Origin of the sequence: Accumulibacter sp., from assembly GCF_036625275.1 — a bacterium.
Taxonomy (GTDB): Bacteria; Pseudomonadota; Gammaproteobacteria; order Burkholderiales; family Rhodocyclaceae; genus Accumulibacter.
Window position 1 is genome coordinate 1 of record NZ_JAZKUD010000028.1, and the last position, 46438, is coordinate 46438.

Annotated in this window: 36 protein-coding genes and 1 tRNA gene; 24 read left to right on the plus strand and 13 right to left on the minus strand. The window is 60.2% G+C overall.

Translation table 11 applies throughout. The features are described from left to right. The first annotated feature begins 395 nt into the window (after nt 1–395). The 8 genes from V5B39_RS10915 (at nt 396) to fabI (ending at nt 15904) form a co-directional block, all read left to right on the plus strand. Nucleotides 396–3620, plus strand: a complete 3225-nt coding sequence (locus V5B39_RS10915; protein ID WP_332342921.1) for a helicase-related protein — start codon at nt 396–398, stop codon at nt 3618–3620. Beyond that, a complete protein-coding gene (locus tag V5B39_RS10920; protein WP_332342922.1) occupies nt 3617–5401 on the plus strand; it encodes a GmrSD restriction endonuclease domain-containing protein in 1785 nt (594 codons plus the stop codon). Before V5B39_RS10915 ends, V5B39_RS10920 begins: the two co-directional genes overlap by 4 nt. 8 nt (nt 5402–5409) lie before the next feature. Next, nucleotides 5410–6174: a DUF4391 domain-containing protein gene (locus V5B39_RS10925; RefSeq protein ID WP_332342923.1), complete on the plus strand. Its 765-nt coding sequence runs from the start codon at nt 5410–5412 to the stop codon at nt 6172–6174. A 17-nt stretch (nt 6175–6191) separates the two neighbouring features. Then, the gene (locus tag V5B39_RS10930) at nt 6192–8204 is read left to right on the plus strand and encodes a site-specific DNA-methyltransferase (RefSeq protein ID WP_434735685.1); all 2013 of its coding nucleotides are present in this window, start codon (nt 6192–6194) and stop codon (nt 8202–8204) included. Beyond that, complete coding sequence (locus V5B39_RS10935; protein WP_332342924.1) at nt 8204–9934, plus strand: RNA-binding domain-containing protein; 1731 nt, start codon at nt 8204–8206, stop codon at nt 9932–9934. The genes V5B39_RS10930 and V5B39_RS10935 overlap by 1 nt, the downstream gene beginning before the upstream one ends. A 378-nt stretch (nt 9935–10312) precedes the next feature. Further along, nucleotides 10313–13429 carry a type III restriction-modification system endonuclease gene (locus V5B39_RS10940; RefSeq protein WP_332342925.1) on the plus strand — a complete coding sequence of 1039 codons (3117 nt, stop codon included), beginning with the start codon at nt 10313–10315 and terminating at the stop codon, nt 13427–13429. Between the two features lie 718 nt (nt 13430–14147). Continuing rightward, nucleotides 14148–14750 (plus strand): IS66 family transposase, encoded by a 603-nt coding sequence (locus V5B39_RS10945; protein ID WP_332342926.1) that lies wholly within the window; start codon nt 14148–14150, stop codon nt 14748–14750. A 353-nt stretch (nt 14751–15103) separates the two neighbouring features. Next, on the plus strand, nt 15104–15904 hold the full coding sequence (gene fabI, locus V5B39_RS10950) for an enoyl-ACP reductase FabI (RefSeq protein ID WP_332342927.1): 801 nt from the start codon (nt 15104–15106) through the stop codon (nt 15902–15904). Nucleotides 15905–16249: 345 nt separating this feature from the next. Here fabI and V5B39_RS10955 read toward each other — a convergent pair whose 3' ends face one another. The 6 genes from V5B39_RS10955 to V5B39_RS10980 form a co-directional block, all read right to left on the minus strand. Next, a complete protein-coding gene (locus V5B39_RS10955; RefSeq protein ID WP_332342928.1) occupies nt 16250–16843 on the minus strand; it encodes a Uma2 family endonuclease in 594 nt (197 codons plus the stop codon). 193 nt (nt 16844–17036) lie between these two features. Continuing rightward, on the minus strand, nt 17037–19847 hold the full coding sequence (locus V5B39_RS10960) for a tetratricopeptide repeat protein (RefSeq protein WP_332342929.1): 2811 nt from the start codon (nt 19845–19847) through the stop codon (nt 17037–17039). A 9-nt stretch (nt 19848–19856) separates the two neighbouring features. Continuing rightward, on the minus strand, nt 19857–20801 hold the full coding sequence (locus V5B39_RS10965) for a hypothetical protein (RefSeq protein ID WP_332342930.1): 945 nt from the start codon (nt 20799–20801) through the stop codon (nt 19857–19859). 916 nt (nt 20802–21717) lie between these two features. After that, nucleotides 21718–22566 (minus strand): protein kinase domain-containing protein, encoded by an 849-nt coding sequence (locus V5B39_RS10970; protein ID WP_332342931.1) that lies wholly within the window; start codon nt 22564–22566, stop codon nt 21718–21720. 313 nt (nt 22567–22879) lie between these two features. Continuing rightward, nucleotides 22880–23260: a helix-turn-helix domain-containing protein gene (locus V5B39_RS10975; RefSeq protein WP_332342932.1), complete on the minus strand. Its 381-nt coding sequence runs from the start codon at nt 23258–23260 to the stop codon at nt 22880–22882. A 1-nt stretch (nt 23261) separates the two neighbouring features. Next, nucleotides 23262–23567 (minus strand): type II toxin-antitoxin system HigB family toxin, encoded by a 306-nt coding sequence (locus V5B39_RS10980; RefSeq protein WP_332342933.1) that lies wholly within the window; start codon nt 23565–23567, stop codon nt 23262–23264. Between the two features lie 93 nt (nt 23568–23660). On the opposite strand from V5B39_RS10980, the gene V5B39_RS10985 reads away from it, so the two are divergent. Then, nucleotides 23661–24275: a tyrosine-type recombinase/integrase gene (locus V5B39_RS10985; protein WP_332342934.1), complete on the plus strand. Its 615-nt coding sequence runs from the start codon at nt 23661–23663 to the stop codon at nt 24273–24275. A 302-nt stretch (nt 24276–24577) separates the two neighbouring features. Here the strand turns inward: V5B39_RS10985 and V5B39_RS10990 are convergent, their stop codons facing one another. The 3 genes from V5B39_RS10990 to V5B39_RS11000 are packed head-to-tail and all read right to left on the minus strand — an operon-like array spanning nt 24578 to nt 27412. After that, nucleotides 24578–25771, minus strand: a complete 1194-nt coding sequence (locus V5B39_RS10990) for a hypothetical protein (RefSeq protein WP_332342935.1) — start codon at nt 25769–25771, stop codon at nt 24578–24580. A gap of 51 nt (nt 25772–25822) precedes the next feature. Next, complete coding sequence (locus V5B39_RS10995) at nt 25823–26434, minus strand: hypothetical protein (RefSeq protein ID WP_332342936.1); 612 nt, start codon at nt 26432–26434, stop codon at nt 25823–25825. A 21-nt stretch (nt 26435–26455) separates the two neighbouring features. Beyond that, on the minus strand, nt 26456–27412 hold the full coding sequence (locus tag V5B39_RS11000; protein WP_332342937.1) for a LysR substrate-binding domain-containing protein: 957 nt from the start codon (nt 27410–27412) through the stop codon (nt 26456–26458). Nucleotides 27413–27515: 103 nt separating this feature from the next. Here V5B39_RS11000 and V5B39_RS11005 point away from each other — a divergent pair, with 103 nt between their 5' ends. Further along, a complete protein-coding gene (locus V5B39_RS11005; RefSeq protein ID WP_332342938.1) occupies nt 27516–28217 on the plus strand; it encodes a pirin family protein in 702 nt (233 codons plus the stop codon). An 81-nt stretch (nt 28218–28298) separates the two neighbouring features. On the opposite strand, the gene V5B39_RS11010 is transcribed toward V5B39_RS11005, so the two are convergent. Then, nucleotides 28299–30458: a hypothetical protein gene (locus tag V5B39_RS11010; protein ID WP_332342939.1), complete on the minus strand. Its 2160-nt coding sequence runs from the start codon at nt 30456–30458 to the stop codon at nt 28299–28301. A 546-nt stretch (nt 30459–31004) separates the two neighbouring features. Between V5B39_RS11010 and V5B39_RS11015 the strand changes: the two genes are divergently transcribed. The 4 genes from V5B39_RS11015 (at nt 31005) to V5B39_RS11030 (ending at nt 34838) form a co-directional block, all read left to right on the plus strand. After that, nucleotides 31005–31604 carry a nuclear transport factor 2 family protein gene (locus tag V5B39_RS11015; RefSeq protein WP_332342940.1) on the plus strand — a complete coding sequence of 200 codons (600 nt, stop codon included), beginning with the start codon at nt 31005–31007 and terminating at the stop codon, nt 31602–31604. Nucleotides 31605–31759: 155 nt separating this feature from the next. After that, nucleotides 31760–32773, plus strand: a complete 1014-nt coding sequence (locus tag V5B39_RS11020; RefSeq protein WP_332342941.1) for a TRAP transporter substrate-binding protein — start codon at nt 31760–31762, stop codon at nt 32771–32773. Between the two features lie 80 nt (nt 32774–32853). Then, complete coding sequence (locus V5B39_RS11025) at nt 32854–33558, plus strand: TRAP transporter small permease (RefSeq protein ID WP_332342942.1); 705 nt, start codon at nt 32854–32856, stop codon at nt 33556–33558. After that, on the plus strand, nt 33555–34838 hold the full coding sequence (locus V5B39_RS11030) for a TRAP transporter large permease (RefSeq protein WP_332342943.1): 1284 nt from the start codon (nt 33555–33557) through the stop codon (nt 34836–34838). Before V5B39_RS11025 ends, V5B39_RS11030 begins: the two co-directional genes overlap by 4 nt. A 198-nt stretch (nt 34839–35036) precedes the next feature. Here V5B39_RS11030 and V5B39_RS11035 read toward each other — a convergent pair whose 3' ends face one another. Next, entirely contained in the window at nt 35037–35999 is a 963-nt protein-coding gene (locus tag V5B39_RS11035) for a Vgb family protein (RefSeq protein WP_332342944.1), read from the minus strand. Nucleotides 36000–36289: 290 nt separating this feature from the next. Here V5B39_RS11035 and V5B39_RS11040 point away from each other — a divergent pair, with 290 nt between their 5' ends. Next, a complete protein-coding gene (locus V5B39_RS11040) occupies nt 36290–36772 on the plus strand; it encodes an OsmC family protein (protein ID WP_332342945.1) in 483 nt (160 codons plus the stop codon). Nucleotides 36773–36890: 118 nt separating this feature from the next. Further along, the gene (locus V5B39_RS11045; protein ID WP_332342946.1) at nt 36891–37604 is read left to right on the plus strand and encodes a hypothetical protein; all 714 of its coding nucleotides are present in this window, start codon (nt 36891–36893) and stop codon (nt 37602–37604) included. Between the two features lie 80 nt (nt 37605–37684). Here V5B39_RS11045 and V5B39_RS11050 read toward each other — a convergent pair whose 3' ends face one another. Both V5B39_RS11050 and V5B39_RS11055 read right to left on the minus strand, forming a co-directional pair. Further along, nucleotides 37685–38125, minus strand: a complete 441-nt coding sequence (locus V5B39_RS11050) for a PaaI family thioesterase (RefSeq protein ID WP_332342947.1) — start codon at nt 38123–38125, stop codon at nt 37685–37687. A gap of 60 nt (nt 38126–38185) precedes the next feature. After that, nucleotides 38186–39406 carry an MFS transporter gene (locus tag V5B39_RS11055; protein WP_332342948.1) on the minus strand — a complete coding sequence of 407 codons (1221 nt, stop codon included), beginning with the start codon at nt 39404–39406 and terminating at the stop codon, nt 38186–38188. A 125-nt stretch (nt 39407–39531) separates the two neighbouring features. Here V5B39_RS11055 and V5B39_RS11060 point away from each other — a divergent pair, with 125 nt between their 5' ends. From V5B39_RS11060 to V5B39_RS11095, 8 genes are all read left to right on the plus strand, one after another. Further along, complete coding sequence (locus tag V5B39_RS11060; protein ID WP_332342949.1) at nt 39532–40452, plus strand: LysR family transcriptional regulator; 921 nt, start codon at nt 39532–39534, stop codon at nt 40450–40452. 245 nt (nt 40453–40697) lie between these two features. Next, nucleotides 40698–40774, plus strand: a tRNA-Asp gene (locus V5B39_RS11065). Nucleotides 40775–41098: 324 nt separating this feature from the next. After that, the gene (locus V5B39_RS11070; protein ID WP_332342950.1) at nt 41099–43609 is read left to right on the plus strand and encodes a LysM peptidoglycan-binding domain-containing protein; all 2511 of its coding nucleotides are present in this window, start codon (nt 41099–41101) and stop codon (nt 43607–43609) included. A gap of 32 nt (nt 43610–43641) precedes the next feature. Further along, on the plus strand, nt 43642–43809 hold the full coding sequence (locus V5B39_RS11075; protein WP_332342951.1) for a hypothetical protein: 168 nt from the start codon (nt 43642–43644) through the stop codon (nt 43807–43809). Nucleotides 43810–43948: 139 nt separating this feature from the next. Next, a complete protein-coding gene (locus tag V5B39_RS11080; protein WP_332342956.1) occupies nt 43949–44299 on the plus strand; it encodes a group II intron maturase-specific domain-containing protein in 351 nt (116 codons plus the stop codon). Nucleotides 44300–44364: 65 nt separating this feature from the next. Beyond that, a complete protein-coding gene (locus V5B39_RS11085) occupies nt 44365–44502 on the plus strand; it encodes a hypothetical protein (protein ID WP_332342952.1) in 138 nt (45 codons plus the stop codon). Nucleotides 44503–44529: 27 nt separating this feature from the next. Further along, entirely contained in the window at nt 44530–44910 is a 381-nt protein-coding gene (locus V5B39_RS11090) for an Rpn family recombination-promoting nuclease/putative transposase (RefSeq protein ID WP_332342953.1), read from the plus strand. Next, on the plus strand, nt 44843–45481 hold the full coding sequence (locus tag V5B39_RS11095; RefSeq protein ID WP_332342954.1) for a DUF4351 domain-containing protein: 639 nt from the start codon (nt 44843–44845) through the stop codon (nt 45479–45481). The genes V5B39_RS11090 and V5B39_RS11095 overlap by 68 nt, the downstream gene beginning before the upstream one ends. Nucleotides 45482–46438: the final 957 nt, after the last annotated feature.

The window sequence follows — 46438 nt, forward strand, 5'->3', positions numbered from 1 at the left end:
TGGCCTGTCTTGGGTCCCGCACCCCAACCCAGACGTCCACCAACCGAACCGAGTTCTCTGCCTTCATGGAAAACCCCAAAAAGACAGAAAACTACACAAATCCAAGGGCTGTGAACAGCCCCTTCGTAACTCCTTGAGGGTAAGCGATTGTTTTAGAGGGTCAACGACGATGGCATTCATGCGATTGCCCTGCAAGGAGCGTACTGCGGTTACGGGTAGCAGACAGAAAGACTACTGCCAGCGTACTATTGCAGTCGCGCACTCGTCTGACTGAGACCACGTCAGGGTTGTCGCGCCTGTTCCATTGATTAAGCCTCGGTATTTCAGCCCGTCCACCTGAGTTGCCAAGGCCGCCCATGATCCGAGGTCTTTTAACAAGGGGAAGTCTTCCGTCAATGAAGTTCGTCAGCAATGCCGGAACCGACCGCGTGTTGGATTTAGTTCGCCCGTGGCTCAAGCCCAACAACGGACTGGACATGGTTTCTCCAACTCTTTCCTTGTTTGCATTTGCCGAAGTGCTGGGCGACGCCGCCAAACTTGCCAACGCCCGCTTGGTATTGCCCGCCGGTCAGGCGGAGGGTCATGACGATTTGAGCCTACTCGGCAGCGCCAAGGACCGCGCCGCCCGCAACAAACTGAAAGGCCCATGGCTGGCGCACAAGCTGGCGGCGTGGCTGGAGCAGAAAGGCAACGTGCGGCAGGCAACGGGCGGTATTCCGCAAGGCACGCTGGTCCTGCGCGACACCAGCGGCACCGCGCAACAGGCCGTGCTCGGTTCGTTCTCGTTCAGCACCGAAGGCTTGGGCCTGACGCCGGGTAATCCCCTGAGCCTGATTCAAGCCTCCGAGACCCCGGCCGAAGCGCAGATGCTCAGCCAGTGGTTCGATGCCCAATGGGCCTGCTTGAAGGAGCAACCCGAAGCCATGGCCTTACTGGTTGAACGCATCAGGACGTTGGCGATGCATCGCGACCCCTTCAGCATTTACGCCCTGATGCTGCATCACCTGTTTGCCGCCGTCGGCGATGGCATGGACGAGGACCGCATCGTCAAGTCCGCCACCGGTATTCGCAATACGGTGGTCTGGAAGAAACTCTACAAATTCCAGCGCGACGGTGTTGTCGGCGCGCTCGACAAGCTGGAGCGCTTCGGCGGCTGCATCATTGCCGACAGCGTTGGCCTTGGCAAGACCTTCGAGGCGCTGGCGATCATCAAGTACCATGAACTGCGTAATGATCGCGTTCTCGTGCTGTGTCCCAAGCGCCTGCGCGACAACTGGACGCTTTACAAGGGCAACGACCGCCGTAACATTCTGGCGCCGGATCGCCTGAACTACGACGTTCTCAATCATACCGACCTTTCACGTGACCGCGGCCACTCGGGAGACGTCGACCTGTCACACGTCAACTGGGGCAATTACGACCTGGTGGTGATCGACGAGTCGCACAACTTTCGCAACAAGAAGTCGCCGCGTCAGGGCAACGAAACCCGATACGACCGCCTGATGCGCAAGATCATTCGCGAAGGCGTCAAGACTCGCGTCCTGATGCTTTCGGCGACCCCGGTGAATAACCGGCTGGCCGACCTGCGCAACCAGATCGCCTTTGTCACCGAGGGTAACGATACGGCGCTCTCCGAGCATGGCATCGCCAGTATCGACAGCACCACCCGGCGCGCGCAGAAAGCCTTCAACCGCTGGCTGGATCTGCCCGAGGACGAGAAAACGCCGTCCTTGCTGGTCGAAATGCTGGGCTTCGACTACTTCGCCCTGCTCGATCACCTGACCATTGCCCGTTCGCGCCGCCATATCGAGAAGTATTACGGCACCGCCGAAACCGGGCGCTTCCCCGACCGCCTGCGGCCGATCAACATCAAGGCCGACGTCGACCGTGCCGGAGAATTCCGCTCGATCCGCGAAATCAACCTTGAGATTCGCCGCCTCAACCTTGCCGCCTACGCCCCCTTGCGCTACGTGCTGCCACACAAGCAGAAGGCCTACGACGACAAGTACAGCACGCAGATTCGCGGCGGCGAAAGCTTCTTCCGGCAAGTCGACCGCGAGGAAAGCCTGATTCACCTGCTGCGCGTCAATGTCCTCAAGCGCATGGAAAGCGCCGTTTCCTCGTTCGCCCTGACCGTACATCGTCAGCTCAAGGACGTGGAAGCCACCTTGGCGCGCATCGAGGCGCACGAACAGGAGTTCGAAGAACTCGACATTGCCGACGTGGATATCGAAGACCCGGCGTTTGAAGCCCTGCTGGTAGGCCGCAAGGTCAAGGTGCTGCTCGGCGACGTTGATCTGATCCGCTGGAAACAAGACCTGATCGAAGACCGCAACCGGCTCGCCACGCTGCACGCCGCCGCTCACCAAGTCACGGCTGCCCGCGACGACAAGCTCTGCAAGCTGCGCGAGATCATCGCCAAAAAGTGTCAAACCCCCAGCAACCCCGGCAACCGCAAAGTCATTGTCTTCACCGCCTTTGCCGACACGGCGACCTATCTCTACAACGAACTCGCCGCTTGGGCCAAATCCGATCTCGGCATCGAATCGGCACTGGTCACCGGCTCCGGGCACAATCAACTCACCCTGTCGCATTTGCGCAAAGACCTCAGCAGCATCCTCACCGCGTTTTCGCCGGGCTCGAAGGAGCGTCCGGCCGAACTCGCCGACGAGGGCGAAATCGACCTGCTGATCGCTACCGACTGCATCAGTGAAGGTCAGAACCTGCAAGACTGCGACTGGCTCATCAACTACGACATTCACTGGAACCCGGTACGCATCATCCAGCGTTTCGGACGGATCGATCGCATCGGCTCACCCAACAGCCAGATTCAGCTGGTCAACTTCTGGCCCAACATGGAACTGGAGGAATACATCAATCTGGAGCAGCGCGTCAGCGGCCGCATGGTGTTGCTGGACATTTCCGCGACCGGCGAGGAAAACCTGATCGAGCAGCAATCCGGCAACCCGATGAACGATCTGGAATACCGCCGTAAGCAGTTGCTCAAGCTGCAAGATGCCGTGATCGACCTCGAAGACCTGTCGACCGGCGTCGCCATTACCGATCTGACGCTGACCGACTTCCGCATTGACCTCGCGCAATTCCTCAAGGCACACCCCGGCAAGCTTGAAGGCATGCCTTTGGGCGCCTGCGCGGTCACCAGCAGCATCGACGCCGACATTCCACCGGGCGTGGTGTTCTGTCTGCGCGCCGAAGGTACGGCCGCTGAGAAGCCCATCGACCCGACATACCCGCTGGCGCCGCACTATCTGGTGCACGTCGGCGACGACGGCGCGGTACTGCTGCCCTACACCCAAGGCAAACGGATTCTCGACCGCCTGAAGCGGCTCAGCCTTGGGCGCGAACTGCCGGATGCATCGGCGTGCGCCCGCCACGACAAGGCCACCAAGCAAGGCGAGGACATGCGGCATGCCCAGCGCCTGCTGGCGACGGCCGTCAGCTCCGTCGTCGGCAAGAGCGAAGAGCGCGCCGTCGCCAGCCTGTTTTCACCGGGAGGCACGCACGCCATGAAGGGCGAGTTCGCCGGCTCCAATGATTTTGAAGTCGTAGCCTACTTGGTAGTGCTGCCCACGTTTGATGGGAAGGTAACGCAACCATGAGTTTCCGAACGGCAGAGCCCTCCCTCAAGGACGTGCTCGACGCCATTGCCAAGGGTGATACACAGCTCCCCGATTTTCAACGTGGCTGGGTATGGGATGACCTGCACATCAAGTCGCTGATTGCCAGCCTGTCACTTTCCTATCCAATTGGTGCGGTCATGTTTTTAGAGGCCGGCGGGGTGCCATTCAAGCCTCGCCTCTTCGAGGGTGTTTTGCTGCAACCGGCCCCAAAGCCGAAGACGCTCGTACTGGATGGGCAACAACGCCTTACGTCCATGTACCTCGCGCTGCGAAGCGGTCTGCCAGTCAAGACAAGGACGGAAAAAGGCGCGGAGATACATCGCTTCTACTTTTTGGACATGGCGAAGTGCCTTGATCCTGCTGAAGACCGCGAAGATGCAGTTTTTTCAGTCCCGGAAACTTTTCAAGTCACTTCCGACTTTGGTCGCAAAGTTGAACTCGACCTGAGTACGCATGCCCTCCACTACCAGCAACGAATGTTTCCTGTGGGGTTGATGTTCGACACGCAGGGTTTCATGCAATGGAAAATGGGATACGCCGCGCATCACGGAAACAATGCCGACGCAATGATGTTTCTGATGCGCTTCGAACAGGAGATCTGGCTTCGCTTCCAGCAGTTCAAGGTTCCGGCCATAGAACTAACTCAAGATACGCCACGCGAGGCTGTCTGCCAGGTGTTCGAGAAGGTGAATACGGGAGGGGTAACGTTGACCGTATTCGAGCTGATGACGGCTACCTTCGCGGCCAATGACTTCCTGTTACGGGAAAACTGGGAAGCACGCCGCGGGCGGTTTGTCGCCAAACATGACGTCCTGAGGGCGGTAGATGGAACTGCATTTTTGACTGCGGTGACGTTGCTTGCCAGCTACGAGCGGCATCTGACCACCAAGTCCGCCGTATCGTGCAAGCGCGCGGATGTTCTGCGCCTTGAGCTGGAGGCCTTCAAGCAACTGCAAGCTCGTGTCGAAGCGGGTTTCAAGAAGGCTGCTGAACTGCTGGCGGAAGAGAAGATTTTCGAGGTACGCGGCTTACCCTACGCAACGCAACTGATTCCCCTTGCCACAATCTGTGCGCGATTAGGCGAAACGGTTTCGCAGCACGGCGCCAAGCAGAAGCTCTTGCGGTGGCTTTGGTGCGGTGTGTTCGGTGAACTTTATGGCGGCGCCAATGAAACGCGTTTCGGTATGGATCTGCCGGATGTCGTTCAGTGGGTGGAGCGCGGTGTTGAGCCCCGAACGGTTCGGGATGCGAGTTTCGCACCGACACGACTGTTGTCTCTTCAGTCAAGGCTAGCGGCGGCTTACAAAGGACTTGCGGCATTGCTCATGAAGCACGGCAGCAAGGATTTCGTCAGCGGCACCCCCGTTGACCTCAATACCTACTTCAACAACGCCATTGATATCCACCACATCTTCCCCCGCGTTTGGTGCGAGAGCAACAAACTGCCGAAGGAAAAATGGAACAGCGTGGTGAACAAAGCCCCGCTGGCCGCAAGTACCAACCGCTTTATTAGTGGAGATGCACCAAGCATCTACCTGCCACGCATCCAGAAGAGCAAGCAGGTTCCCAGTACCGATCTTGATGTCTTCTTGTTGACACATGCAATACCCGTTGCAGAGCTTAGGTCTGATGATTTCGACGGCTTTATCCGCCGTCGCGCCTCATCGCTTCTCGGCTTGATTGAGGTAGCCACGGGTAAAGCAGTATCTGGGCGCGATAGCGAAGAGACGTCGAAAGCTTTCGGAGGGGTGCTTGGCTGATGGTTTCTATGGCGGCCGAGCGGATCGTCGATGCGTTGGATTTGCCCTCGGGCAGTCGCGTCGATCAGCGCGTTCCCAAAAAACTATTGGTCGAGAACGGCGCGCCAACAGCTGCTGACCGCAAGCTGATTCAGGACGGCATCGAAGAAATCACTTGGGTTGCCGCACTCAAGCCGGCCAGCATCGGCGTGCCCGAGTACCTCGACGAGCAGCGCGCCTATCTGGAATTGGCTGTGTTGTTGGTCGATTTGCGTGAAGCAGGTAAAGTCAGCCGCCTTGCCGAATTGATCCACCGGGCGATTCCTTACCCGGTGCTGCTGATCCTCGCGCACGGTGAGGCTTTGATGCTTTCACTGGCGCATATCCGGTGGGGACAGAAGGAAGTCGACAAGACGGTTCTAGATGGCGAGCCGCGTATGGCGCGGCTATCTGGAGAACAGGGCCGCGAATTCGAGTACGAAGGCGACTTTCTGCAAGCGCTTTCCCTGCGCAGCCAGCCGCGCGCCGATCTGTATGCGCTGTATCAAGGTTGGCTCGATACTCTGACGGCCTTGCAGGCGGCGGCAGTGACCGGGCGCTTCGCGAAAAGCGAAAATACCGAACAGGCCAGCGCACGGCGCGCCGCCTTGCACCGCTGCCGTGAGATTGACGGCGAAGTGGCGCGTTTGCGTCTTGCCGCCGCGAAAGAAAAACAGATGGCCCGCCAAGTGGCCGTCAATATGGAAATCCAGGCCCTGCTTGCCCAACGCGAGCGGGCCGCCACGAATCTTTGATAGAGCGAACGAACAACATGCAAGAAATCGAACCGGGTATGCAACCACTGGCCGCTGGCAGCCCCGAATCGCAGAGCGCCGATCTCACGGCCGAGAACATTGCCACGCTCAAGGCGCTGTTTCCCGAGTTGCTGAGCGAACGTATCGTCAACGGCAAGCCGGAAACCGCGATCAACGTGGATGTCCTCAAGCAGTTGGTGGGCGACACGACGGCCAGCGATGCCGAAGAAAAATACGGTCTCAACTGGCACGGCAAGCGCCGCGCCCGCCAAATCGCCTTGACGCCCAGCACCGGCACGTTACGCCCCTGCCCGGACGAAAGTGTCGATTGGGACACGACGCAGAACCTGATGATCGAGGGCGACAACCTTGAAGTGCTCAAGCTGCTGCAAAAGAGCTACACAGGTAAGGTCAAGTTGATCTACATCGACCCGCCGTACAACACCGGCAAGGACTTTGTTTATCCCGACAACTTTCAGGACAACATTAAGAATTATCTGGAATTGACAAGGCAAATTGAGGGCGGCGCGAAGATCACGAGTAACACCGAAGCCAGCGGACGGTTTCACACCGATTGGCTGAACATGATGTATCCGCGCTTGCGGCTCGCAAAGTCGCTATTGAATTCGGTGGGTGCAATCATGGTCGCCTGCGATGACAACGAGTTGTCTCGTTTGCTGCTTGCAATGGACGAGATATTTGGCGAAGAAAACTTTGTTGGGCAAGTCGTTTGGCAGCGCTCGAAGAAGGGCGACGCAAAACTCATTGCAACCGTGCATGAATATATCGTCTGCTACGTGCGCGACAAGTCGGCGGTTCTGGCGCAAGGGGTCTGGCGGCGTCCCAAGGAAGGTGCCGACGAGGTCTTGGCGAAGTATGCGGAACTCAAGGCATCACTGGCAAACAACCACGAAGCCACTCGTGCGGCCATCATGGAATGGTATCGGGAACTCCCAGAGGGCGACCCTCGAAAGTCCCACAAGCACTACAACTGGTCTGATGACCGCGGCCTTTACTTTGCAGCTGACTTTGCTGGCCCTGATGACGGACGCGAGTCCAGACCTCGGCATGACATTCTTCACCCAGTAACGAAGCGCCCATGCAAGAAGCCTTCGACCGGATGGCGTTGGGACGAAGAAAAGACAAACTGGGCACTAACTCAAGTCCCGCCACGCGTTCATTTTGGACAGGATGAATCGACTATTCCCACTCGGAAGAGCTACCTCTTCGAGATTAACAGTGAGCCGTACTCTTCGGTCTTCTACCGCGATGGCAGATCAGCAACCCTTGAGGTTGAGGACTTAGTCGGCAAAGGCTGGTTCCAGTTTCCCAAAAATACCGACGTTCTGGCTGAAGTGATTGAACTTGTCACTAAGCCGGAGGACACGATTCTCGACTTCTTTGCGGGTTCAGGTAGCACCGGGCATGCTGTGATGAAGGTGAATGCTGCGCATCAATCAAAACGCAAATTTGTGCTCGTTCAACTTCCTGAGCCAACAGGGAAGGAACCGTACAAGACGATTGCTGATATTACTAAGCAGCGACTACGAAAAGCTGGAGAAAAAATCGTAGCGCGTGCAGGGCTAATAGCGTCGGATGTCGGTTTTCGAGTCTTCAAACTCGATACCTCCAACATCCGCGCATGGAGTCCCGACCGCAATGACCTCGAAGGCACCCTGTTCTCTAATATCGAGCACATTCAACCCGACCGTTCCGATACCGACGTCCTCTACGAACTGCTGCTGAAGCTGGGCCTCGATCTCTGTGTGCCGATTGAAACGCGGCCGATTGCCGGCAAAACCGTGCACAGCATCGGCGGCGGCGTGTTGATGGCGTGTCTTGAGCCGCGTATCGCCGTCAGTGAAGCCGAAGCGCTGGCGCTCGGCATGGCCGCTTGGCACAAGGAACAAGCACCGGCTGGCGACCCGACGGCGGTGTTCCGCGATAGCGCTTTCGAGAACGACGTTGCCAAGAGCAACCTCGCCGCGATCCTGCAACAGCATGGCATCGGCCAAGTTCGGAGCCTGTGATGGATCAAACGGCGTTGCTCGGCATTTTGGCGCGGTTGTGCGCCCGGCCGAACGAAACGGCCACGGTGGAATTTAAGTCCAACTTGGCCAACCCGGCGGAAATTGGCGAGTATGTTGCGGCGCTGGCCAATTCGGCGGCGTTGGACGGGCGCGACCGCGCCTGGCTGGTTTGGGGTGTGGAAAACGGCACGCATGAGGTCAAGGGAACGGTATTCGATCCGTTTTCTGCCAAGGGCGAAGGTAACCAAAGCCTGGTCATGTGGTTGCAGCAGCGGACTGCGCCCCGCGCCGACTTTACTTTCCATGTCGCCGGGCATGCCATCGGGCCGGTGGTGATGATGGAAATTCACCCCGCACGGAGTGCGCCGGTGGCTTTTCAAAATGTCCGCTATATCCGCATCGATAGCCACAAGACGAAGCTTTCCGATCATCCCGACAAGGAAGCGCGGCTGTGGGCGGCGCTCGGACAAAAGGATGATTGGACCGGGGAACTCGTGCCGGGGGGGGCGCTGGATGATCTCGATCCTTCAGCCATCGAAATGGCACGCCGCCGTTTCACCGAGTACTTGGTGAAGAGCGAACCCGACGAGGGGCGACATGACCAGATTCGCAGCGACGCAGCGGGATGGGACCCGGCAACACTGCTCAACAAGGCGCACCTCACCAAGCAGGGACGTATTACGCGCTCAGCCTTGTTATTGCTCGGCAAGGACGAGTCGGCGCACTTTCTTTCACCGGCTGACACCAAGATCAGTTGGGTACTACGCGACGCTCAGAACCGCGCCATTTCTTCCCAGCACTTCGGCATCCCACTTCTGCTGTCGACCGATCAGGTGTTCGCACGCATCCGAAACGTCACGATTGAACACATGCCGGATGGAACGTTGTTTCCAACAGCGCTGCCTCAATACGACCGCTGGGTGATTCGCGAGGCCTTGCACAATTGTGTGGCACACCAGGACTACCGGCTTGGCGGCAAGATTAACGTCGTTGAGCATCCCGACCGGCTGGTGTTTTCGAACCTAGGTCAGTTCATTCCGCCCAGCGTGGAGTGGATGCTTGAGCACCAGTCGCCACCGGAGCATTACCGCAATCAGTGGTTGATCGACGGCATGATCCGGTTGCGCATGATTGACCAAATCGGCAGCGGAATCCGAAGGATGTTCGAAACGCAGCGCGACCGGTTCTTCCCCTTGCCGGATTACACCATCGACTCTACGGACAACGGACGCCCCCGTGTGGAGTTGGCGGTTGCCGGACAGATCCTCGACATCAAGTACACCCAGGTTTTAATGAAGCGGAGTGATCTGGACTTGCGCCAGGTCTTGCTGCTCGACCGTGTGCAGAAGCGTCGGGAGCTTTCCAGGGAGGATGCGCGAGAATTGAAGTCTCTCAAGCTGATTGAGGGTCGTGCGCCGAATCATTTCATTTCGGCCAAGGTCGCTGACTGGACTGGAGAGAAGGCCCGCTACATACACAACCGAGGTCTGGATGATGGCTATTACCGCAAGCTGGTGACTGACTATCTTCATAAATACGGGCAGGCAACGCGCAAGGATGTCGATGATCTGCTGATCTCCAAAATGCCGGACGTTCTGGATGCCGCGCAGAAAGCGCACAAGGTCAGAAACCTGCTGCAGGCAATGCGTCGAGAGGGCGAAATCTATCGTGAGGGACCCAAGGCAACGGCGGTTTGGCGCAGAGGGGAGGCTAAGCCGACAACTGCTTAGCTAAACAGCGGCATTTAGCTATCGCTAGCAAAGAAATTTCACGTAACACATTGATTATTATGTTTTCTAAAGCGCAACCATGAGCGTGTTTGTCATCTGCCAAAACGAAAGTGGCAAGGCTAAGGGCACGATCAGGCACATCCTCGAATATGGGAAGCGGACGTCAGACGCAACTGTTCGGTTACTCCGAACAGTTGTACCCGAAAGTAAGCGGCGGGAAAATTTAAAGTCAATGATCGAGTCTCGGGATGTTCCCGAAGCAGATTTCGGGAACATCCCCCAAGATCTTGCAAATGGACGATTTCACGGCCGAATCTATTGATGTGACGTTCAAATTGGTGGTGATGAAGGCTACTGCGACGTCGATTGAGGAATCACATGAAGCTGCATTTTGAATCCGACTTGCCGTATCAGGCAGCCGCCATCGAGGCGGTCTGCGACCTGTTCCGGGGGCAGGAGGTCTGCCGCTCCGAATTCACGGTGACGATGCGGGCACTGTCGCCCCGCCCGCTGGTGCCCGATATGGAGAGCGCCGAATTGTTCCCTGGCACAGTGCCGCGGCAAATGACTCTGGAAGGTGTGCAGGAAACCGACCAGGGCGGTATCGGTAACCGCCTGACCCTGCTCGACGACGAGATCGCCGACAACCTTGGTTCGATTCAGGTACGCAACGGCCTGCCGCCGTCGGGCAAGCTGTCCGCCGACTTCACCGTGGAAATGGAGACTGGTACCGGCAAGACCTACGTGTATCTGCGCACGGTGTTCGAGCTGAACCGGCGCTATGGATTCACCAAGTTTGTCGTTGTCGTGCCTTCGGTGGCGATCAAAGAGGGCGTGAACAAGACACTGGAAATCACCCGCGAGCACTTCGAGGCGCTGTACCCGAGCGCCAAGGGCTACGAGTTCTTCCAGTACGACTCGGCCAAACTGGGGCAGGTGCGCAACTATGCCACCAGCCCGAACATTCAGATCATGGTCATTACCGTGGGCGCGATCAACAAGTTCGGCGACGAAACTGAGGCCGCTGTCGAAGAGTCCGACGAGTCGAAACGCCGCGAGAAATCCAAGAACGTCATGTACCGCGCCAGCGAGAAGACCGGCGGCGAAAAGCCGATTGACCTTGTCCGGGCAACCAAGCCGATCATCATCGTCGATGAACCGCAGAGCGTGGATGGCGGTATCGATGGGCGCGGCAAGAGAGCATTGGATCGCATGGACCCCCTGTGCACGTTGCGCTATTCCGCAACCCATGCCGAAAAGCACAACATGGTCTATCGACTGGATGCCGTGGATGCCTACGACCAAAAGCTGGTCAAGCAGATCGAGGTGGCGGCGGCGACAGTGCAAGGAGCCAACAACAAGGCCTATGTGAAACTACTCTCGGTCAGCAGTAAGCGTGGCGTGATTTCGGCGGTGGTTGAAGTGGATCGGGAGAACAGCGCCGGCGTGGTGCGGCGCGATTCCATTCCCGTTCAGGACGGTTTCGATCTGGAGCAGGAAACCGGTCGCGCCTTGTACGCCAATGTCCGCATCGGTGAAATCCGCACGGCCAAGGGCGACCAGTTCATGGAACTGAAGGTGCCGGGCAGCGAAGTCTTCCTGCGCCCCGGTGACGCTTGGGGCGATGTGGATGCGACGGCAATCCAGCGCGAAATGATCCGGCGCACGATCAAGGAACATCTGGACAAGGAAAAGCGCCTGCGGCCCATGGGCGTCAAGGTGTTGAGCCTGTTCTTCATCGACACCGTCGACAAATACCGGCAGTACGACACCGAAGGCAATCCGGTGAAGGGCGAGTACGCGGTGATCTTCGAGGAAGAGTACAAGCGCTGGGCGCGGCATCCCGACTATCAGAGCCTGTTCGGCGAGATCGACCTGAACACGGCGGCGGATGAAGTGCACAACGGGTACTTCTCCATCGACAAGAAGAAAGTCGGCGGCAAGTCGGTGGAGGTGTTCAAGGACACCAGCGGCGAAACCAAGGCCGACGACGATACCTACAACCTCATCATGCGCGATAAGGAAAAGCTGCTGGGCTTCGCGTCGCCGCTGAAATTCATCTTCTCGCACTCGGCGCTCAAGGAAGGCTGGGACAACCCCAACGTCTTCCAGATTTGCAACTTCTCGACGCGCGAGACCGAGCGCTGGCGTCGGCAGACCATCGGCCGTGGCCTGCGCTTGTGCGTCAACCAGAACGGCGAGCGCCTGCGCGGCTTCGAGGTCAATACGCTGACGGTGATCGCGACCGAGAGCTATCAGCAGTTCGCCGAGAATCTGCAAAAGGACATCGAGCGCGATACCGGTATCCAGTTCGGCGTGGTGCAGGATCACGAGTTCGCCGCTATTGCCGTGAAGCAGGAGAACGGCGAGCTGGCGCCCTTGGGCTTCGATCAGTCGAAAGCCCTGTGGCGCCACCTCAAGGCGCAGGGCTACATCAACGACAAGGGCAAAGTGCAGGACGCCTTGAAAGTGGCCTTGAAGGATGGAACGCTGGTACTGCCCGCCGAATATGAGGCGCAGCGGGCACAGATCGCGGCGGTGTTGCGCAAACTATCGGGCAAGCTGGAAATCAAGGACGCCGATCAACGTCGGCAGGTGCCGGTCCGGAAGTCTGTGCTGGTCAGTCCCGAGTTCAAGGCGCTATGGGATCGCATCAAACACAAGACGACCTACCGCGTTCAGTTCGACAACGAGAAGCTGATTGCGGGCTGCATTGTGGCGCTGCGCGATGCGCCGCCCATTACCAAGTCGCGCCTGCAATGGCGCAAGGCCGGTCTGGCGATTGGCAAGGCGGGCGTCGAAGCGACTGAAAAAGCGGGCGCCGATACGGTCACGCTGAACGAGACCGACATTGAATTGCCCGACGTGCTGACCGAATTGCAGGACCGCACGCAACTGACTCGCCGGACCATCGCGCGCATCCTCACGGAAAGCGGACGGCTGAACGATTTCAAGCGCAATCCGCAGCAGTTCATCGAATTGGCGTCCGACGCCGTCAATCGTTGCAAGCGCTTTGCCCTGGTCGATGGCATCAAGTATCAGCGCCTCGGCGACGAGCAGTATTACGCGCAGGAATTGTTTGAAACCGAGGAACTGACCGGCTACCTCAAGAACATGCTGGTGGACACCGGCAAGTCGGTCTATCAGCACGTGGTGTACGACTCCGAGGTCGAGCGCGACTTTGCCGATCAGATCGAAAAGCACGACGCGATCAAGGTCTACGCCAAGCTCCCCGGTTGGTTCAAGGTGCCGACCCCGTTAGGCACGTACAACCCCGATTGGGCCGTACTGGTCGAGCGCGACGGACACGAGCAGCTCTACTTCGTGGTGGAAACCAAGAGCAGCCTATTCACCGAAGACCTGCGCGACTGCGAGGGCGGCAAGATCGAATGCGGTCGCGCCCACTTCACGGCGCTGGGCGTCGGCGAAAACCCGGCGATCTACGAGAAGTTCAAGGATGTGGACGGGTTGCTGACGTATGAGGTGCGGCGATGAGTGGCGGCTATGGCTGACCTATCGGATTATTGGCCGAAGGCCGTTGCTCACCTTGGCAATCCTCTATGCGCAGATGATTCGGAGGAGATCATCGTTGCGGAAATCAGTGAGGCGCCAGTTAATGGATACCGCGGGTTTCGCAAAGCAACCACGGCGTTCGTTCCGCTAGAACGTCTTGATGAAGTGTTGAAACACCCCCGGCGGTATTGGCCATGAAGTCCAGTCATGGGGGCCAATGCCATGCGTCGACGAGGGCAGAGATACAGCACAACCTTTTGGATTGACAGCCGGAAAGGCACAGACGATCGGTTTGAAACTTTCGTTCCGGCATGGAGCCGCCACAACCGAAACGTTCAGTTGCCAGACAATATTTTCTTGATGACCTACGGCCTTGTGTCGCGATACCTCGGTGACGGCGTTGTTTGCTGGGATGACCCACATGGGCTGCTCTATGACGTAGTGCGCATCAAGTCACACATCGACTGGGACAACAAACCCAACGAGCCGTTGAGCTTCATCTCTGTTCGGCGGGATTACCTTGAGGACTACTGCCACCTGAAGCAATGCGCTGCTGTTCAGGTCTATTACGAAGGTAACTACTCACCCCCTGCGTATCATCAGCCCTCCAGTGGAACTTTGTCCTGTGGACCCAGTCACTGCAAGGTGCATAATGCGCCATCTAAGCGCTTACTTGTGACGCTACCTGACAGCAGATTCCATGGAAATCGAGATTCCCAGCCCAGAAGAAGTAGATGCGGCCCTTATTCAAGGGGAAGACGCGACGCGTAATCTGCGTGAATTGGTTGGCATTGCCGAGAATGGGCAGCAACCGTGGGCGACGAGCATGATCGGCGTGCTGTGTGACCTCAAAGGCGCCGTGGACGAAAGCAAGGAAAAAGGTGCCCCGGAACTGTCCGAGGAAGTGAAGACCCAGTTCGTCAAACGGTATGAGGAGGTGCTGGATGCCGGCTTTGCTGCCAATCCAGCGCCACTTGAGGACGAACACACCCCAGTCAAGCGAGGACGGAAAAAGCAGAGCCTACCGCGCAACCTGCTGGATCGGTTGAAAAATTTCCAGGCAGATACGCTGTGCTTCATGAACGATTTCCGGGTTCCGTTCGACAACAATCTGAGCGAACGCGACATCCGGATGATCAAAACGAAGATGAAGGTTTCCGGTAGGTTTAGAACGCTGACCGGAGCCGAACAGTTTGTGCGCATTCGGGGATATCTCTCGACGGCCCGTAAGAACGGGCAAAACATCCTCGGCGCGATCCAAGATGCGCTGATCGGCAAGCCGTTCATCCCGGGAACGGCATAACCCAGACGCTTGAGTCGCATGGCTGGGCGCAGAGGATTGCCAGACAGAAAATTCTCACCCGCGTGAGCTACACCCACTGGCTGTTGAAGAGCGGCCAGTGGCGTGGATATCCTTGTCATGACAAATAACCTGAGTAGTTACCTTCTGCCTTCCAAAGTCACGTCATCTTACGTCACCCTTGGAAGACGAAATTCCGGGGGAACCTCACTTCCTAAAGTGACTCCATTTCAGGTCACCCTGGGCAGACGAAATTTCGGGAGAAGCTCAGATGAGCCAGGCGGCCATTCCTTTATAATGCGCAACTTAATTCCGAAACGACTGCAGTTCCAGCCAACTTTAGCCATGGAGAACTCATGGGATTCCTCGCAGACAAGCGTATCCTGATCACTGGCGTGCTCTCGAAACATTCGATTGCCTACGGCATTGCCAGGGCCTGTCACCGCGAAGGCGCGCAACTGGCGCTCACCTATCAGAACGAGCGATTCAAGGATCGCGTTGCCAAATTCGCCAAAGAATTCGACAGCAATCTCGTCTACCCTTGTGATGTCTCCGACGACATCGCGATCGAACAGCTTTTTGCCGGCCTGGCCGAAGCCTGGGATGGCCTCGACGGCCTCGTTCATTCGATTGCCTACGCCCCCAGCGAAGCCATCGAAGGCGACTTTCTTGACGGCATCACCCGCGACGCTTTCCGTATCGCGCATGACGTGTCGTCGTACAGCTACCCGGCGCTTGCCAAGGCGGCCCGGCCCATGCTCCTGAAAGGCCGCAAGCCGGCTTTGCTCGCACTCTCCTACCTTGGCGCCGAGCGCACCATGCCCAACTACAACACCATGGGTCTCGCCAAAGCCAGCCTCGAAGCCGCCACCCGCTACCTCGCCTTCTGCCTCGGCCCGCAGGGAATTCGCGCCAACGCCATCTCGGCCGGCCCGATCAAGACACTAGCCGCTTCAGGGATCGGCAACTTCTCGCGCCTGCTGGCCTACAACGCGCACAACGCACCGCTGCGCCGCAACATCACCATCGACGAAGTCGGTAATGCCGCCGCCTTCATGCTCTCCGACCTCGCCAGTGGCATCACCGGCGAAATCATGTATGTCGATGGCGGGCTGAATACCACCGCGCTCGGCAATCCGGAGCCGCTGCCGGGGTAAATGACTGACACCTGCGTCAGCTCGGGAAGGCCGACATTCGCCTGCCGCGCCAATTCTGCGCAAATTGGCTGCCAGAAGATCAGCGAAGATAGGCGACTCACGAATCTCCCAGTCCCACTCGCGGGAACGAAGGCGGGGTTTTGCGGAGCACTGCTCCGCGCCGCCGTAGCCGGCCCACGATGCCGCGCGGGCCGTGGGAGGGTGCGGGGGGGTGAGAGGGGGAATTCGCAGAGCCGGCTCTGCGCCCATCGAACGATTCCGGCGTGCAAGCCGGAATGCGCCCTGCAAGGGAGGGAAACGGTCACCACTTGCATGATCGGGGGGTGCCTGGAAAAGTCATGATCGTTAGTACTCCGCTTTCGGCAACCTCTTGACCAGGTCGTCCCAGCCAACGGAAACCCCTGGCAACACCCCGACCGCGGTTTCGCCGTTCAGCTCGCCAACTTCCGGCTTGCCATACTCGCCATCGTGCAGGCGATAGACGGTGATCATCCGGTCGATCGGATGGACCAGCCAGTATTCCCGGACCCCGGAGCGTTCGTAGACCCGCCGCTTCCACACGTGATCGTGGCTGGCGGTGGACGACGACAACACTTCCACCACCAGGTCCGGCGCGCCGCGCACGCCGCGACGGTCGAGGCGAGACGGGTCGCAGACCACCAGCACGTCCGGCTGCAACACCGTATCGACCCGTTCGTCGGCCTCGTCGGCCTTGGGTAGGCGAACATCTACCGGCGCGACGAAGACGCGGCACGATTTCCCTTCCAGCGCCCGCCGGAGCTGGAAGTAGATTTCCCCGACGACGTCCTGATGTTCCAGCGTTGGCGCAGGTGCCATCAGGTAGGCCGTGCCGTCGATCAGCTCGTAACGGCGGTCTTCCGGCCACGCGAGATAGTCGGCGTACGTGTGGTAGCAATGATCGCGAAGTACCAGGCCCATGCGAGATCTCCAGATTGCGGACACAGGATGGCCAAGTATACCCCGCCCGAAATTGCGGATGCGTGCGCCGCGCTGGCATCGGATTGCCGAGCGGCAAACATGGAATCGGTGATCGGCCCATCCTGTCTGGACAACCAGCTCCTGGATTCATGGTTCTTGTCCGGGAACGGATTGATGTCGAAGGCGCCACCGTCTACGGATCATGGTCACGGTTTTCCCTCACCGGCTCCCGCAGGATTTGTTCGATCCTGGCCATGTCCCGATGCTGGAGTCCCCTGGCGCGAAATATCTTGAAGTCCGCCAGGACGACTTCGGCGAAGGTCTTGCCTTCGGGCAGCTTCCTGTCCTTGTTTTCCGTATAGATCGCCAGAGCCTGCGCAGTGTGGTGGTCAAACAGATAGCCATGCGCAAGGTTGATCCGTATCCAGAGCTGCTGCGGGTCGGCGTCCAGGCCGCGACTGGCGCTGGCAATGGCCGCGCGTGGCTGCCGTGCCATCAGTTCGGTCCAGGCGAGATTTCCTTCCGCTCTGGCCCAGCCTGCCCGGTAAGCCACCTGCTCGGGAAATTCGCGGGTCAGGCGTGCGAAGATTCCGGAGGCTTTCAGGATCTGCTCCCGCGCCCCGGCCGGATCGCCGCCGCGGCCACCGATCAGGATACCGAGATTGTTGTAGCTCTCCGCCAGGTAGCTCCGATATTCCGGCACCTCGGGATGGTCTCGCGCCAGCCCTTCCTGCAGGTCCAGGGCTTTCTGGTAGGCCGCGCGCGCCGCTCTGGTATCGCCGCCTTCGTTGAGCAGGAGGCCCAGGTTGTTGTAGCTCATCGCCAGCTTGTGCTGGTATTCGACTACCTCGGGATGGTCGCGCGCCAGTCGTTCCCGCAGGTCCAGGGCTTTCTGGTAGGCCACCCGCGCTGCCGCCGCATCGCCGCCGTCGCTGAGCAGGACGCCGAGACTGCTGTAGCTTGTCGCCAGGTTGTTCTGATACTCCGGCACGCCGGGATGGTTTTGCACCAGCCGTTCCTGCAGGTTCAGGGCCTTCTGGTAGGCCGTGCGTGCGCGCGCGGCATCGCCACCATCGCTGAGCAGAATGCCCAGGTTGTGCTCGCTCAAGGCCAGTCTGCTCTGGTATGCCGGTACCTCGGGATGGTCTCGTGCCAGCCGTTCCAGCAGAGCCAGGGCATTCTGGTAGGCGGTTTGTGCCGCCGCGGCATCGCCGCCATCGCCGAGCAGGAGACCGAGGTTGTTGTAGCTCCTCGCCAGATAGCTCTGATGCTCCGGTGCCTCGGGATGGTTGCGGGCCAGCAGCGTAAAGTCGGCGATGGCCTGGCGATAAGCGGCTTCGGCATGGTGATGGTCACCCAACAGGTTCCGGATTTTTGCTGTCCGGAAAGTGGCTGCCGCCAGTTCTGCCTGCATCTCTTGATCTTCCGCTCGCTGTTTGGCGAGGTCCTGGTAGAAATTCAGCGCTTTTTCCAGGAGCTGGCGGCGCAGGGGCTCCGATCCGCGCTGGTTGAGCAGGGTCGATTCGCTGACCTGGGTGAAGAAGTGGTCCACGGCTTCGCTGGCCCGTCTGAAGTTGGCCTCGGCCTGGACCTTCTGGCGTTTCGCTTCCTGCCACTGGACGAAACTGAACACGCCGAAGGCCATGACGACGGTGAACACGGTGGCGGCCGCCAGGAAACGCAGACGTTTGTATCGCCGTGCCCGGCGCTTGCTGAGTTCCACCAGTTCGGCCAGTTCGCCGCGCAGGGCCAGGCGGTTTTCAAACGGCGGGAGGGTGGCCAGCAGATCGGTTTCCAGCAGCCGCCCATGCCTCTGGTATTCGAGCAGCCGGTTTTCCAGGGTTTGGCGCAGGTCCACCAGATCCTGTTCCAGGCCGCTCATCCACTGGCGGATCTGCCGGGCGAGGGCGTCGTGACGCAGTTCGTACCAGTGCTGGTCCGGGTCTTCGCGGACCAGCCGGTCGCCGATCAGGCGTTGCAAGGACTCGTCAACCTGGGCATCGCTCAGTTCCGGGCCGAACTGCCTGGCCCGGATGGCGATGTTCTGGCGGTTCCCGAACTGGCGGGTTCCCTCGGCGGTGACCAGGGCTTTGAGAATCTGGCGGGCGACTTCGCTGCCTTCTCCATAACTCTGGACACGCTCTTCGAGAAAGCGGCCCAGGATGGTTTGAACCTGGCCCAATTCCTGGTAAGCGTCGAGCGTCAGGCGGGGATGTTCCGGGGCTTCAAGCAGCGCTTTGCGATAGAGCGAATCGAAAACCACCTGGAAGATCGGCAATTCCACCTCGCTGCCGCCGCCGCTCAGGTCGCCGAGGATGTGCGGCACCAGGCCCTTTTCAAGGGCCACGCCGCAGACCTCGCAAGGCCCGACAATCGCGGCTTCAGCGTCGCTTCTGGCCAGGTGGCGAATCCACAGCCGATTGTGGAACAGGCCTGGCCAGTACGGTTCCAGTTCGCTCGCCCGCGCCAGATATTCTTCGCGCAGGCCGATCACCAGGCGGCAGTTCCCTTCCTGTTCCAGCCAGCCCTGCACCGTACGGGCGAAGGCCTGGCGCACACGAGCGGGCTGGAACAGGAAGAATTCCTCGAACTGATCGAACACCAGAACCAGAATCTTGTTCTTTTGCTCGACGACCGCGCGCAGCAAGGCGTCGAGATCCTGTTCCGCTGCGTTCCCCAACACCCGCTGCAAGGCTCGCCGCACGGCCTCGAACGGGTCCTGTGCGGTGCGCACCGTGACGAACAGTGCCTCCTCGGCGGGGATTTCGCTGCGCAGGCCGCATTCGATCAGCGAGGTTTTACCGGTCCCCGACTCTCCATACACCAGCAGTACCCGGCTGCGATAGAAGCGGGCATACAAATCGCGGATTTCGTTATCGCGCCCGAAAAAGAGGCTGCGGTCGCCCACGCCGTAGGCATCGAGAAACTTGAAGGGGGAACGGTGCGGGTCCGTTGCCGCACCGACATCGGCAAACAGGGTATCCAGGCTTTCAGGGTCATCCATGGCGATTCCTCAGACCAGCGCTGGCGGGATGGTTGCGGTGTCGCCAAACATCTGCAACAGAATGGTCAGTTCTTCGGCCAGATTGGCGGCCCTTTCGGACTCGCTGCCCCGAAAATTTCCGCCATGCTTGCAGGCCGTGTAATCGGCCTGGTGGGGGCTCTTCATCCCGTTGTAGAAGAAAATGTCGGGCGCCTTGCCGGCCTTCGCTTCATACACCAGCAGCGGGTCCAGGTTGAGATGGCGCCCGCTTTCCCGATGGCTGAGGATCACGGCATGGGAATCGAGCGGGTTGGCCTGGTTGTGGCGGTCGCCTTCGAAATCGCCCGAATTGCCGATCAGCCTCATCAGGCGGTGGCGGAAGACCGGCTCGTGCCGGCGGCGTTTCTCGACGTCGATTTCGCTGATGAAGGTCAATTCATAATCCAGCAGAAACTCCAGCGCTTCCAGCACGCTTTCCAGGAGTTCCTGGGCGCGGCCGCACAATTCCTGGAATTCGTGCGCGTGCATGACCCTGATTTTGTCGTGGCTGAGTCCGTTGCGCAAGGTGAGCAGTTCGCCGAGGGCCTTCACCGCCCGGCTGTCGGCCGGCGGGGGATCGAAAAAGAAGCGTCCCATTTCCGGGATCAGAACCATCGCCTGCGCTTCGGTCAGCAGCCAGCGCAGACTTTCCCGAGCCAGGTGCAGCCAGGTTCCCCAGGCGATGCGCTCGAAGCGAGGCTTGAAATCCGCGCGCAACGCATGCGGCGGAACGCGCTGGGCCGTTTCGGCAAAGTCCCGCGCCTGGCACAGGTTCACGACTCCGAGGAAACGCGTGATGGCTTCGCCGGTGCTCAACAGATAGCGCAGCCGGTTCGGGCCGGGGTCCAGACATTCGTCGGTACGCAACCTGACGAACATGGCTGCCACCGGATACGGGAATCCGTTGATGACTTCGCGGGCATAGCGGTCTTTCATCGAAGCACCCTAGCAACAAGACGATGGTCGAGAGAATATAGGTGAGGCGCTGGGTTTCCAGCGTGCTGGCGGTACGGATGGCATTTTCCAGTTGCGAAACGCGGGTGTGCAGGTTCTTGATGGTATCACCGACGCCCCAGCGGGTTTCCAGTGCGGCGCGGAAGGCACGCACGTCGGCCCATCGCGAACCAACATGATAGTCCTGGGTCTTGTGCAATCCACGGTTGGCTGGATCAGAGTGCGGATAGCCCGAATGTCATGGTAAATACGGCGCGCCAGCCATGTCGACGGTGGGCAAAAATGGCTGGATGGCAACTCTCGGCCAGAAGCGGACGGCGGAGATTCTTCTCCAAAGCCGACGCTGACCCTGAGCAACCGTAACCGTTTAGCCCCCCTGCCCCGCAAGCGGGGCAGGGGCCGGGGAATAGAGCGCAAGTCGTTGATTTCTAGCTATTACCCCAACACTTGGCCAGGCCGAGAAGGGGCAAAGATGGGTGGGGGGCTACTAAATGGTTACGAGTAATCAACCATAACCGGTCAGTCGGCTGGGGGGATGTCAATTTCCGCCCCTGACCGAGCGGTATGCTCCGGAAAGCAGTCAGCAGGTGTAGGATGGTGTCGGTCGGGAACCGGCCAGAAAACGACCTTCATGCCAACCGTGTCGACGGTCGGTTTCTCGGCCATAGCGGCCATCGAAGGCTCACAGGCGCGACGTCTGTACGGCGATGACCTGCCCCTCAGCGTTCAGGGTCCGCTTACGGGGCCCTGCGGTCGCCTTGAGCGGGTGAATCCGACCCTAATCGGCCGCTCAGACTTTTGGGAAGCGGACTTTCAACTCCAGGTTCCGCGGCATACCGCTGATAGGCGGTGCGACCCCGTAAGTAGGTTAAACAGCAATTCATAAAGTACCAACCGCCTAATCTGTGTGCTGATCAGGGGTATGCAAATCCCGCCAAAACTCCATTGCATTTGCAGTGCGCCATTCGACACGCCGCCGAAGTGCTTTTTCAAGTGCAAAGCTGTAGGGCAACGGAAGTGCCAGTGCCATTTCACGCGGCTTGCCGTCAAGAATTTCTTGGGTAGTGAATCGGAGTTCTCTGGAGTAAGCCAACTGAAGAAAGAGAAGACCAAGGTGGTAGATATCGATCCGATGATCTATAGATCCGAACTCCGAACTGTTCAACACCTCGGGAGGCAGCATCCATTGCGCCCTCGTGTTCTGGGCATCTATTTCATGTAATAGTCGAGCCACACCAAGGTCGCCAAGTTTGAACTGGATGACTTTGTTGGCGTCTGGAATCATTTCGTCTCTCACAAATGCTGCGAAAACGTTTCCCAGATGAATGTCTTGATGGGCATAATTGTTTATGTGGAGGTAATGCACTGCCTGCAGAAGTCCCCGCGCAATTGCCATCAGCCAAAAATTTCCGTTAAAGTTCTCTAGGGTGAATAAATCCGCAACAGGGGAATGGCACCTCTCCGTAATGATGTAGAAGGTGTCTCGGAACTCGAAGGCATCGAAAACAAATGTGATGTAAGGGTTGCGTAGTTCAAGTAGCTTAATAAATTCAGCTTCTGCCGCAGCCTTGACCTTCTCGTAACTTCCAATGGGCTTCAAAACCTTCGCAGCGAGATCGTTGTCCCATACGTCTGTACATGAGTAGACGATCCCAAAGTTTCCCTCGCCGATTCTCGATCCGATCGTGTAACTATTGCCCGTAGCCAGGCTCGTAATTACTTCACCCACAGTCGGCTGTATTGCCACTCTAGTTAGTTCCTGAGGTAAAGCGATGGTTGTGTCTTGTGTCATGGTTTGGTGAATTTCTGCCTATCATTTATTTAGCGGACCCGCTTGGTCCAAATATAAACTTAAATCAAAACTTGCAGTATGCCAAAAGAATTGTGCGCTCGGCAAGGCGAAGGTCCGCTATCAGGATAGAAGCTTGACTGGCCGGTTTTGGCCGACAGCACGCACACGTAATGGCTCCCAAGAGCTGCCGTTGCTCTTCCCATTTTTTGGCGAATGACCGCTGCCGCACAGCTTGCAGTCGCAAGCGGGTTGCCAGTGAAGTCCTGGCTCAGGCGGTGGCTGACAACTTACTCGGGCGAATCAGGCTTTCAGCAGGAATGCCGAATTTCTCGTGCAGCCGCCAGATCATGTTGAGGGTCAAGGGGCGCTTACGGGCGAGGATTTCGTAAACCCGGTTCAGGCGGCCAATGGCCGGCACCAAGTCCTTCGGGGTCAGTCCACCTTGTTCCATACGGAACTTGATAGCCTCCACCGGATCGGGCAAGTCGATGGGGAAGTTCTTGGCCTCATACGCCTCAATCAGGGTTAGCAACACGTCGAATCGATCCCCGTCAGGGGTGCCGGGGTCTGGTTCGAGGTCGAAATATGCCGACACCTCATGTAATGCGGCCTTGTAGTCGGCGTTGGTGTGAATCGGACGAATCTCCATGTCAGTGCTCCATCTCAACGGTTTCGGCATCAATCGCATCATATTCGCCATGCGTACCAACAAATTTCACGTAGACGGCCTGGTAGCGGTATGCCACTGAGACCACCAGACGATAGCCATTGCCCTTGATATTGAAGACGACCCGGCGGTTTTTTAGAACGCTGGCGCTCCGGTATTGATCCTTGATATCCGCGGGCTGGTGCCATGTCGCCTTCCTCACCTCATCAACCCAGGATTTCAAAGGCTGCTCGGCATCCAGATTGTTTTCCCAGAAAGTTCGCAGGTGGCTGACGGCAATGATTCGCATGGGACGAACTATAGTCCCAATATGGGATTTTGCCAACACCCCATCGCGATTCGTAGAACAATCAGTCTCCGATCAACAACCAAGGAGTCTGTGATGGAAACTATCCACAAACGTGAAGCCTGGAACAAAGGAAAGCTCGTCGGCCAGAAGCCACCCCTCAAGCCGAAGGACATCTGGGCCATTCGAATCTACCTTCAGAATGCCCATGCCGTCCGCGACCTTGCCATGTTCAACCTGGCCATCGACAGCAAACTGCGGGGCTGCGATCTCGTCAGCTTGCGTGTGCGCGATGTCACCCATGGGAATCAGATGCTTTCCCGGGCCATGGTGATCCAGAGGAAAACACAACGTCCCGTGCAGTTCGAATTGACGGAGCCAACGAGAACGGCGGTGTCGGCCTGGCTTGAGAAGTCCCATCTGCGAGGGGAACAGTATCTATTCGCGAGCCGGATCGCCAGGTCACCCCATGTTTCGACGCGTCAATATGCGCGAATCGTCCATCACTGGGTTGCAGCGGCAGGTTTGGATGCATCCGCCTACGGGACGCATTCGATGCGACGCACCAAGGCGACGCTGATCTACAAACGCACCAAGAATCTGAGAGCCGTTCAATTGCTGCTCGGCCATACCAAGCTGGAAAGCACTGTCCGATACCTCGGCATCGAGGTCGATGACGCGCTGGAGATTTCAGAGCAGACTGAAATCTAGCAGATAAGCAGCGGCTGCACATTTGGCGGCCGCTTTCCTGACAGATCCAGCCTGAGAACTGACGAAGTGCCACCGGCGGCTATGGCCGAGAAGCCGACCGTCGACACGGTCGGCCCGAAGGTCGGCGGTGGGTCGGTGGCCTACGAAATCTGAACGACTGCTTCCAGTCTGTAGCTGCCCGATAGCCCTCGCCGTCGAACGGCTCTTGCTGGCCTGTCCGAGGCAGCGTCTCGCCTCGTCCGGGTCCTGCCCGGTCGCGCCAGCGCGGCCCCATGACACAACCAACCCCGCTCTTCGTAGCTTTACATCTGTCGCTTCACCCGCATGGCTAGCGCGCTGACGCCCATGAAGGCAACACCCATCAGGACCAGCGAGATCGGCCAGCCCAGTGAATCGACGAAATGCTGGGTGGTGAAATAGCCGATGTAGCTCAGCATGGCGATCACCGTCGTTAGCAGCAGGGCGCGGCTTTGTAGCAGGACGCAGGCGTAAAGCATCGAGGCAGTGACGGCGAAGAAAGCCAGTTCGACAGCGGTCTTGTGCACCAGATCGAAAAGGCCGGTGTAGGCCATGGCCGAACCGATCAGCGTGCCCAGCCCGGCCAGACGGTCCTGCCGCCCGCCTTTTTCCAGACCGTAGGCGGCTGACATGATCGACATGCCGGTGAGAAGCACGGCCCAGTTGGGGGTCGATGCGATGGCAAGCCGATCGAAGATGCCGGCGTTGAGCCAGCACAGGGCGATCAGGAAGGCGAACTCGGACAGGCTGCGATGGCGGGATTTCTCCAGTTCGGTCGCCACCAGAAACAGCGAGCCACCAAGAATGATGGCGCTGAAACCCGGTGAGACGTCGAGTATGTCGAGACCGACTTGCAGGAAGGCGTATACGAACAGCAGGGCGGTAAAGGCCAGTACGGTCTGTGCATATTTGCGGAAAAGTACACCCTGATGCAGCGCCATCAGTCCGAAAACGCTGAGCGCCGCCAGGCGCCAGTTGTTGCCGCGTGGAAAGACCTCATGGATGAAGACGAACCAGCCGCTGGTCAGCATGATCACGGTGGCCAAGGCGAGCGGCAGGATCAGTTTCGGAAACTTTTTCTCGTGCAGCGCCGAGATCAGCACGATCAGCAGCGTGTAGCCAACGCCCAGCGTGACCAGGACGCGCATCACACTGCCCATCCGATTCCAGAACATGCCGATGTAGGTGCTGATGCCGGCGAGAATGAAGATCGCGCCGAGATAGGTGAACAGCGTCTTGGCGATTTCGCCGCCACTACGCCGGGCGGGCGCCGCCTGCATCAGTGACGGCTCGCGATAGGCCACGGCCACTTCATCCGGCGTGATGTCGTAGGTTCGCATCAGTTCGGCGATTTTGCCGAGCGCACCGGGTTTGTCGGTGACGTGCCTGACGCCGAACAGGGCGGCGACCAGCGGCCAGCCCCACCAACCGCCGCCGATAACGAACAGCAGTACCAGCAGCAGAATCAGCCAGCTCATCAAACTATGCTCCTGTCGTCGAGCGACACGGTGGCGTCCCAGTCCGGGCGCTCATGGCGAAACCACCCAGCCGATGAAGCGAACCGAGTTGCCGTAGTAGGCGCCGTCGGTATTGGGCAGGCGGATGCTGCGCCCGCTTTTTACCAACTCGGCCTGCGAACGGTAGCGAGAGGAATAGAACAGGTCGGTAAAGATGCGCCCCGAATAGCCGTCGGGGCCGGCGCTAAATGCGTAGCCATCGGGTGCCAGACTCGACGAATCAACTTTCAGTCCCGCGAGATCCGGCACCTCGATCGGCGTCACCGTGGGAATCCTCGGCGCTTCGACGGTGCTCCCGGTATTCGGCACGAGACCCGGCGGCAGGAGCAGGGCGATTTCCTTCACCGCACCGGTTCTAGGATTGAAGCGCCAGAGTCGCGGATTCTGGTAGGGCTGATTGCTGCCAATGTAATTGACTTGGACCCGGTCGCCGACGACGGCAATCTGAAGCGTGTTCTGGGCGTTGTTGTAATAGCTGTAATTGGTGGCGTACAGCACGTCATGCTGTGCCGGTGCGACCAGCAGGGCCGGAATGCCGGAGATCACCAGGAACAGCACGACCAGCAAAAGCGGCAAACCGAGACCGAAAGCGATTGTCGGGTTGTCGCGGAAAACATTCTTCATGTCGGGAATTCCTGTGGACTACTACTGAACTGAATGAAGCTCAAGAGCGCTCTCTGTCAATAGCGCAGCCCGCGTCACCGGGCTTTGCAGCTGCTCAAGCCACCATTGCAGTGCCCGCCCTTGGCTGCCCCTGCCGCTCTTGCGCCACGTGTAACAAAACTGAAGCTGGTGTTCCCCTTGTTCGACTTGTTTGACCACCAGGCGTCCGGTATCAATGTAGGGCTGTGCCAGGCATGTCGGCAGGAAGCCAACACCCAGCCCTCTAAGCTGCGCGTCAAGCTTCGCTGGCAGGTCCGGAACGGTCATCACCTCTTGGCCGGGCAATAGTCTGACCGTCAGGCCGCCGCCGCGTTGTGTCGAGTCGGCAAGCGCCACCGCGCGATACGGGCGGATAGTCTCATCGGTCAATGGTTCAGGCACCTGTGCCAGCGGGTGCTGAGGCGATACGGCGAAGACAAAACGAACCGAACCGAGCGACTCCCGCTGTAGGTCAGCCCGGCTACCGGCCTGCACGGCCACGCCCAGCGCCAGATCGGCCTGACCCGATGCAAGCGCTTCGAGCGTGCCAGACAGCGTCTCGCTGCGCAGCTTGAGACTGGTCGGCGGTTTCAACGCAAAAAATGACTGGCAAAGCTCCATCACCGTCGCACGAACGATGATGCTATCCACCGCAATCGTGAACTGTGGCTCCCAACCGGTCGCCACCCGCCTGATGCGGTTGGCCACGGCATCGATATCCGCCAACAGTCGCGCACCCTCGCGCAGTAGTTCCTGCCCAGCTTCCGTCAAGCGGGCCTGCCGCGAGCTGCGATCAAACAGCAGGACATCCAGCGCGTCTTCGATCTGCCGCACGCGATACGTCAGTGCGCTCGGCACCATATGACTTGCCCGTGCAGCCGCGGCAAAGCTGCCGGCCTTTGCAATGGTCTCCAGCATGGCCAGGGCATCGGGTGTTAACACGTCGCGGGCAGTCGGCATCAGGTGTCATCCATTCAATTATTTTGAATGATGCCATCAAATTGACAGCACCTGCAAGCATATTGAAAAAGCCACAATGCACCTCATCAACAAGGAGGTTCACATGCTCACAGTTCGTAAGTCTCAGGATCGCGGTTACGCAAACCACGGCTGGCTCGAGAGCTACCATTCGTTTTCATTCGCCGGTTATCACGACCCGGCGCACATGAGCTGGGGCAACTTGCGGGTCATCAACGAGGACCGGGTGGCCCCCGGCACCGGCTTTGGCAAGCACGGCCACCGCGACATGGAAATCATCAGCTACGTTCTGTCGGGAAATCTCGCGCATCAGGACAGCATGGGCAATATCAAGGGCATTCCACCCGGCGACGTGCAGCGCATGAGTGCCGGCACCGGCGTGACGCACAGCGAGTTCAACCACGCCGAGGGCCAGACCACGCACTTCTTGCAGATCTGGATTACGCCCAACGTGACCGGCATTGCGCCGAGTTACGAGCAACGGCATATTCCGGCAGAACAAAGGCGAGGTGAGTTGTGCTTGCTGGCATCGCCCGATGGAGCAGGAGATTCCGTCACGATTAATGCCGATGCGTATTTGTTCGCCGGCCTGTTCAACGGCACGGAATCCGCCACCCTGAACATCAACTCCGAGCGCAAGGCCTATGTCCACGTGGTACGTGGTGAAGTTGAGGTCAACGGCCAGCACTTGTCGGGTGGCGACGCCGCCCTGATTAGCGCGGAAAGTCGCATTGAAATCACGAACGGTAAAGACGCAGAAGTCCTGGTCTTTGACCTCGAAGCGTGAACATTCCCAATCGACACCTACCAAATCACTGCAGGAGATCAAAGATGACTCAGATCATCAGATCTCCGGATTGTGAATCGACTAGGCGCTTCTTGCCACCTTCTGCCTGCGTTTGCGCGCGGACAACAGCCAGCGTTTCAAAGCGATGTGGATCAGGCCGATCAGGATCAAGGCCACGCCGAAGTAGAACAGCGTCGGCGCCCACACCTCGCGTGCTCCGGGAGGAAGCTGGGGACCGACGAGCCAGGGTTTCAGGAAGCCGGTCAGCGCGTTGCTGATGACGAAGGGCAGACCGATGGTCGAGAGAATATAGGTGAGACGCTGGGTTTCCAGCGTGCTGGCGGTACGGATGGCGTCTTCCAGTTGCGAAACGCGGGTGTGCAGGTTCTTGATGGTATCAGCGACGCACCAGCGGGTTTCCAGTGCGGCGCGGAAGGCGCGCACGTCGGCCCAATGGCTGCCGGGCTGGTATTGGTAGCCGGCCTCGGTCAGGCGGCTGCGGAGGGTCGCGAGATCACCCAGCACGGCGGCGGTAGGACGAGGTTTCCTGCCCGAGGTGCGCTCTTCAAACAGGGCGTCCAGCGCCCTCGCCACGTCGCGTCCGGTGCCGAGGGTCTGGAATACCCGCTCGAACTCTTCGGCAAGCTGCGATAGGCGGAGACGTTCGGTGCGCCAGTCGTCGAATACCAGGGCGCCTTGATCGTGGAGGATGGCAAAGCCGCCGTGCAGGGGCAGTACGTTGAACTCGTCCGGCACGGGCAGGTCCTCGACCTTGATCGCCTGCTGTTCGTCCTGGCGGGCGATCAGGGCAGCCAGATAACGCTGCACGCTCGGCAGGTCGAACAGCGCGCCCGACTGGGCGGCGTTCGGGAGCCAGCGCATCCCCAGGAGGAATTTGGTCGTGCCGTCGCTGCCGTCATAACGATAGGTTTTCCGCGCGCAGGCCTCGATCGGGATCGGCGAACCGGCGTGCAGGGCATCTTCGACACGCAGGCGTCGCAATGGACTGTACACCCGCCACAGGGCATTGACGACATCCGGCCAGGTCAGCCGGCTGCCCAGACGACCATCCGGCAAGCGGCGAGGCGCCGCGAGCAGGGTGTGGCGGCCGTGGTCGTCCCACCAGGGTTGGGTGTACCCGGTTCCAGCCGGATAGCTGGCAATCGGACGGGCATTCCCGGTGGGACGCTGGTCTGCCCAGCGTTCGTTTTCCAGCCGTTCCAGTTCCTGCCACAGATCCAGCAGGCTGATGCCGGTCAGGGGATTGACCGACACCACCATGTCATCACCGGCACCGGCCATGCGCGGGTCCGGACGGTAGACACCCATCACGGCGAAACCCTGCCCCGTGGGGCTATGGCTGCGATCCAGCCGGGCGAACAGCTTGCGGGCGCCACTGGGCCAGGTTTCGACCGTGAGGTAGGCATCCACCAGCACATCCTTGCGCGGTTCGGGGCCGGCCATCGGTACCAGCAGTTGCAGGCAGGTAGAGCGGGGCAGCGAACGCAGATAATTCTGTTCTTCATTGCGCAGCAGCGCGGCGGCGCGGCGATAGGCTTCCAGTTCCCACATTTCCGGTACGGCGTCCGGCGCAATGTCTTGCAGCAACAGGGCGGTGGTGAACTGCAGCGCCTCGCGCCAGGCACCGGCGAAATCGTAGCGGTGACCTGTTTCTGACGGCAGCGGGGCAAAATGGCTGTGGGACAGGGCAGCCAGCAGCGCCGCCCAGGAGGTGTGCGGATTGTCGGCGACCATTCCCGTCAGTTCCCAGCGTCGCACGGCGGCGACCCAACGCGCGACCTCGGGCTGGTCAAACGATTCCATCGGCACTCCGTTCATGACCGCGAGCCAGAACAGGAGCGCGAGCACCGAATCGGGAGAAGCGTCTTCAATCACCAGGGTGAGTTCGCTCAGTCGCCGACCCAGCTCCGTGCCCGTTCCCCATACGGCCCGCCAATGCGCTGCCAGTTCCGGCGGCGGATTGAGGACCATTTCCGTGACTGTGGACGGGTCCGCGGCGACGCCGAAACGGTCGGCCAGTCCTTTGTTGTTCAGGCAGACGCCGGGATGTTCGACCGCTTGTTGGCGGCTGCCCCAGGCGCCGACGCCGATCAGAATCTGGTTCAGTTCTGCCCGGCGGCGAAGGGGATCAGGTTCGATTTGCCAACAAGGTTTGGCAATGCCCGTTGGTTCCTGGGCGAGCCATGCTTCAAAGGCATGGAGAAAGGCGTGAAGCAGCATGGAAGCTCCGATTCGGATGGAAAACGCGGTCGGCTTGATGACATTGGCCGTGAGTCATAGCGAATCCACGGGTGCAAGGCAAGCTGGCAGCATGCTGGGGATGCGATTGAACGTGTTGGTCGAAGCCCCTCCTGGTTCGATGGAGAGGCGTTGACATCGGTGATTGCCCCTCCCCGGCGCGGGGGCGAAGGCGGGGTTTCGCGGAGCACGGCTCCGCGCCGCCGCAGCCGGCCCGCGATGCAGCGCGGGCCGTGGAAGGGGTTGGGGAGAGGGGGCCATCGTTGCACACGAATTCGTCAAATCCTTGCGAAAGCGTATGGTCAGGGCCGTCAATCGGCTTTGCTGGCCTCTGCGAGCATGGATGCCCCTCTCCCCCAACCCCTCCCCCGCGAGGGGGGAGGGGAGTATATCGGTTCATCCCGACACTTTCATTCACACCCGCGTGCCGGCTGAACAGCCAGGGGTGTTCGGAAAGGGCAAGGTGTGCAACGAGGCAGCGGCGGGCTATGATGCGTCGCGTCCGACCATTCAATCACTGGAGATGCCATGCCTTCGATCCTGAACCTGCTTTTTGTCCTGCTCGCCCTGCTGGGTCCAGCGAGCACCCTGGCTGCCGACAATGACCCGTACGCAGCGGATCGCCAGGCGTTGATCAGGATTTTCCGGGAAATAGAGGCGAGCATCAACGCTCAGGATGTCGACCGGATGGTTGCCCAGATGGCTCCCGAGGCGACGGTGACCTGGCTGAACGGCGAGGTTTCGCGCGGGCACGCCGAGATCAAGGCTTACTACCATCGCATGGTCAAGGGTGAGCAGCGTATTCTCGACCGCTATCTCACCACCGCCAAGATCGGCGCTTCGGCTCATTTTTTCGGGCACGGCGAGGTCGCGGTTGCCGACGGGACGATGGTGGATGAATTCTTCCCGGTGGCCAGAGGTCCTTTTACCCTGAATTCGAACTGGACCTCGACCTCGGCGAAAATCGATGGACAGTGGAAAGTGGTGTCGATGCACCTGTCGTCAAACGTGTTCACCAATTCGCTGATCGCCGAAGCGAAAGAGGCTCTCTGGTGGGCAGCCGGCGGCGCCGGACTCGCCGGTCTGGTGCTGGGAGGGTTGATCGGCAGGATGCTGCGGCGCAGCTAACGATCATGACTTTTATTGACCCCCAGGTCTGCTGGCCTCTCCTCCCGGCATTACGGATTTCCACAATATCCATTCCGGCTGTTTCTTGCGATATTGGCTTCTGCAGGACGTGCAGTACCCAATTTCACATCAATTATCCATGGAGGAGACAAAAAATGAAGTTTTCCAAACTGCTCTTCGGTCTGGCTGCCTGTGCGCTGTCTGTGACGCCCTTCAGCGTCCTCGCGCAACAACCGATCGTCATCAAGTTCAGCCATGTCGTGGCGCATGACACGCCCAAGGGACTGGCGGCCGAGTTCTTCGCCAAACGTGCTGGCGAACTCACCAAGGGCAAGGTCAAGGTCGAGGTGTACGCCAATTCGACGCTGTACAAGGACAAGGAAGAGATGGAAGCGCTGCAGCTTGGCGCCGTGCAGATGCTCGCTCCGTCGCTGGCCAAGTTTGGTCCGCTGGGGGTCAAGGAATTCGAACTCTTTGACCTGCCGTACATTTTCGACAACTACGCCGAACTGCACAAGGTGACGCAGGGGCCGATCGGGCAAAGCCTGCTCAAGAAGCTGGAGCCGAAAGGGGTGGTGGGCCTGGCGTTCTGGGACAACGGCTTCAAGTCGTTTTCGGCCAATACGCCGATCAAGACGCCGGCCGACCTGAAGGGCAAGAAGCTGCGCATCCAGTCGTCGAAGGTGCTCGAAGAGGAAATCCGCGCCTTGAGCGCCTTGCCGCAGGTGATGGCATTCTCCGAAGTCTATCAGGCGTTGCAGACCGGTGTCGTCGATGGCACCGAGAACCCGATATCCAACCTGTACACGCAGAAGATGTTTGAGGTGCAGAAACATCTGGCGCTGACCGAACATGGCTACCTCGGTTATGCCGTGATCGCCAACAAGAAGTTCTGGGAAGGACTGCCGGCCGATGTGCGTGGTCAGCTTGAAGCCGCGATGAAGGAATCGACCACTTATGCCAACAAGATCGCCAAGGAGCAGAACGACAAGGATCTGGAAGCGGTCAAGAAGACCGGCAAGACGCAGGTCTATACGCTGACTCCGGAAGAGCGGCAGGCTTTCAAGAAAGCGCTGGCGCCGGTGCATCTGAAGATGGAGTCGCGCATCGGCAAGGATCTCCTGCAATCGGTGTACAAGGAAACCGGTTTCGATCCGACCAAACCCTGATCATTCGGTAAGACAGAAGACAGCCCGTTGGGATGCCACGCCTGACGGGCTTTTTTTCAGGCAAATGGGGAGTTTTCCACATGAAGCTACTGGATCATCTCGAGGAATGGCTGATTACCTTCCTCATGGCGGCGGCGACGACGATCATCTTCGCGTCCGTCGTGCATCGCTACCTGTCGGGAGTATCGATTCCCGGTCTGCAGGACTGGCTGTTGTCCCTCAACTTTGGCTGGGCGCAGGAACTGTGCATCATCATGTTCGTCTGGATGGCAAAATTCGGTGCCGCCTATGGGGTGCGTACCGGCATCCACGTCGGCGTGGACGTGCTGATCAACCGCATGACCGGTCGCACGCGCGCCAAGTTCGTCGTTTTCGGCCTGCTCGCCGGCGCCTTGTTTACCGGCATCGTCGGCACGCTCGGCGCGCACTTCGTTTGGGAAAACGGCTTCCACTATGCGCTGTATACGGCCCTCGGAAAGGACCTGGTGGATATTCCCGAGGGGCCGACCACACCGGATCTCGAGTGGCCGACGTGGATCGTCTATAGCGCGATTCCGCTCGGTTCGAGCCTGATGTGCTTCCGTTTCCTGCAGGTGACGGTGAGTTTCATCCGGACCGGCGAGCTGCCGCATCACGACCACGGGCACGTCGATGGGATCGACGAGACGACGATTGCCGAGGAGGTCAATGCCTTCCAGATGGAGGACAACCTGCATCCGCACGACCTGACCTACAGGAAACGTCATCCCGAAGACTCGTCGGGCCAGGGAGGTAAGCAATCATGAACGCCTCGATCATTTTCATCATCCTGCTGGTCCTGATGCTGACCGGCATGCCGATCTCGATCTCGCTCGGCCTGACGGTTCTGAGTTTCCTGTTCATGTTTACGCAGGTACCGCTCGAGTCGGTTGCCCTGAAGCTGTTCACCGGTATCGAGAAGTTCGAGATCATGGCCATTCCGTTCTTCATCCTGGCCGGCAACTTTCTTACCCACGGCGGGGTGGCGCGACGAATGATCAAGTTCGCCACCAGCATGGTCGGGCACTGGTACGGGGGGCTTGGTCTGGCCGGGGTTCTTGCCTGCGCCTTGTTCGCCGCTGTTTCGGGGTCGTCACCGGCAACCGTCGTGGCGATCGGGTCGATCCTGATGCCGGCGATGGTCAAGGCGGGTTTCCCGAACAAGTTCGGCGCGGGTGTGATCACCACCTCCGGCGCGCTCGGTATCCTGATCCCGCCGTCGATCGTGATGGTCATGTATTCGGTGGCGACCAACACTTCGGTCGGCGCACTGTTCATGGCCGGGGTGATTCCGGGCATCGGTCTGGCGATGGTCCTCGGTGGCGTCACCTGGTATCGGGCGAGGAAGTTCGACTACCCGCGCATGCAGAAGGCGACGTTCGGCGAGCGCTGGAAGGCTTTCCGCGAATCGGTCTGGGGTCTGTTGCTGATCGTGGTGGTCATGGGCGGCATCTACAGCGGCATGTTCACGCCGACCGAGGCAGCCGCGATGAGCGCGGTCTATGCCTTCTTCGTCGCCGTCTTCGTGTACAAGGACCTGTCGATGAAGGACGTGGCGCGGGTGCTGCTGAACTCGGCGAACATGTCGGCGATGCTCCTGTACATCATCACCAACGCCGTGCTCTTCTCGTTCATCATGACCAACGAGAACATCCCGCAGGCACTGGCGGACTGGATGCTCGGTCACGGTCTCGGGATGATCGCCTTCCTGCTGGCGGTCAACATCATCCTCCTGCTGGCCGGCAATTTCATGGAGCCCTCGTCGATCGTGCTGATCTTCGCGCCGATCCTCTTTCCGGTGGCGATGAAGCTGGGAATTGACCCGGTGCACTTCGGTATCCTGATGGTGGTGAACATGGAAGTCGGCATGTGCCATCCGCCAGTCGGGCTCAACCTCTACGTCGCATCGGGGATCACCAAGATGGGGATTACCGAACTGACCGTGGCGGTCTGGCCGTGGCTGCTGTCGATGCTCGCCTTCCTGGTGGTGGTGACCTATGTGCCGATCCTGTCGACCTGGTTGCCGAAGACTCTCGGGATGATGTAGCCGCGTCACTTGGCCGCGCTGCTCCGGGCGCGCGTACGGGTTTCCCCGTACGCGCGCCCGGCATTTCGGTCAACCTCAGTGCCGAGCTCAGGATATCCCTGTCACTGACCGAGATATCCGGTGAACGTCGGCCACCACACGCATGGTGTCGGCTTTCGGCCATCCCACGAGCAACCGATGAGCGTTGCCAGGGTGAACTCAATAGCTCACGACCACCAGCCGGTCTGCACCCGATTCGGCGCCCCAGGCCTCGCCGCTGCGGCCTGCCATCTGGCGCACGCTGGCGCTGCGTGCGCTGCTCGGGAAACTCTCGAAGGTCTCGGTTTCGGGATCGAAGCGCACGATGGCATTGGCCGTGAAGTCGGTCAGCCAGACCTTGTCGCGCTCGTCCACCCACACCGAATACGTGCGTGGCGAGGTGCCGGGCAGCTTCCAGGCCTTCCAGGTTCTGGCAGCGGGGTCATACCTGCTGACGTTGCCGCTGTGCCATTCGCTGACCCAGAGGCGTCCGGTCGAGTCGCTCCAGACGCGCCGCGCGCCCTGATTCGGCGTCGGCGGGTCAATGGGCGTCGCCTCGCCGCTCGCCAGGTCGATGCGCGCGATATGGCTGCCAGCGAGCGACGCGTAGTAGACCTCGCCCGACGGTGTGGTCGCGATGCCATAGGGCCCGCTGCCGCGCGGCGATTTCCACATCTCCACCTTGCCCGTCGTCGGGTCCAGTCGCCCATGGAACCCTGCCTGGCCGGTGAACCACAGGCGGCCGGACCTGTCGAAAGTCGCGGTGTTGAGGTTGGCGTAGGCCGTGTCAGGCAGCGGCCAGCGTTTGACTTCACGGGTCGCCGGGTCGACGCGCACGATCGCGTTCAGCCCACTGTCAGTGACCCAGGGCGCGCCGTCAGGACCAACGATCACGCCATGCGGGGAGGAGCCTTCACCCAGCCTGATCTGTTCGACCTTGCCGTTCATTGGGTCGAGCCGCCCGAGCGCGCCCTGTCCCTGCGCCGTGTACCAGACCGCACCGCCTGGTTTCGGGTCGGGCGCCACGTCGTGCGGCCGTGCCCCGCGCGGCAGTTCGTAATAGCGCACCGTCGCGGCTTCCGCAACGGCGGCAAAGGCCAGGCAGGACAGCCAGAGCCCCAGGCGATTGATCAAGGTCATCATCAGCATCCCCGCAGAGCAGGCAGGTCAGGAGCAGGCATGACTTGCCCAATGATATGGAAAATTCAGCGCTACGCCAGAGAGTATCACTGACCACGGCAGGCGCGGTCAATCGACTGCGCGCTCCCGAGATCCCGATATGGCGTTTCGGGTGTATGCTGAGGCCCGGAAGGTACCCGGGACGTTTTCCCGATTCCGCTTCTGGAACCGGTCTGGATCAGGATCTCCGAATGCCTCGAAGCATCAGGCATGCAGAGCCAGGCCTGCGGTGCTGAACCCTTGGGGAGCGACACATGTCCGAATACACCGCAGAAATTCTTTGGCTCCGTGGCGAGCAGGATTTTCTTGGCAACAGATACAGCCGGCGGCATCTCCTGCGCTTCGATGGTGGCGTCGAGATCCCGGGATCGTCATCTCCGCATGTCGTGCCGGTACCCATGTCCGATCCCTTCGCAGTCGACCCCGAGGAGGCTTTTGTCTCGTCCCTGGCAAGCTGTCACATGCTTTGGTTCCTGTCAATCGCAGCGAAGCGAAGGTATTGCGTCGATCGCTACTTCGATGCGGCCACGGGTCTCATGGAGAAGAATGAGGCCGGCAAGCTGGTCATCTCGGTGGTCACCTTGCGTCCCGAGGTGCAATTTTCCGGGGCAAGCGTGCCAACACGCGCGCAATTGGATCAGATGCACCACCAGGCGCATGACGAGTGTTTCATCGCCAATTCGGTCAGGACCGAGGTTCGTTGCGTTCCGATCTACACGGTCCCTGAAGGGCCGTGAATCCCCGGAAGCTGCCTGCTTGCACAGCGACATCCCGGCATGCCAGGCGCCCACGCCGACTCTTGTCGTACTGAACCGTTCAAGCCATGATTAGCGACCGTATCAACTGGTGTGAACCATGAAACTTCCCGTTGCGATGGAGGATTCGCAGATCACTCCCGGCGCAGCTCCGGTCTCGTTGGGCGGACTGCTTGCGGTGCTGGTTTTTGGCGCGGTCTGCCTGGGTTTCCACTGGCTTGGCAAGGACGGCTGGGTGCCTTTGCTGGACAGTGCCAACCTGGCCCTGCACGAAGCCGGTCACCCGCTGGTCGGCATGTTCAGCGCGCGGGCGACCGTCTATGGTGGGACGCTGTTTCAGCTCGTTTTCCCGCTTGCGGCGGCCTGGCATTTTCGTCGCGCTGACAATGCCGTCGGGATGGCGGCAGCCCTGGTCTGGCTGGGGGAAAATCTCTTCAATATTGCCCGCTACATGGCCGATGCACGCGTTCAGGAACTGCCCTTGGTCGGCAGCGGAGATCATGACTGGACCGAAATCTTCGGTCGCTGGGGCGTACTGCATCTGGATGGCCGGATCGCGTCGCTGACGCGGGGCTGCGGCTTCCTGCTGATGGTTGGGGTCGTGCTATGGCTTTATCGACGCTGGCGAGCCGACAGCAGGAGCCGCTTCGCCGGGGCCACGAAAAAATCTCGTCTCGCGACCGAAACGGCAGACACCCCCCCTGCGACGACAGATCGCCATGATCGATCGCCGTCTCGAGACATGCCTCGTATTACGGATGACGGAAACGGTTTCCGGGCAGGGCCTGGCCACCGAAGCGGGCGACGGGATTGAGACTTTCGGCGAGTGCGATGTGCAAGGCACGATGAGCCGGCATGCAGGGAACCAGGCAGCCGGCAGCGCACGTGCCGGGACTATCGGCGTTCGGTCTTGGGCCAGAGGATCATTTGCGTGCAGCGGAACAGGGCCAGCTTGCGCCCGCTCGCCTCGTCGGTGACCACCGCATCCCAGACCTGCGTGTTGCGTCCGAGGTGTTGGGCGGTCGCCGTACAGGCGACGCTTCCCTCTTTGACGGTGCCGAGATGGTTGCTCTTCAGCTCGATGGTCGTGAAGGACTGTGCGCCTTCCGGCAAATGCGCGATGGTCGCGTAACCACAGCTCGTGTCGGCCAGCGCGACGACGCTGGCCGCATGCAGGAAATCGTTGGGTGCGACGTGCAGCTTGTGGATCGGCATCCGGCTGCTGAGCGTGTTCGGCGCCAGCGACAGAATCACGATGCCCAGGTAACCCGGCAGGTACTCGCTGCCTTGCTGGTTGAGGAGTTCGATGCTGATGTCGCTGCGTAGTAAGCTCATGGTCGGTGATCCAGGATCAAGAGGAAGACGTTGAGAGGAAGAGGTTTTTCGAGGCCCCACTCAGGCCGGCGCAAGCGCCTTGGTCACGCGCGCTTCGCGGATCGGCAGGTTGACCAGCGCAGCAGCGGTGGCCAGCGCCATGTCGGCGTACCACATCCAGCCGAAGTCGCCAAAGCGAACGATGACCAGTCCGCCCAGCCAGGCGCCGAGGAAGCCACCGATCTGGTGCGACAGCAGGGTCATGCCGAACAGCGTGGCCAGGTAGCGAACGCCGAACAGCTTGCCGACGATGGCCGCCGTCGGCGGAACAGTGGCCAGCCAGGTGAAACCCAGACCGGCAGCAAAGACGTAGAAAGTCAGCGCCGTGCGCGGCGCCATCAGATAAGCAGCGACAAGCACGGCGCGCGAGCCGTACATGATGGCCAGCACGTACTTGCTGCGATAGCGGGAGACGCAGGCACCGGCGTAGAGGCTGCCCAGGATGTTGGCCAGACCAATGATCGCCAGCGACCAACTGGCGACTTCGGGAGGCAGCCCGCACAGACTGACTTCGCCGGGCAAATGGGTGACCAGAAACGCGATGTGGAAGCCGCAGGTGAAGAAGCCGGCATGCAGCAGCAGGTAGCTGCGATCGCCGAACGCTTCGCGCAGGGCCGCCCGCAAACCCTTGTCGGCCTGCTCGACGGCACGGGCCGGCGCCGCCGGCAGCGGGCCGGCGACCCGCCGCACCAGGGGCAGCGCTGTCAGGGTCATCACCGCCAGGACCCACATCGCGCCCATCCAGCCGAGCGCCTGGATCGCTTTCTGGAGGATCGGAGCAAAGACGAACTGCCCAAAGGAACCGCCGGCATTGATCACTCCCGACGCCGTGCCGCGTACTTCCAGCGGCAGGCGCTGCGCAGCGGCGCCGATCAGCACGGAAAAGCTCCCGGCACCTGAACCCACCGCCGCCAGCAGGCCGAGCGACACGGCCAGGCCAAACCCGGAAGTGGCGAACGGCGTAATCGCGCAACCAGCCGCCAACATGACGATGCCGCCGACGAGAACGGCGCGTGGACCGAAGCGGTCAGCCAAAGCCCCGGCCACCGGCTGGATCGCACCCCAGGTAAATTGGCCGATGGCCAGTGCCAGGCTGATGGTGGCAATCCCCAATCCGCTGGTGGCGTTGATCGGCGCGATGAGCAGCCCGAAGGACTGGCGCGTTCCCATCGTCACCATCAGGATGCCGGCCGCAGCCAGGGTGATGGCCATGACGCCGGGGCGGTTGAGCGAACGCAGCATGGCAGGTGCCTGTGGAGAAATATTGGCCAGGCCGGAATGGACGCTGGATCGGGCGAACTATAGTGCCAAAACTGGGCAACAAATAGCGGTAGAATCAAGCATCGATGTCAACGGACAATTGACAAATGATCTGGTTGAGCAGTTGGGCAAGCTTTGTCAGGATTGTTGAAACCGGCAGCATGGCTGCTGCCGCCCGTCGTCTCGACTGTACGCGGGCGCAGATCAGCAAGCAGGTCGGCGACCTCGAGAAAGCCTTTGCTGTCCGTCTCTTCGAGAGAACGACGCGCAAACTGCGCTTGACACCGGCGGGTGAAATCTTTTACCAGCATGCGCTGCGCGCGCTGGAAGTCGTTGACCGGGCCGATCTGGCGGTTCGGATGGGCACCGAAGTGCCGTGTGGGGTCATCCGCATCAGCGCCTCGCTGACCTTCGGACGGCTGTACATTGCCCCGCTGCTGCCGCATCTGGCCGAACGCTATCCGCAGCTCGAGTGTGAACTGTTGCTGTCCGACGACCTGGTCGATCTGATCGAGGACCGGATCGATCTGGCCTTGCGCCTGACCAACACGCCTCCGGAAGATGCTGTCGCCCGACCCCTGGCCATGGTCAAGCGCGTGATCTGTGCCTCACCAGCCTATCTCGACACCTACGGTCGCCCCGCAGCACCCTCGGAACTGACAGGGCACCAGTGTTTCGATTACGCGCATCCCTCTGGAAAGGCAGTGTGGCGGCTGCTCGATCGCCAGGGAGAAGAAATGGCCATCCCGGTCAACAGCAGATTTCGCATCAACAACGTCGATTGCGTCCTGGAAGCGGTTCTCGCGGGCCGCGGCATGGCGGTCCTGCCCACCTATCTCTGCGGCTCATACCTGGCCGACGGCAGGTTGTGCGCGGTGCTCGATGAGCATGAGCCGCTGAGCAGCTTCGGTCGCCATGTCTACGCCTGTTATACCCCGAGTCGAGTCCGCCTGGCAAAGGTCCGTGTCGTTCTCGACGAACTCGATACCCTGTTTCGGCCCGTGCCACCATGGGAGCGGGCCATCTGAGCCTGGCGGCATGCTGGTTCCTTCCAGGCGCGCCTGCTGGCGGGAGCGCGGGGGAGGGGTGGGAGTCGCGATTTCCACATGAAAGTTTGCAAGTTTGCACGCATTCCCCTTGCCTGCCCGGCGAAATTCGCTATAATGCGCAGCTCGCGCAGCGCAAGGGCCACAGTGTAGGGACGCGCAGCGCAAGGGCTTCTCCAGCCGCCGCTTGTCAAGCGCGGCACCACCAAAGAATCATTCAGCAGTACGGAGTGGTAGTTCAGTTGGTTAGAATACCGGCCTGTCACGCCGGGGGTCGCGGGTTCGAGCCCCGTCCACTCCGCCAACATTCCCCGCCATAGCGCAGGCCAAAGCCTCGGTTGCAGTCGGCGCCTGGCCGCGTCTTCCCGGCGCATCTTCGGCATCTTCTGTCAGTCCGCCCTCGTGACCTCGAACGATCGACGTACGGCCGTTCAGGCGGCAGGCTGCCCTGTTAGCAATTCCGGATATAAAATCATCATCATATCTGGGGTTGACCGGGTCATTGCTGTCTACTTCGCCGGTTTCTTTGTTCTATAATCCTATGTTTGCAGTCTCACCATTCGACCAGGTGATCCCACGCAGCGGGGATGAGCTGGCGCCCACCCGAGAACGAGAAAAGGATGTACGGATGACGCCACGAATTGCATTCGCCATTGCTTTTGCCTTGACTTGTGGGGCAGCTTCGTCAGATGAAGCGACGAACCTTGCCTCAATCCACCAGGCACCACCGAGTGCCGGTTCGCCACAGGCTGGTACTGCCGCCTGGCAACTGGACCCCGAAGGGGTCTTGCCGGTAATCGAGCTTCCTGCATCGAAGCCGCTTGCCGAGACCATCGATCTGACCGCGCAGCCAGAGGAAATCTTCCACCGTATGCGCCAGGGCTTCTCGATGCCCAACCTCAATAGCCCACTGGTTCTGCATCATCAGCAGTGGTATCTGAATCATCCCGAAGCGTTGCGCCGCATGGTCGAGCGCAGCAGCCGTTATCTGCATCACATCGTCGAGGAGATCGACAAGCGTGGCATGCCGATGGAACTTGCCCTGCTGCCGATGGTCGAGAGCGCTTACAATCCGACTGCGTACTCGCGTAGCCATGCTTCCGGCCTGTGGCAGTTCGTTCCGGCAACCGGCAGGCAATACAAGCTCGAACAGAACTGGTGGGTTGATGAACGTCGTGACATCGTCGCTTCGACTACGGCGGCACTCGATTACCTACAGTACATCTACGATCTGCACGGCGACTGGCATCTCGCGCTGGCCTCGTACAACTGGGGCGAAGGCGCAGTCGGCAAGGCGATCAACAGGAACCGAGCCAATGGTCTGCCGACCGACTATCTGAACCTGACGATGCCCGAGGAAACACGGCATTACGTTCCCAAACTGCAGGCGCTGAAGAACGTTTTCAGCAACCCCAACATCCTTGCCAATCTCAATATCCGCGGCGTTCCCAACCGGCCCTATTTCACGACGGTCACCAAGACCGCCAACATCGACGTCAAGCTGGCGGCGCAACTTGCCGAAATGCCGGTCAAGGAGTTTGTCGCGCTGAATCCGGCACATAATCGTCCGGTCATCAAGTCCGAGACGCCGATGGTGATCCCGGCCGACAAGGTCGACACCTTCATCAGCAATCTCGAGGCCCATGAAGAGAGCGAAAAGCCGCTTTCGTCCTGGCAGGCCTATACCCTGCGGGCAGGCGACAGGCTCGAAGAGGTTGCACCACGTTTCGGCATGACGGTCGCCAATCTCAAAGCGGTCAATGGCATCAACGGTAGGATCAGACTCGCTCCGGGACTGACCCTGCTGGTTGCCGGTCAGGAGGGTGCCGATCCGGCCGACCTGGCTGGACTGCCCGAGCAGCCCAAGGTGGCGGAACAACCACGCCTCGCGCCATCGGAACCCGCGCCAGTTGCCGTCACGCGCACGCATACGCACACGGTGCAGAAAGGCGAGACCCTGCTCAAGGTGGCGCAGCGCTACGACATGAGCATGGCCGAACTGAAACAGCTCAACAAGCTGCGTGGCGACCAGGTGAACGCCGGCGTCAAGCTGGCGGTGGCCGCGCCCGAGCACAATGGCAAACCGGCCGCCGCAGGTGCACCCACCGCCCTGGCGGCAGGAGACAGCAAACGTACCGAAGCGCGCGCCGAACCGACCCCGCTTGCCGCGACCCGCAGTCATACCGTCGGCAAGGGAGAAACGCTGGCGCAGGTGGCGAGCCGCTACGACATGAGCGTGGCCGAACTGAAGCAGCTCAACAAGCTGCGTGGCGACCAGGTGAACGCCGGCGTCAAGCTGGCGGTGGCCGCGCCCGAGCACAATGGCAAACCAGCCGCCGCGGGTGCACCCACTGCCCTGGCAGCCGTAGACAGCAAACGTGCCGAAGCGCGCGCCGAACCGACCCCGCTTGCCGCGACCCGCAGTCATACCGTCGGCAAAGGAGAAACGCTGGCGCAGGTGGCGAACCGCTACGACATGAGCGTGGCCGAACTGAAGCAGCTCAACAAGCTGCGTGGCGACCAGGTGAACGCCGGCGTCAAGCTGGCGGTGGCTGCGCCCGAGCACAATGGCAAACCGGCCGCCGGGGGTGCACACACCGCCCTGGCAGCCATAGACAGCAAACGTACCGAAGCGCGCGCCGAACCGACCCCGCTTGCCGCGACCCGCAGTCATACCGTCAGCAAGGGAGAAACGCTGGCGCAGGTGGCGAGCCGCTACGACATGAGCGTGGCCGAACTGAAGCAGCTCAACAAGCTGCGTGGCGACCAGGTGAACGCCGGCGTCAAGCTGGCGGTGGCTGCGCCCGAGCCAGTCAGCAAGCTCCCGGCAGGCAAGTCGCGAATCGACGCCGCCGAGGTCGAGAGCCGGCAGGGCAAGGCTGACAGCCGCCAGACACTGGCCAAGGCCGAAGCCAGGACCGGGAAAAAGGCTGAAGATTCGTCGGACATTTCCCGGCATGCCAGCAGGAAGCAGGCCAGGCAGGCGCAATACACGATCCGTCGTGGCGACACCCTGGTCTCGATCGCCAGACAGTTCCGAGTCGAAAAGGATGATCTGCTGCGCTGGAACCGCATTCAGGGCAACGAGATCAAGCCTGGACAGACGTTGACCATCCAGCTCGTGCAGAACATGCTGTAAGTTAGCCGTTCTCGCCCGTGCTGGCCAACGCGGTGCTGGATGAACCGGATGGGGAACGGGACCGGCGCGGCCACTGCTTTGCCCGCTACGCCGACGATGGCAACCTCCTCGTCAAGAGCCAGCGTGCGGGTGAGCGGGGGATGGCCAGCGTGACACGCTTGCTCAGTAACTCGCTGCGGCTCACCGTGAATCCACTGTGATGGGGTAAGACGCACCGCAGGTGCGGCAAAAGCGCGGTGGATCGGCCCATGAACCGCCAGTTCCTGGGCTTCACGGTCAGCCGCAACGGTGCCCGACTCAAGGGGGCCGACAAAGGCCCTCGACAAGCTCAAGGACCGCGTGCGGGAACTGACCCGTCGGACAAGAGGGACCCCCTTCGCCGCCGTCGTCGCAGCGCTTCGAGAAACCCTGCTGGGTTGGAAAGCGTCCTTCGGAATCACCGAGGTACTGAGCCCTCTGCGCGACCTCGACAAGGGGGTACGACGCAAGTTACGCTGCTATCTCTGGAAACCATGGGGTCGAGCGGGCGATCGGGAACTGCGCCAACGCGGCGTTTCGGTGCGTGAAGCGTGGCATACCCGCAAGTCCGCACACGGTCCATGGCGGGTGTCGCAGATGCCGGCCCTATCGATCGCGCTCCCGTTGCGCTTCTTCGAACAAAGGGGTCTCCCGAGCCTTGCGCCGCGGTAGGAATTTGCTTCATCGAACCGCCGGATACGTGACCCGTTCGTCCGGTGGTGTGCGAGGGGGAGGCCGTGAGGCTTTCTCCTATCCCGATTGAAGCCGTCGTCGATGAACGGTTGCTCGAGGTCGTCACCCGCCCGGAGCTGCTGATCGTTCCTCGGCTGAGTGTCGATGGAGGCGGCCACGATGAAGCCGGCCTGATGTCCTGACTGTCCTTCTCCTGCTACCATTCGGCGATGGCAAACGCTCACGACACCGGCTACAAACTCCTCTTCTCCACGCCGGAACTGGTGCGCGACCTGATTCTCGGCTTCGTGCCGGATGAATGGCTGCACGGACTCGATTACAGCACCCTGGAGCGAGTGCCGGGCAGCTACGTCACCGAAGACTTCGGCCACCGGGCCGACGACATCGTCTGGCGGGTCAAGGTAGGCGGGGAGTGGGTGTATCTGTACCTGCTGATCGAATTCCAGAGCCGCGTCGACAAGTACATGGCCCTGCGCATGATGGTCTATGGGGGGCTGCTCTATCAGGACCTGCTCAAGCGCGGTGAGGTCCTGGCCGACGGCCGACGGCCGCCTGCCGCCGGTCCTGCCCATTGTCCTCTACAACGGTAGTCAGCGCTGGTCGGCGGTCACCGACGTGTTTGACCTGATCCCGCCGGTGCCGGGCTTGGTCGAGCAGTTCAAGCCCCGGCTGAAGTATCTCTTGATCGACGAGAACGCCTGGAGCGACCGCGAGTTGGCCTCGCTCAGGAACCTCGTGGCGGCCGTCTTCCGGATCGAACACCCGGCGTCGCCGGAAGCCATCGGCGGCCTGCTGAGCCTGCTCGACGAGTGGCTGGCCGACCGGCCCGACCTGCGCCGGATGTTCGCGCTCTGGATCCGGGCAACCTTGATGCGCAAGGCCGAATACCGTATCGTGTTGCCTCGGATAGATGATCTACAGGAGCTGAAGGTCATGTTGGCGGAACGACTCGAGGAATGGGCGCAGGCCTACAAGGCCGAGGGGAAAGCCGAAGGTGAAGCGCTGGCGCTACAGAAATTGCTCAAGAAGCGCTTTGGTGCCGTCCCTGCGGAGGTTCTGGGGAAGATCTCCGCTGCTTCCCTCGAGCAGATTGATGCGTGGCTGGATCAGGTCCTTGACGCCCGGAGTCTGGACGACATCTTTGGGCCAAGCACAAGCTGAAGCCGCCCGTATCCTGGCAGGAGGGCTTCCTTCCCTTCGTTCAGCATCCAGCCGTGCGATCTGCCGTACTGGACGTCTCGTCTGACCGCCCCCCGACCCGGCCCTGGGGTACGGATTGGATCTTGGTGCCGGCGGAAATTGGGCGAGTGTATCCACGCTCGTCTCGATGGGTGGAGCAGAGGGTTCTGGTTTGCAAGTTCCTTCCAAACGCGCTTACTCCACGATAACGTGTAAAGTCAAATCCGTCGGATTGTAGATAGTGCCTGGCAGAAAATGCCCGTTTTCACAAAAATCTGCTGGTCTCGCACCTGCGAGACGCGGCCGAGCGCTGCAAGAGATCGTGGATCGCATCCGACTTTGCGCGCGAATCGAGCCTGACCGCCCAAAGGATGCATATAGGATGATCGATGGTCGAGCGGAAGTCGTTTCGTTCGTTTGACCCTCGCCAGCGGGGTCAGGCGGCTCGGGCACCCGGGCTGTCGTACGACGGGCAGTCTGCTCGCGAACCACGACCCCCAGGCGATGGAGATTGCGCACCAGGACGGCCGGCGCCCCATAGCGTTTGAACCCGACGATTCCATGATCCAGGCACAGATCGAGCCCAAAGTGCTTCAGGCCATTGATCGCGGATTCCACCGCGGAAGGCTGGTGCCGCGCCTGGACCAATTCCGGTGCCGTTTCCCTCGCCTCCTCAGCGGCCGAGTGGCAGCTTTTTTGGGGGGAGGGCGACCCAGTCGAGTCGCTCTTCGAGACCCTGTCGATTCGACGGACGGTGAAAGCCCTGGTCGAAGCTTGTCAACACCGATTGAAAACTGACACAGTTTTTCCTTTGTCACCGATTGAAAACTGATACACCCCCAATGCTGCTTGATGGCGGTGGCGGCGCCTACCCTCCAGCGATCGCCTTCCTGGACTGAACCATTCCCGTCTGCCGCTGACGTTTGAGCCGGTAGCTTT

Coding starts and splice junctions, on each gene's coding strand:
- V5B39_RS11025 (WP_332342942.1), top strand. CDS start 32,854: ATGAAGCTACTGGATCATCTCGAGGAATGGCTGATTACCTTCCTCATG.
- V5B39_RS11055 (WP_332342948.1), bottom strand. CDS start 39,406: ATGCTGCGTTCGCTCAACCGCCCCGGCGTCATGGCCATCACCCTGGCT.
- V5B39_RS10990 (WP_332342935.1), bottom strand. CDS start 25,771: ATGAGCTGGCTGATTCTGCTGCTGGTACTGCTGTTCGTTATCGGCGGC.
- V5B39_RS10930 (WP_434735685.1), top strand. CDS start 6,192: ATGCAAGAAATCGAACCGGGTATGCAACCACTGGCCGCTGGCAGCCCC.
- V5B39_RS11045 (WP_332342946.1), top strand. CDS start 36,891: ATGAAACTTCCCGTTGCGATGGAGGATTCGCAGATCACTCCCGGCGCA.
- V5B39_RS10915 (WP_332342921.1), top strand. CDS start 396: ATGAAGTTCGTCAGCAATGCCGGAACCGACCGCGTGTTGGATTTAGTT.
- V5B39_RS10925 (WP_332342923.1), top strand. CDS start 5,410: ATGGCGGCCGAGCGGATCGTCGATGCGTTGGATTTGCCCTCGGGCAGT.
- V5B39_RS10920 (WP_332342922.1), top strand. CDS start 3,617: ATGAGTTTCCGAACGGCAGAGCCCTCCCTCAAGGACGTGCTCGACGCC.
- V5B39_RS10995 (WP_332342936.1), bottom strand. CDS start 26,434: ATGAAGAATGTTTTCCGCGACAACCCGACAATCGCTTTCGGTCTCGGT.
- V5B39_RS11035 (WP_332342944.1), bottom strand. CDS start 35,999: ATGATGACCTTGATCAATCGCCTGGGGCTCTGGCTGTCCTGCCTGGCC.
- V5B39_RS10935 (WP_332342924.1), top strand. CDS start 8,204: ATGGATCAAACGGCGTTGCTCGGCATTTTGGCGCGGTTGTGCGCCCGG.
- V5B39_RS10965 (WP_332342930.1), bottom strand. CDS start 20,801: ATGAAAGACCGCTATGCCCGCGAAGTCATCAACGGATTCCCGTATCCG.
- V5B39_RS11015 (WP_332342940.1), top strand. CDS start 31,005: ATGCCTTCGATCCTGAACCTGCTTTTTGTCCTGCTCGCCCTGCTGGGT.
- V5B39_RS10985 (WP_332342934.1), top strand. CDS start 23,661: ATGGAAACTATCCACAAACGTGAAGCCTGGAACAAAGGAAAGCTCGTC.
- V5B39_RS10940 (WP_332342925.1), top strand. CDS start 10,313: ATGAAGCTGCATTTTGAATCCGACTTGCCGTATCAGGCAGCCGCCATC.
- V5B39_RS11010 (WP_332342939.1), bottom strand. CDS start 30,458: ATGCTGCTTCACGCCTTTCTCCATGCCTTTGAAGCATGGCTCGCCCAG.
- V5B39_RS11060 (WP_332342949.1), top strand. CDS start 39,532: ATGATCTGGTTGAGCAGTTGGGCAAGCTTTGTCAGGATTGTTGAAACC.
- V5B39_RS10945 (WP_332342926.1), top strand. CDS start 14,148: ATGGAAATCGAGATTCCCAGCCCAGAAGAAGTAGATGCGGCCCTTATT.
- V5B39_RS10960 (WP_332342929.1), bottom strand. CDS start 19,847: ATGGATGACCCTGAAAGCCTGGATACCCTGTTTGCCGATGTCGGTGCG.
- V5B39_RS11005 (WP_332342938.1), top strand. CDS start 27,516: ATGCTCACAGTTCGTAAGTCTCAGGATCGCGGTTACGCAAACCACGGC.
- V5B39_RS10980 (WP_332342933.1), bottom strand. CDS start 23,567: ATGCGAATCATTGCCGTCAGCCACCTGCGAACTTTCTGGGAAAACAAT.
- V5B39_RS11070 (WP_332342950.1), top strand. CDS start 41,099: ATGACGCCACGAATTGCATTCGCCATTGCTTTTGCCTTGACTTGTGGG.
- V5B39_RS10955 (WP_332342928.1), bottom strand. CDS start 16,843: ATGGGCCTGGTACTTCGCGATCATTGCTACCACACGTACGCCGACTAT.
- V5B39_RS11020 (WP_332342941.1), top strand. CDS start 31,760: ATGAAGTTTTCCAAACTGCTCTTCGGTCTGGCTGCCTGTGCGCTGTCT.
- fabI (WP_332342927.1), top strand. CDS start 15,104: ATGGGATTCCTCGCAGACAAGCGTATCCTGATCACTGGCGTGCTCTCG.
- V5B39_RS11050 (WP_332342947.1), bottom strand. CDS start 38,125: ATGAGCTTACTACGCAGCGACATCAGCATCGAACTCCTCAACCAGCAA.
- V5B39_RS11030 (WP_332342943.1), top strand. CDS start 33,555: ATGAACGCCTCGATCATTTTCATCATCCTGCTGGTCCTGATGCTGACC.
- V5B39_RS11090 (WP_332342953.1), top strand. CDS start 44,530: ATGGCAAACGCTCACGACACCGGCTACAAACTCCTCTTCTCCACGCCG.
- V5B39_RS10975 (WP_332342932.1), bottom strand. CDS start 23,260: ATGGAGATTCGTCCGATTCACACCAACGCCGACTACAAGGCCGCATTA.
- V5B39_RS11040 (WP_332342945.1), top strand. CDS start 36,290: ATGTCCGAATACACCGCAGAAATTCTTTGGCTCCGTGGCGAGCAGGAT.
- V5B39_RS11000 (WP_332342937.1), bottom strand. CDS start 27,412: ATGCCGACTGCCCGCGACGTGTTAACACCCGATGCCCTGGCCATGCTG.